This is a genomic window from Paractinoplanes atraurantiacus, from assembly GCF_900215205.1.
GTDB lineage: Bacteria > Actinomycetota > Actinomycetes > Mycobacteriales > Micromonosporaceae > Actinoplanes > Actinoplanes atraurantiacus.
The window spans coordinates 230,687-276,807 of sequence record NZ_OBDY01000011.1; the positions used below are offsets into that span (position 1 = coordinate 230,687).

Sequence of the window (46,121 nt, forward strand, 5' to 3'; positions counted from 1 at the left end):
AGTCGCGTTCGTCCTGTCCCGGTACGGCCATGATGGCGCCCGTGCCGTAGCCGGCCAGGACGTAGTCGGCGATGAAGACCGGGACCTTTGCTCCGTTCACCGGGTTTGTCGCAAAGGCTCCGGTGAAGACGCCCGTCTTGTCCTTGGACTCGGTGCGCTCTTCTTCGGTCTTCGCTGCGGCTTGTGCCCGATATGCGGCGACGGCCTCCCGCGGCGACGCGGCCTGTCCGGTCCACTTCGGATTTGTCGGATTTGGCCACTCGACCGGGGTGATCTTGTCGACCAGCTCGTGCTCGGGCGCCAGGACCATGTAGGTGGCGCCGAACAGCGTGTCGGGGCGGGTGGTGAAGACGGTGATGACGTCGTCGCCGACCGTGAAGTCGACGTGGGCGCCCCGCGAACGGCCGATCCAGTTGCGCTGCATCAGCTTGACCGGCTCGGGCCAGTCCAGCGTGTCCAGGTCCTCGACCAGCCGGTCACCGTAGGCGGTGATCCGCATCATCCACTGCTTCAGGCTGCGCTGGAAGACCGGGAAGTTGCCGCGCTCGCTGCGCCCGTCCGGCGTGACCTCCTCGTTGGCCAGCACGGTGCCCAGGCCCGGGCACCAGTTGACCGGGGCCTCGCTGACGTAGGCCAGGCGGTGGTCGTCGATCAGCTTGCGCCGCTCGATGGCCGACATGTCCGCCCAGTCCTTCTCCGGCGCCTTCTTCTCACCGGACTCGAAGGCGGCGATCAGCGTCTCGATCGGGCGCGCCTTGCGCAGCTCGGGGTCGAACCACGAGTTGAAGACCTGCAGGAAGATCCACTGCGTCCACCGGTAGTACTCCGGGTCGGTGGTGGCGAAGCTGCGCCGCTCGTCGTAGGCCAGGCCCAGGCGGCGCAGCTGGCCGCGGTAGCGCTCGATGTTGGCCGCGGTCGTCACCGCCGGATGAGTGCCGGTCTGCACCGCGTACTGCTCGGCGGGCAGGCCGAACGCGTCGAAGCCCATCGGGTGCAACACGTTGAAGCCGGCCTGCCGCTTGTACCGGGTGTAGCTGTCGGTGCCGATGTAGCCGAGCGGGTGGCCCACGTGCAGGCCCGCACCGGACGGGTACGGGAACATGTCCTGGACGTGCAGCTTCGGGGCGCCGTGCCGCGGGTGATCGGGGTCGGCCAGCTCGCCGGCCGGGTTCGGCGCGTGGAAGGTCCCGTTCTCGGCCCAGTAGGCCTGCCAGCGCGGCTCGATCTCGTTGGCCAGCGCGGCCGTGTAGCGGAACGGCGGGGTCTCGGGCTCGCTCATCGTCGGCATCCGTCTTCTTCGTCGTGTATGAAGCAGGGCACAAAAAAACCCCTCACGCAGGAGGGGTCGCCGTGCTGTGGCCGCTCTAGCGGCGGCAGCACGGCTGGCTAAGAAGCAGGAAGTGCCGAGCCATGCCTTGCATAATACCGGTCGCCGCCGAGTGGCGGCGACCGGTATTACCCGTAGTACTTACGCCGCCGGTCCGTAGACCGCCAGCTCGGTCGAGTCCTGGAACACACAGCCGCTGTACGCGGGCGGCTGGCCGGCCGGGCAGAGGCCGGCGTTCTGGCCCTGCGTGGTCAGCATCGTGTACCGGATGAACGCGACGTCGTCGCCCGTGCCCGCGGCCAGCGCGACCGTGGTGGGCGTGACGGTGCCGCCCGGGAAGGCGCCGCTCGCGGCGACCGCCCAGGTCGTGCCGTCCTTCGAGGTCTCGACGCGGTAGTCACCGGTCGAGGCCGTCACGTCGTCGCCACAGGTGGCCGACGGGTTGATCACCAGCTCGGAGATGTCGACCGCGCCGGAGAGGCGGATGACGGCGTTCTGGCCGCCGTCCGCGACGTCCGAGCCCCAGCCGGAGATCTGCGACTGGTCGATCAGCTGGGCGGGCCCACAGCCGTACGGCGTGTAGTCCGGCCCGGTGAAGCTGACGATCGAGCCGCCGCCCGAGGAGGCCGCCCAGTCCTTGCGGACCGACCAGTTCTCCGTCTTGGTGCCCGAGTTGATCGACAGCGTCTTCACGACGATGTCGTAGCCGGCCCCGCGCGCGTACACCTTGGCGTACGTGCCCGGGATGATGCCGGTGATCTTGTAGGTGCCGTCCGCGGCCGTGGTGGCCCGGTAGTCACCGGCGAAGCCGGAGGCGTGCCCACCGAAGGCGACGGTCAGACCGCCCACCGCGGCCTTGGTGTCCGAGTCGGTCACCTTGCCGGTCAGCGTGCCCCGCGGGGTGCTGGCCGACGGCGGCGTCGAGAAGTCCTCGACCGGCTGCGCGTCGTCGCCGTCGATGGCGGCGGCGAAGTAGCCCATGCCCCGCTTGGCGAAGACCTTCCAGATCGTCTTGGCGTTCTTGCCCTTGTTGACGACCAGGTCGGCGGCGAGGATCGAGTTGCGCATGTCCAGGAAGGACGGGTTCGACGGGCTGAGCTCCATGGCCCGCGTCACGATCGACTGCGAGGCCTTGCTGCCGATCGCGGTGCGCAGGTCCCACAGGGTCTGCGCCCAGATCTCGCCGTCCGCGTGCACCTCGGGACCACCGGCGTAGATCTTGCCGAAGTCGCCGTAGGTGTAGCCGCCGGGGCCGGCGCCGGCGGTGCCGGGGCAGGCCGTGGCGGACGCGCCGACGGTGCAGTCCAGCGCCTCGGTGCGGATGGTGTCGCCGGCCGTCCAGTACTTGCCGATCAGCACGTCGCCCGGCTTGTTCGGGACGTCCTTCTCGAGGCCCTTGGCGAACAGGTAGTCCGAGGCGTACCAGTCGCTCCAGGCCTCACCCATCGCGCCGCCCTGGATCTGGCTGAGCGTCGAGTTGCCGGCCGCGTCGACCACGAGGCGGTTCGACAGGCCGTGCGTGTACTCGTGGTAGACCACGTCGGCCTCGTCACCGGTGTTGGCGGCGATCGAGCCCGGCCCCGGGGTCAGCAGGTACATCTGCATGACCGGCGGGATGCCGTCCGGCGGGGTGTTCATGTTGGCGTTGTCGGTGTGGTTGCCGTCGGGCAGGCCGTCGGCGGTGTTCGCGCCGTCCATGGCCTGGCCCTGCACCGCGTCGCCGTCCTGCGCCTCGAAGTTGCCGGCGGCCCGGGTGAACCCGATCGGCGACGACTTGAGGTGGTCGTGGAAGGTGCCGAGGAAGGTGAACAGCTGAACCGCGTTCTGCTTGCGGTTGACCTGCCACGAGTTCGCCGTCTCCGGGTCCCACGAGCACGGGTACGCGTCCGAGCAGAGGCCGCCCACCTCGTCGTTGAAGTCGACGAACGGGTAGTCCCAGCGCTTGATGCCGGACGGGCCGACCTCCTCGCTCGGGTCGGCCAGGTCGTTGTCGTTCACATCGGACCAGACGTGGGCGACGTTGCCGGACAGCTGCCGCGCGTTGTTCGGCAGCCAGCCCTTGGCGGTCAGGTCGACCTTCTCCGGCGTGCCGCCCTTCGGGGCGCCCGGGTAGTTCTTCCACACGTCGCCCGCGGTGTCGTTGGCGACCGTGCTGTGGCGGTAGAGGACCTCGCCGCTGGACGCGTCGACGACGTGCACGTAGCCCTCGTCGACGACGATCGTCTGGTACGCCAGGCGTACACCACTGGCGGTCTGGAACCACACCAGCTTGGCGTTGCCGTTGTCGCTGAACGTGGTGACGCCGGAGGCGGTCTTGGTGGCCTTGGCGGTGGACGTGCCGAACACGTCCTTGACCGCCGCGGCGCGGGCGCCGGCCGGGCTCAGCTTGGCGGCGCCGGCGGACGGCGGCAGCGCCTTGAGCGGCGAGCCGTCGACCTGCACCAGGCGGCCGTCCTTGGTCACGTGCGCCTTGAGGCCGTTGCCGAACACCGGCACGCCGTCGGCGACCTGGATCCAGCTCAGGTGGTGGGTGCCCTCGATGTCGACGTAGTCCTGGCGCAGCTCGAGCGTGGCCAGGTCGGCCGCGGTCAGGCCGAAGACCTCGGGGTGCGCGGCGATGTAGTCCAGCGCGATCTTGGTCGGCTTCTTCTTGCTCGGGCCGGTCAGGAAGCCGTCGAGCTTGGCGACCCGGCGTGGGGTGCCGGTCGCGCGGTCGATGTCGACGATGCCCTGGACGCCCAGGGAGTTGCGCAGGGTGTTCACCGCGTTGGCGGACGGCGTCGCGACGAGCGCGCGGCTCAGGGCGGCGGTGGGCGCGGCGGCCGCCGCGGCGGCCAGGTTGGCGCGGCTGTCGTAGTCAGCGCGCCGCTGCTGCTTGCTGTCGGTGGCCCCGGAGACGGCGCCGGGTAGCGGCGCGGCTTGTGCCTGTGCCGGCAGCAGTGCTGCCAGCAGGGCGACTCCGGCGGCGGCCGCTCCCACCCGCTTGGTTGCGGATGGCACGGATAACGCTCTCAATTCAGCCCCTCTCGACCGGGCCAGATACTGGCCCATCGATGGCTGATGCTCTTGCCGATCGGCAAATATAACTAGAGCGATGTCTGATTCTTTACCTATCCGATATGCATGTCCGGTTGACGGTTGTCGAATTACGCCAGTGGCCGTCCTCGGCGAGTTGCTGTGATCGGGCTAACCTGTGTGAGCGGGCCCCTGCACCATCAGGCGGGCTGCGCATATCACCATGGAGGAGGCCCGTGACAACCCCGACCTGGGACGAGCCCGGCGGACCGCTGCCGAGCGAGGACTTCCGCGCCGCGACGACTGCCATCATGGCCAACATCGAGCAGGTCATCGAGGGCAAGAGCGCGACGGTGCGGCTCGCACTGGCGGTTCTGCTGGCCGAGGGCCACCTGTTGATCGAGGACGTGCCGGGCGTCGGCAAGACGAAACTTGCCAAGGCGCTCGCCCGCTCCATCGACTGCTCGGTTCGCCGCATCCAGTTCACCCCCGACCTGCTGCCCAGCGATGTGACCGGTGTCAGCGTCTACAACCAGGAGACGCGCGACTTCGAGTTCAAGCCGGGCGCCGTGTTCGCCAACCTGGTGGTCGGCGACGAGATCAACCGGGCCTCGCCCAAGACCCAGTCCGCCCTCCTCGAGTGCATGGAGGAGCGGCAGGTCACTGTCGACGGCACGACGTACGAGCTCCAGTCGCCGTTCATGGTGATCGCCACGCAGAACCCGATCGAGATGGAGGGCACGTACCCCCTTCCCGAGGCGCAGCGTGACCGGTTCACCGCCCGCATCGCGATGGGATATCCCGACCCGCGGGCCGAGCTGGCCATGCTCGGCGGCCACGGCGCGCACGACCCGCTGAGCGACCTGCGGGCCGTCGCCGACGCCGCCCTGGTCCGCCGGCTGATCGCCACCGTGCGCGACGTGCACGCGGCCGACGCCGTCCAGCAGTACGCGATCGCCCTGGTCACCGCGACCCGTGAGGCCCCGGAGATCCGCCTCGGTGCCTCGCCGCGGTCGACGCTGCAGCTGCTGCGCACGGCCAAGGCGTTCGCCTGCCTCGAGGGCCGCGACTACGTGCTGCCCGACGACCTGCAGGCGCTGGCCGTGCCGGTCCTCGCGCACCGGCTCATCCCGACCGCGGACGCGCAGCTCAACCGGCGCACCACCGACGCGATCGTGGCCGAGATCGTGCACCGGCTGCCGCTGCCGCACGACCGCAACCGCTCGCCGTACGACACCCGCAACACCGGTGGCGCGCAGCAGCAGTACGAGCCGCGGGGGCACTGATCATGCGGGAGGCCCTCCGCGGGCTCACGACGCGCGGCCGCTCGTTCCTCGCGGCGGCCGCCGCGGCGGGCATCTCCGCGATCATCCTCGGCGAGCGTGACCTGCTGCGGGTGGCCGTGCTGCTCGCGGCCCTGCCGTTGCTCGCCGCCGCGTACGTGGGCCGCAGCCGCTACAAGCTGGCCTGCACCCGGTCGCTCGACCCCGGCCGCACCCCGGTCGGCTCCAGCGCCCGGGTGATCCTGCGCCTGCAGAACATGTCCCGCCTGCCCACCGGCACCCTGCTGCTGGAGGACAGGCTGCCGTACGCGCTGGGCAGCCGCCCGCGCGTGGTGCTGGAGCGCCTCGGCGCCCACCAGGCCAGCTCGGTGGCGTACACGGTCCGGGCCGACGTCCGCGGCCGCTACCCGATCGGCCCGCTGGTCATCCGGCTCACCGATCCGTTCGGTCTGTGCGAGCTGACCCGCTCGTTCCCGAGCGTCGACAAGCTCGTCGTGATCCCCCAGGTGGTCACTCTTCCGACGGTCCGCCTGGCCGGGGAGTACGCGGGCACGGGCGACAGCCGGGCCCGCTCGGTCGCCGTGCACGGCGAGGACGACGCGGCCACCCGCGAGTACCGCCGCGGCGACGACCTGCGCCGCGTGCACTGGCGCTCCACGGCCCGTACCGGCGAATTGATGGTCCGCCGTGAGGAGCAGCCCTGGGAGAGCCGGGCCACGGTCGTGCTCGACACCCGGGTCTTCGCCCACCGCGGCGAGGGACCCACGGCCAGCTTCGAGTGGGCCGTGTCGGCCGCCGCGAGCATCGCCATGCACCTGCGCCAGCAGGGCTACAAGCTGCGCCTGGTCACCGGCACCGGCATCGACATCGACGCGGCCGAGGTGGCCGGCGAGGGCGTGATCCTCGACACCCTGGCCGACGTCAAGACCGCGCAGAACGGCGACATCTCGATCCTGGTCGAGCAGGTCCGCCGCCGCTCCGACGGCGGGCTGGTGATCGGCATCTTCGGGTCGCTCACCGTGCCCGAGGCGGAGCTGCTGGCCGGCCTGCGCGGCAACGGCGCGACCTGCATCGGCTTCGCCATCGACAGCTCGACCTGGGTCAACCTGACCCCGGGGGAGCGACAGGAGTCCGACAGCGAGCACGCGGCGGCGGCGCTGGCCCTGGTGCAGAACGGCTGGCGCTCGGTGCCGGTCGTGCACGGGTCGACGTTGCCGCAACTCTGGCCGGCCGCCGCCCGCGGCTCCAGCGGCTTCGCCTGGCGGGCCGCGATGGCCGAGACAGTAGGAGGAGTCATCCGATGACCGGCCCCCGCCGACTGGGGCTCGTCGCGGCCGGGGCGACGCTGCTCGCCGCCGCGCCGATCTCGTCGATCTTCGACACCTGGAAATGGCTGATGATGTGCCTGCTCGTGGTGGGCTTCATCGCCGGCGCCGCGTTCGCCGCGCGGTCGCTGCGGTTCCCCACCTGGGCACAGGCACTCAGCATGATCGTCGTGCTGCTGCTGATGCTGACCTGGATGTTCCCCAGCGGCCACGAGTTCCTGGTGCCGACCCCGTCCACCTTCGGCCATTTCGCCGATCTGTTCACCCAGGCCGGTCAGGACACCCGGTCGTACGCGGTGCCGGTGCCCGACCGCGACGGCCTGCTCTTCGTCACGGTGCTCGGCATCGGGTCGGTGGCGATCGCCGTCGACCTGCTGACCGTGGTGGTGCGCCGCCCGGCCCTGGCCGGGCTGCCGATGCTGGCGATCTACTCGGTGCCGGTCGCCGTCTACATCGACAGCGTCCCGGTCCTGCCCTTCATCATCGGCGCGGCCGGCTTCCTCTGGCTGCTGGTCTCGGACAACATCGACCGGGTACGCCGGTTCGGGCGCCGCTTCACCGGTGACGGCCGCGACGTCGACGTGTGGGAGCCGTCCCCGCTGGCCGCGGCCGGCCGGCGCCTCGGCGTGATCGGCGTGGCGGCGGCGGTGCTGCTGCCCCTGGCCGTCCCGACGATCACCGGCGGCCTGCTCTCCCAGCTCACCCAGAGCGGCGCCGGCAGCGGCAACGGCGTGGGTGGCGGCGGCGGCAACGGCGGGCGGATCAACCTGTTCGCCTCGCTGAGCGGCAACCTCACCCAGAGCGAGACGGTCGAGCTGGTCCGGCTCACCACCAACGAGCAGACCCCGTTCTACCTGCGCTTCGGTGTCGCCGACCAGCTCACCAACGTGGGCTTCGGCAGCCGCTCCCCCAGCGGACAGGCGGTCGCGGCGGGCATGCCCGACCCGCGCACGGCCACGGCGGGCGGCAACTACCAGGAGTTCGCGGCCGACGTGAAGGTCAGCAACAAGCTCAACCAGGGCATGCTGCCGGTCTACCAGAACACGGTGGCGGTCGAGGGTCTCCAGCGCGGCTGGTTCTACGACAGCAACCAGCAGGTCGTGTACTCCAACCGCAACTCCACCAAGGACCTGGAGTACAAGTTCAACTACGTGCGGGCCCGCTACCAGCCGGCCGACCTGCGCCAGGCCGAGCCGCTGGCCCCGGACGACCCGATCGTCCGGCTCAACACGGCCCACCCCGAGGACCCGACGGTGTCGGCCCTGGTCACCCGGCTCACCGCCGGCAAGACCACCGAGTACGACAAGGTCCGGGCGCTGTACGACTACTTCTCGTCGAAGAACGGCTTCACGTACAGCCTGTCGACGCAGGCGGCGAACAACAGCACCGAGATCGCGGCATTCCTGAAGAACAAGGTCGGCTACTGCCAGCAGTACGCGGCGGCGCTGGCCTGGATGGCCCGCCAGGCCGGCATCCCGGCCCGGGTGGCGTTCGGTTTCACCCGCGGCGACAGCCGTGAGGGCAACACGTACGTCATCACCAACAAGAACGCCCACGCCTGGACCGAGGTCTACCTGCAGGGCTTCGGCTGGATCCCGTTCGACGCGACCCCGTCGGCCGGCGTCCGCGGCGCCGCCCGCTCCGACTACGCGCCCGACACGGAGCTCCCGGCGTCCACGGCACCGTCGACGGCGACGACGGCGGACCCCAGCACCGCGGCCTCGGGTCCGGCCGGCCGGGTCGAGCGGCCCGACCGCCCCGACCTGAACGACCCGGGCCTGTCCGGCTCGACGGCCACCACGGAGTCCGGCAACCTGGGCCGCACGCTGCTGATCGTCGCGCTGATCGCCCTGGTCCTGGCCCTGCTGCTGGTGCCGGCTCTGCGCCGTGTCCTGCTCCGCCGCCACCGCTACGCGGCGACGGTCCCCCGGGTCACGGCGTTGCCGGAATCCCAGACGGGCCGCCCCGACGTGGTGGTGACGGCGGAGACCACAAAGGCCAGAGAGGACGCCCACGCGGCCTGGGACGAGCTGCTCGACACGATGGTCGACTACCGGGTCCCGTTGGACCCGTCGGAGACCCCGCGCGTCACGGCCCAGCGCCTCATCAACGACGCCGTGCTGATCGACGAGTCGGCCACCTCGGCCACGTTGCTGGGCACGGCCGAGGAGCGGGCACGCTACGCCCGCAAGCCGCTGCAGGGCGGCGAGCTGACGGCGGCGCTGAACCACGTACGGCGGGGCCTGGCCCGCTCGGCCACCAGGCGCACCCGCCTGACCGCGGCCCTGCTGCCCCCGTCGGTCCTGATGCGCTGGCGTCTGGGCTTGGCCGACTCCTCGGCCAAGCTGGTCGGAGCGGGAAGCCGCTTCCGCGACATCCTGTCCCGTTTCAGTCCCCGTCGCCTCCTGGCCAACCGGGGCCGCTGAAGCTGACGATGCCGCCGCCCACCCGGGCGGCGGCATCTTTGTCCTATGTGCTGCTCAGCGTCAGGTCGTCCAACGACGTGATCCGGGGAACCTCGACGCCGGCATGCGAGTCCGCGCGGTCGAGAAGGACCGCCATCAGGCCGGCCGCCCGCGCACCGAGCACGTCCTTGTGCAGCGAGTCCCCCACCATCAACGCCCGCGACGCGTCGACACCCACCCGCTCGACCGCATGCCGGAACGCGCGCGGATCAGGCTTGCCCGCCGGCAGCGTCGACGAGGCCACCATCAGATCAACCTCAGGCAGCAGCCCGAGCCGCTCCAGCTTGCGGCGCTGCTGCCCCTGTTCCCCGTTGGTGAAGACGGCGACCGTCAGCCCGGCCGCCCGAACCCGCCGAAGAGCCGGAACAGCATCATCGAAAAGAGCCCACCCGGCTTCATACCGCTCCAGATAGCCGGCGAAGAGCCCGTCCGCCTCGGCATCGCTGAGAGCGATCCCGAGAAACTCCCGAACCCGCTCCCGCCGCTGCTCCCCGAACCCGATCTCCCGCCGCTGGTACCGCGCGTAGTGCCGCTCCGACACCCGGGCCCACCGCCCGGCAACCTCGCCCCCGTCGACACCGAGCCCCGCGGCCCACTCGACCACAGCCGCCCGAGACGCCGTCTCCTGATCAACCAACGTGTCATCGAGATCAAACAACACAGCTTCCAGCACGCCCGGATCCTGGCACACCCCCTCAAGCCAGTTCTCTCCTCTGCATTGCCAAACTCGATCCGCGCTACATGCCGACCGACGACACGGCCGCGGAGTCGGAGCAGGTGCCGGTTTGGCGCTACCCACACGGCGCGGCGGCACGCGGCTCGAGAGGCGATCGACCAGGCTGATCTAGGGACTTGGCACGAGACCATGAATCCCGCCCGCGTCGTTGCCGGCGACGGCCGCCCCCGGCGGATTACTACAGCAACCTGACGATCATCGCGGCCGAGGCGAACGGCATAGCGCCGCACGCGGCCCAGGAGTGCGGTACAGCGCCGAAGTGCCTGCCCGGCAGCGCAGAGATGGTGTTGCCGGCGAATGATCTGTAGGCGCTTACCTTTGTCTCGCTCACAAGAGATCGCGATGTGTCCCAGCTGCGTGGCTCGACACCCTTGATGGCGAACCCCGGTCAGCCCGAACAGCTGACGGCCCTCGTGATCCAGATCAGCGGTGATCGGCTCGGGACGCTGAAGCGCGCGCCGGTCCACGGACAGCTCGGCCGTACGAGCAGGCCCGCGCGCGGACGAAGTTCCTCCGGCGGCACCGCATAACGGGGGCGGGGGGCTGCGGGCAGGTCTGCACAAGCGCTGGGCCAGCAGGACGGACCGAAGACGCTGGGCCGGCCAACAGGCGGGCAACAGGCCGCAGGGCGGGCGAGGGCCGCGGCCGGAGGAGGAAGGGCAGCGAGGCGGTCTTACAGGCGTTGGAGACGGCTTTTCGCCGGGCGTGGGGAAACGGCAGATGGCGGCCTGAGGCCGCCATCTTGCGCTGGCCGTGCTTTTGGGCAGCGGCTCGGGGCCCTGCTGGACGCTGGAGGCGGCAGCCTGGCCTTTGGTGCCGGCCGGCCGGGGCCGGGCGGCGCGCTATGTGGTTGTGGTCGTCAGCGATGACCCTCGGGCCGCTGGCGCCAGCGGTCCTCCAGGCGGTCCAGGAAGCCTGACTTTCGGGTCTGGCGGGTGCGGCGGGTGGCGGTGCCGCCCACCGCCTGGAGATCGGGGGCCGCGCCCCTGCGACGGGACTGCATCGCGAAGGCGGCCGAGCCGAGCATGACGACGAAGCCGGCCACGCCGAGCGGCGTGTTGCTGCTGACCGTCCCGTAGACGACCAGGGCGAGGCCAAGGATGATCACGAACGCGGCGATGAGGAGCCGGCGCCGTGCGTGGAAACGCGGGTCGCTGGCCCGCACAGCCGAGGCGAATTTGGGGTCCTCGGCAAGCGACCGCTCGATCTGATCGAACAGCCGCTGCTCGTGCTCCGAGAGCGGCACGGCATTCCTCCCCGGGCGCGTAACCGACTCCTCGGGTTGGAGTCGGGGTGTCACTAAGGTAAGTGGCTCGGGACAGCCGTCGGCTGCCTTACCGAGCAAGTCTACGAGGGGGTTGGCGGGTCGGAAAGCGGGACGACCGTCGAGTGCGGGTGATTTTCGGTTCGGCGTAGATCGCTTTGTCCCAAAAGACTGGCCGGACCGACGCTCGCCCGGCCGAACCGGGCGATCACCGCGTCGGTCGCGGCCTCCGCCTCGCGCCAGCCGCGCTCCGGTTCGCCCAGGCTGAGCTGCCGCGACGTGGTGGCCGCGGCGGTGAGGCCCTCGACCCGGACGCCGACCAGACGAATGTGGTCGCGCGCGCCCAGCGCCGTGAACAAATTCCAAACCGTCTCGAAAATCTCACGTGCCACATCGGTGCTCGCCGGCACCGTGCGAGATCGGTTGACGGTCCGGAAGTCGGCCAGCCTGACCTTGATCGCGATCGTGCGGCCGACGTAGCCGCTCGCGCGCAGACGGGCACCGACCTTCTCGGACAGGGCGAGCAGGCTCCGCCGGATCAGCAGCGGGTCGGCGATGTCGGTGTCGAACGTCATCTCGGCGCCGATGGATTTCTCCTCGCGCTCGGGGCTGACCCGCCGAGGGTCGCGCCCCCACGCCAGCTCGTGCAGGTGGGTGGCCGCGGCGTCGCCGAGCGCCCCGCGGAGCATGCCCACCGGCGCCTGGGCGATCTCGCCGACCGTGGTGAGCCCGAGCCGGCGCAGCGTCTCGGCGGCCCGCTCCCCCACGCCCCAGAGCGCGTCGACCGGCAGCGGATGGAGGAAGTCGAGCACGAGATCGTGCGGGACGACGACCACGCCGTCGGGCTTGGCCCGGGTCGAGCCGAGCTTGGCCACGAATTTCGTCGAGGCGACGCCGACCGAGCAGGTGAGCTGTTGCTCCTCGAGCATGCGCCGGCGGATCAGCTGGGCGATCTCGACGGGCCGCCCGAGCAGCCGCTGGGCGCCGGCCACATCGAGGAAGGCTTCGTCGGAGGAGAGCGGCTCCACCAGGGGCGTCACGTCCCGGAAGATCGACATGACGGCCCGGGAGGCCTCGCCGATGGCGGGCCCGTCGACCGGCAGGAAGATCGCCCGCGGGCAGAGCAGGCGGGCCCGGGCGGTGGGCATGGCGCTGCGCACGCCGAACTTCCGCGCCTCATAGCTGGCCGAGCTGACCACGCCGCGCGGCCCGACACCGCCGACGACCACCGGTTTGCCCCGCAGGGAGGGATCGGCCCGCACGGCAACGGACGCGAAGAAGGCATCCATGTCGACATGCAGAACGGTGCACCCGGCGTCGTCGGCGTCCGGCCCGAAACGCGGGTCACGCCCTCTCGGCACATCCTGGCTTCGTCCCACGTCACGAAGGCTATCGGCACCCCCTGACAAAACAGCGCGGAACAAAACACACATTTCGCTCAAGGGGGAAGGGCGCGGACAAGCAGGGGCGGCACGGCCAAAGATTGGCGCGGCGAGGGGCGCGGCGCGGGGAGGGGTGGCGGCGCGGGGAGGGCGGCAGCGCGGGAAGGGGCGGCAGCGCGGGAAGGGGCGGCAGCGCGGGAAGGACGGCGCGGCGAGGGGACGGCGCGGCGAGGGGTGAGCCCAGGAGGGGTGCGCTCCGACGCCGGGCGGCAGGGAGAGCGGGGACGCGCCCAGGAGGTGGTGGACCAGGAAGTGGGGCGCGGACAAGAGGGTCGCGCGGAGAGGACGGCTGAGGGGAGGCAGGGTCAGGTGCGGGCGATCAGGAGGGGGACTGTCATCTCGGTGGCGGTCACTGAGCCGTGGTAGGCGATCAAGCGGCCCACCGGGGGCGGCTCCCAGCCGCCGGCCAGGGCTACCGCGCGGTTCTGGCAGACGATCACCACGTCGCCTATGCGGGAGCGGTGGGCGGCGGGGACCGGGCCGAACCAGCCGCCGTCGATGATCTCGTCTCGGGTCATGACCCAGGCGTCGTCGCCCATGACCGACTTCCATGCCGCGATCAGGTCGGGTGTCGCCGCCGGCGCGGTGTGCAGGTAGCGGACCCGCGGCTCGCCCGCCACCGCCACCACCCCGTCCGACAGCGCCGGATCGTCCGCCATGTCGTACCGGGCGGAGGCCGGCACGTTCAGTTGGCCGTGATCGGCGATCACCAGCAGCGCCGAGCGTGGCGGCAGCCCGTGGACCAGCCGGTCGACCAGGCGATCCACCCCTTGGGCGGCCATCCGCCAGTAGCGCGAGTCAACCCCGTACAAATGGCCGGTCTTGTCCAGATCCGCGTGGTAGCCGTAGACCAGCGACCGCCCGGCCGCCAGCGCCTCCAGCATCTGATCGGCGAGCTCCGCCCCCTCGGTGGCGCTGCGGAAGGCCGCTCCCCGATAGGCCGCGACCGTCAGGCCGCTCCCCTCGAACTCCGGCCGCACCACCTGGGTCGCCGTGATCCCCGCGGCCTCGGCCAGCTCGAAGCGTGTCGGCATCGGCTGCCAGGCCGCCGGGTCCGGGTCGTCGTTCCAGTGGACGTGGTTGAGCAGCCGCCCGTCCGGCCTCAGCGTGGTGAAGCCGAGCACCCCGTGCGCTCCCGGCGGCACCCCCGTGCCCACCGTGACCAGGCTGACCGGCGTCGTCGAGGGAAACCCGGTGGTCAGGGTCCGTGACGCCAGCTCGTTCAGGACCGGGGTGTACGGCGCGGCGACCGGCAGTTGATGGGCGCCGAGCCCATCCACGAGCAGCACAGCGATCCGGTCGACCCCGTCCAGCTGCTCCCTCAACCCGAGCGTGTCGGCCGCGTCCGGCACCCCGAGCACCGCGCTCACGCTGGGAAGAACATCGGCGAGACTGCCCTTGCCGTACGCCGGGGGGACCGGCACAAAAGCCGCGTCCGGCAATCGATCCTCGGGCACCACGAGCGGCCCGCTCATGGCGGGCTGCGTGTCGGGCGGGATCCGCCCGGTCAGCGCCTCTTCCTCGGACAGTGACGCCGCCGTACGCCGGGGAACCGACATGTCAGGAGTGGCGGGCGAAGACGTGCAGCTGGGAGGCGATGTCGCGGAACGGTGGCCGCGCGGACAGCTCGAGCTCCAGCGCCAGCAGGGCCTGCGGGTCCTCCTCGACCACGGCGGCCGGCAGGAGGTCGGCCAGGACCCGTACGCCATGGGTCTCCTCCGGCTCGAGTCCCGCCGAGCGCAGGAGAGCCGTCGCACTTTCGGCGTCGAAACGCCGGCGCAGGGTGTCGCGGGCGCCGGCCCGGCCCTCGGGGTCGGCGGCGACCGCGGCGGCCGAGTTCAGGTGACCGTTGATCGCACGCCCGAGGATGGCTGCCGCCTTGCTCGCGACCAGCAGGCTCACCGCTCCGCCGGGTCGCAGCGCGGCCGCGATGGCGCTGACCACCGAGGCCGGATCGTCGACGACCTCGAGGACCGCGTGGCAGAGCACCAGGTCGGCGCTGGCCGGCTCGACCAGGCCGGCGAGCGCGTCGCCGTCGCCCTGCACGGCCCGGACCCGGTCGGCCACGCCGGCGTCGGCGGCCCGGCGGGTCAGGGCGGCCAGCGCGTCGGGGCTGGCGTCGACGACGGTGACGGTGTGGCCGGCCTCGGCCAGCGGCACGGCGAAACCGCCCGTGCCGCCGCCGACGTCGATCACGGTCAGCTCGCGGCCGGCGTTCCGCTCCAGCTCCCGCCGGAGCACCGCCCAGACGGCGGCGGTCCGGGTGGTCACGAGCGGTCGGGCGGTACGCGTCGATGCGATTTCCACACGCGCAGCGTAACGGCCCCCGACCCGCACCGCCCTTGTGGAGGCCCCGGTCAGAACTCGAACAGGACGCCCGTGGCGCGGCGCATCTCGCAGCTGTTGCCGAACTTGTGGGTCCACTTCACCGGCATCCGGCGCCACACGCCGGTGATCTCGGCCGTCACCGGGGCGTAGATCATCACGCAGGCGGTGGTCTTCGGCTCGATCCGGCCGGGGTCGGCGCCGACCGCGCTCAGCGTCTCGCAGGCCGCCTCGGGCTTGGGGTGCCCGCCGCCGGAGGGCTCGCAGGCCAGGGTGACCGCCATGGCGAAGCCGGACTCGGACGTGTACTGCAGCTTGAGCGCGACCTTGGGCTCGGCCGGGCGCGGCGGCGACCCGTAGGGCTTGGGATCGGCGACCGGGCCGGGAAGAAGCGCCGCCAGAGCGGTGACGGATGTGAGCAAAGAAGTGAACACGAAAGCCCCCTAAAACTGACAAATGACAGCTTAAGGGCAACGAGCGTCGGTCACCGGAAGTCGCGGGACGCCGGCGTCACCGGCGGGGTCACGGCTTCGAGGCGGTCGGCGACCAGGTTGAGCACACCCTCGGCCTTCTCCAGCCGGCCGCGGACAATCAGCGCCGAACTCGTGCGGGCCACCTTCCGGTAGCGCTGCCACAACCCCGGCGAGCAGGTCACGTTCAGCATCCCGGTCTCGTCCTCGAGGTTCACGAACGTGACACCGCCCGCGGTCGCCGGCCGCTGCCGGTGGGTGACGATGCCGCCCACCCGGATCCGGGTCCCCGCCTCCACGGCGCCCAGCCGGGAGATCGGCAGCGCGCCCGCCCTGTCCAGCTCGGCCCGGATGAACTGGGCCGGATGCGAGTCCGGGGACAGCCCGGTGGCCCAGACGTCGGCCACCAGCTCGTCCACCTCGCTCATGCCGGGCAGCATGGGCGCGTCCGTGCCGGTCACCGTGCCCGGCAGGCGGTCGGGGCGGTCCTGGGCGGCGGCGCCGGCCGCCCACAGGGCCTCGCGCCGGGTCAGCCCGAACCCGGCGAACGCGTCGGCCGTGGCGAGCGCCTCCAGATGCGCCGTCGTGCATCCGGTCCGGCGGGACAGGTCCGTCATGCTCGTGAAAGGCCCGCGCTCCCGGCGTTCCTCCTCGATGCGCTTGGCCAGCTCCTCCCCGAGCGTACGAACGGAGGAAAGACCCTGACGCACAGCCGGGCCACCCAATCCCCACGCGTGCGGCGGCTCACCGCGCATCGACCCCCATCGGGTTTGCGGGGTCGATTCGAGAACGGCCGCGGCGTCGCTGAGATTGATGTCGGGGCGGCGCACCTCCACACCGTGCCGGCGGGCGTCGTCGACCAGTGACTGCGGCGAATAGAAGCCCATCGGCTGCGCGTTCAGCAGGGCCGCGCAGAAGGCCGCCGGGTGATAGCGCTTGAGCCACGCGCTGGCGTACACCAAATAAGCGAAACTCATGGCGTGGCTCTCCGGAAAGCCGTAACTCGCGAACGCGGAGAGTTTGAGAAAGAGGTCGTCGGCGAGCTCGCCGGTGATGCCCCGCTCGGCCATGCCCTGGTAAAGGCGGCCCTTGATGCGTTCCATCTTCTCGGCCGACCGTTTCGAGCCCATCGCCCGGCGCAGCTGATCGGCCTCGGCCGGGTCGAAGCCGGCCACGTCGATGGCGAGCTGCATCAACTGCTCCTGAAAGAGCGGCACCCCGAGCGTCTTCTCCAAAGCATTGCGCATGAGGGGGTGCGGATAGGTGATTTTCTCCAGGCCGTTCTTCCTTCTGATGTACGGATGGACCGAGCCACCCTGAATGGGACCGGGCCGGATGAGCGCGACCTCCACCACCAGGTCGTAGAACTCGTGCGGCTTGAGCCGGGGAAGGGTCGCCATCTGCGCGCGGCTCTCCACCTGGAAAACGCCGACCGAATCGGCGCGGCACAACATCTCGTACACCTCGGGGTCGGTCAGATCCATCGATCCGATGTCCAACTCGGACTGAATCATCTCGTGCGCGTACCGCAGCGCCGACAACATGCCCAGGCCGAGCAGATCGAACTTGACCAGCTCGATCGCCGCGCAATCGTCCTTGTCCCATTGCAGAACGGTCCGGCCCGGCATCCGCCCCCATTCGACCGGGCACACCTCGATGATCGGCCGGTCGCAGATCACCATGCCGCCCGAGTGGATGCCGAGGTGCCGCGGAAAATCCTGGACCTGATTGGCGTACGAAATCACCTGCTCCGGAATGTCTTCGACGTCGACCGTGGCCACACTGCCCCAGCGGTCGATCTGCTTGCTCCACGCGTCCTGCTGCCCCGGCGAGAACCCGAACGCCTTCGCCATGTCCCGCACCGCCGACCGCGGCCGATAGGAGATGACGTTGGCGACCTGCGCGGTGTGCTCCCGGCCGTGCTTGCGGTAGACGTGCTGGATGACCTCCTCGCGCCGGTCCGACTCGATGTCCACGTCGATGTCGGGCGGCCCGTCCCGCTCCGGGGCCAGGAAGCGCTCGAAGAGCAGGTTGTGGGCGACGGCGTCCACATTGGTGATGCGCAGCGCGTAACAGACCGCGGAGTTGGCGGCCGACCCGCGCCCCTGCGCGTAGATCCGGTTGTTCCGGCAGAACTCGACAATGTCGTAGACGACCAGGAAATACCCCGGAAAGCCGAGCTCCTCGATCATGCGTAGCTCGTACTCAATTTGCTCGTACGCCTTGGGGTGCGCCTCCGGGGGCCCGTAGCGGTCGCGGGCACCGCGCATGGTGAGCTCCCGCAGCCAGCTCATCTCGGTGTGCCCGTCCTCCGGAATGGGAAAATCGGGAAGCTTCGGCGCGACCAGATTGAGATCGAAGGCGAGATCCTCACCGAACATGGCCGCGTTGGCCACCGCACCCGGATAAGCGGCGAACCGGCGCGCCATCTCGTCCCCGCTGCGCAGATGAGCGGTACCGGCCGCGGGCAGCCAGCCGTCGATCTCATCAAGGCTGCGCCGCGCCCGCACCGCGGCCAGGGCGGTGGCCAGCCGCCGCCGGGCCGGAATCGCATAGTGCACGTTGTTGGTGGCCACCACCTCCAGCCGGCGGCTCTCGGCCAGCGCGAACAGAATGTCGTTCCGGTCGTCGTCATACGGGTCACCGTGCGAGGTCAACTCGACCGCGACATTGGGACGGCCGAAAAGAGCGACAAGCCGATCCAGCTCGTACGCGGCGGCCTCCACTCCCTCGGTGGCGAGAGCCAGAGGAACACTGCCTTTGCGACAACCGGTCAGCACGAGTACGTGGTCACGCAGCTCCGCCGCGACATCCTCCAGATCGCCGTACGCGGGACGCCCTTTCTCCCCACCCGCCAGCTGCCCCCGAGAAATCACCCGGGCCAGCCGGGCATAACCCTCATGACCGTGCGCGAGAGCGAGCAGATGACGCCCCTCAGGGTCGGGCTCCCCGTTCTGCGGCCGCGACAGATCGAGGGACAGCTCGGCGCCGAAAATGGTGGGAAGACCCAGCTCCCGGGCGGCCTGCGAAAACCGGACCACCCCGTAGAACCCGTCATGGTCGGTGACGGCAAGCCCTTTCAGCCCGAGCCGGGCCGCTTCCTCGGCCAGCTCCTCCGGGTGGCTGGCCCCGTCGAGAAAACTGAAGTTGGTGTGACAGTGCAGCTCGGCATAAGGGGTGCTGTTCTCGCTCTTGACCAGAGCGGGCGCTTCATACGGCTGCCGCTTACGCGACCAGGCCGGCGAATCCCCACCATCCCCGTCCACCGCCAGCGGATCGACGACATATTCCGCTTTCTTGCGCCCCGAGAGCGCCCCTTCCAGCTCCGACCAGGGAATACCCGGGTTATTGAAGCCCATGAGATCCCCTCCGGTCAGTCATAGACGGCCTCGACAGCCCAGTGCCCCGCGGCGAGAACCAGCAGAAAAGCCCGCCCATCGGAGAGAACAACCTGAAAACGCGCCCGCCGCCGAGCCTCACCGGCCGCCCACCACCGCTCGTCGATAGGCCACGGCCCGGCCCACCCGGTGATCCCCACCGGCTGCCCCCGCTCAACCACGAGCGCGGCCGGTTCCCCGGTGAGCTCGAGCCGAGCACTGACCCCCACCGGCGCCCCGCCCTCATCAAGCACGACGGCCCCCACCGGCTGAGGCAGCACGAGCGCCGGCGCCGGCTTGGGCAGCCGTCCAGGCCACGGCGGCAGCACGGGCGGTTTGGGGGGTTTACGCCCGACCCGCTTACCCCAGGCCCGCACCGCAAGCAGGGTGACCTCTCCCTGAGACTCCACATCCCGCCCAGAAGCCGCCACCTCACCGGCCACCGAAGCCCCACGGACAGACACACCAGAAGCCGGAACCTCGCCACCCACCCCAGCAGAAGCGCCAGTCCCAGCAGACGGCGCAGCGGACGCCGCAGAAGCGACGGGCGCGGCGGGCGCGACAGACGGCGCGGCGAGCGCGGTAGACGCCGCAGACGCGGCGGGCGGGGCAGGCGCCGCAGGCGCGGTAGGCGCGGTAGGCACGGCGGGCGCGGTAGGCGCCGCAGGCGCGGTAGGCGCGGTAGGCACGGCGGGCGGGGCGGGCACGGCGGGCGCGGTAGGCGCCGCAGACGCGGTAGGCGGGGCGGGCGCGGTAGGCGCGGTGGAAGCGGCGGGCGCGGTAGACGCCGCAGACGCGGCGGGTGCGATGGCCGCGGTAGGCGCGGTAGGCGCGGCGGTCGCGGTAAGTGCGGTAGACGCGGTGGAAGCGGCGGGCGCGACGGGCGCGGTAGGCGCCGCAGACGCGGCCGGCACGGCGGGCACGGTAGGTGCGGCGGGCACGGTAGGTGCGGCAGAAGCGGTGGGCGGGGTGGCCGCGTCGGCGGGTGATGTGGGCCGATGGTCGGAAAGGCGGGAGACCGAGGCCAACCCACCCCGCCCGGCGCCACCGCCCCGCCCGCTGGCCCCGCTCCGCGCAGCGCCCCCGCCCCGCGCAGCGCCCCCGCCCCGCGCAGCGCCCCCGCCCCGCGCAGCGCCTCCGCTTGGCGCAGCGTCGCTCTCCGTCATGGCGCCCGAAAAATCGGCTTTTGCTGGGATCGGCGCGGGCTCGGGTGTGCCTTCCAGGTCGTCCCAGGACGGGAGGGGAAGCGGTGTCTTTCGGCGCGAGGACAAGGTGATCACCGTGCCGTCGTCGGGGTGCTCCGGGCGTACCTCCGGAAGAGGGTTGGGGGTTGGCGGTTCGTAATCGGGCAGGTCGGGGCTCAAAGCGGGCGCGGTGGAACGCGGCAGGATCGGCGTCGTGAGGACGCCGGGAACCGGGTCGGTGTGGGTGGCCGAAGGGCGGGACGGGTCGCGTTCGTCGCCCCAGGGGACCAGGCGGATCTGGTCGTCGGTGGAGCGGCCGCCGCCCAGGACGGGTGTGACGACGGCGTGCGGGCCGAGCAGGCCCTGCACGCGGCTGAAGGCGCGGTGGGCCCGTTCCCGTTCGGCGCCGGTGTCGCCCCACAGGCCGGGCTGGAGTCCAAGGTGGACGAGCACGCCGTCGGGGATCAGCCGCAGGCGCACCAGGCCGGCGGTGGGGCGGGCCGGGGCGCCTCGGCGGGCGCCGGTCAGCCAGCCGTCGAGTTGCCAGCGGACGCGTTCGGCGATGGCGGCGGCGGTCAGGGTGCCGTCGTGGCGCCAGACCCGGTGCAGTTCCTGGCCGTTCGCGGTGATCGCCTCGATGCCGAGGCGGGTGCAGGCCAGCCCGTACGCCGAAAGCCCGTCGTGCAACCGCTCGGCGAGGGCCCTCCCGGCGAAGGCCGCCACATCGACCCTTTCGAGCGGTTCGTCGTACGTCTCCTCGACCTCCAGATCGGGAGGCGGCTTCCGCACAGCGAGCGGCCGATGGTCGAACCCGCCCGCGAGCCGGTGCGCGAGCGCACCGTCGAACCCGAACCGGCTCAGCACGTCCCCCGCCGGCAGCTTCGCGAAGTCCCCCAGCGTCTTGACACCGAGCCGCTTCAGCAGATCGACCAGCTCGGGCCGCTCCAGCGCCTCGACCGGCTCCCCGGCCAGGAACGCAGCCGTCTCCCCCGGCGCGATCAGCAGCCCTTTCCTCGCCGCGAGCCCGGCCGCGAACACCCCTTCGGCGACACCGACCTGACTCTCCACCTCGCACTGCTGCGCGACCTGCTCCACGATCCGCTCGGCCGCCGCCTCCTCCCCGCCGAAGTACCGAGCCGGCCCTCTGGCCGCGAACGCGCAGGCCCCCGGCCGGATCACCTCGACTCCGACCGCCACTTCCTCCACCGCCGCCACCACAGCTTCGAAGGCCCGGGCATCACGCCCGGGATCGTCTTCGACGACAACCAGCTGAGGGCATCGGCTCTGCGCTTCCCGGCGCCGCAATCCTTTCCGTACGCCTTCCCGCCGCGCCCCCTCCGAACAGGCCACCACCCGGTTTCCCCGCAACACGACAACCGCCCCCGCCGCCGGCACCCCTTCCACGATCTCCGCCGCCACCACCGGCCAGTCCGGGCACCAGAGCAGCATCGTCCGGGCCCCCGCCACCCCGGTGGTCCCCGCGATAGCCACTCAAATCACCGCCGCCGACTCGGCCCTGCCACGCCGACCCGCCCGAGGCCGGAGCACCCGCTGCTCATCCACGGAGGACTGCCGAAGCGGCGGCACCCGTTCCGAGGCGAGCGGGGCGGGATCGGCGTCGGCAGCCGAGGACGGCGATCCGACGACGGCCAACCGCCGCCCCGAATCCGAATCGGACGATCGCGCCGGGGCCGCGGCCTTCACCGGCGCACCCGAGGGCCGCCCGTCCGAAACCGCGGAAGGCCGGGTGGGTGGAGCTCCGGAGGGCTGCGCAGGCGAAACCGCGGAAGGCCGGGCGGGCGGGGCTGCGGAGGGCGGGGCTGCGGAGGGCTGGGCCGGCTGGGTGCGCTTGGGGGTGCGGGTGGGGTGAGGGTCGGGGGTGGACGGGGCCGGGGGCAGGGTGATGGGGCGGATGGTGATGCCCGGCATCCACATGGTGGCCTGTTTGGGGCGGGCGGCGGCGCCTCGGCCGTGGGCTCGGATGGTCACCTCGCGACGGCGCAGGCGGCCGTGGCCTGCGCCCAGGCCCTCCCAGCGGGCGGCGGTCACGTGCAGTGTGACGTCGGCGCCGGACCACGGGCCGAAGGGGACCAGGACGCTTCCGCGCTGGCGGGCCCGGGCCACCAGCCGGGAGGCTATCGAGCCGGAGACGCCGCCGGGCACCGCGGTGACCACCACGTCCACGCCGTCGATCAGGGCGGCCACGACGGTGGGCCACTCGGGGCCGGGGTCGGGGACCAGGGCCAGGCGGTCCAGGGCTATGCCGCTCTCGGCGGCGGCGATCGCGCCGAGCGAAGGGACGCCGACCACGGCGCACCACGAGCCGGCCCGGGAAGCCTCGGCGAGCAGAGCCAGCAGCAGTGACGTGCCACCGCCGGCGGTGGCCTCGCGGCCGGCGGTGACGGCCACCGTGCTGCCGCGCCGCAGGCCCCGGCCGGGCAGCAGGTTGCCCAACTCGGGTGCCACCGGCAGCATCCGCTGCACACCGCCGGTCTCGGTCTCCCCGGCCGCCCGAACCAGTTCAGCAAGGGCGGCCGCACCGCTGCTCATGCGTCCCGCCATGTGTTGCCTCGCTCTGTTGCTCTCGTCCCGGCCCGCCCGAACCGGCCTTCTCGAGCGGCCCGCCTTCCCTGGCGATCACCACCCGGAGCCCGGCCTCCGCACGATCGCGAAGGCCGAAGCCCATGTCCAAGCCGGTCGCTCCCACCGGCCGTCCCGCGCGGCGACGGGCATGCGAAATCGAGCCGGGACTCGCCCCGGCTCACCGCGAAGACCTCAGGCGGCCAGGGGCGGCTGGTAGGTCAGGCCCAGTGCGGACTCGACGACGGCCACGAACTGCTCGGCGGCTCGCAGCAGGTCGTCGGCCTCTCGGGGGCTCACGACCCGGGGGATGCCGGCCTCGGCGGCGGCGCGTTTGCCGGCGCCCAGGGCGAAGTAGTTGGCCCACTCGCCGAACTCGGGGGCCACCAGGACCAGCAGGGACCAGACACTGGTCACGCGGCTGCGTCTCGTGGAGGTGGCGGGACGGGCGCGGGCGGCGAGGACCGCGGCGGCGGCGCGCAGGGCGGCCAGGTGGGCCGCGGCGTAGCGCAGGCCGTCGGGGCGGGTGCGTGCCGCCTCGTCGAGACCCTGCCGGGCGATCGTCAGCAGTTGGGCAGGGGTGCGCTGCGGCAGCATGTGCGCCGGAACCGTGGGCGCCTCGGCCCGGGCGGCCGCGGTCGGCGCGTGGGCCAGACCGGGCACCTGGGTGAGGGCCGGCGCCGTGTTGCTCGCCATGGTGTTTCTCCTCGCGTGTGTCGCATCCGACGAACTGGTCGAACCGATCAGCTGCGGAGGAAGACGCAGCAGCTTGCAGTGCCCCCTCAGGGGCAGCCGGCCGGGCGTGAAGCTTCCCCACACCACACCCGGCCGGACTCACCGGCGGGTCCGTCGCCCGCCACCCGGGGGTCGGGGGCAGCGGACGACGGTCCTGCCTTGTCTGAAGGCCCCGGACCCGCGAATGCCCGGTGCCTCGCGCGCGGCACTTCGCGGGTGCCGCGCACCGGGCGCTGAGCCGCGAAACTCAGCCCCCGGCGCCAGAGCGGACGCTCGTTCGAACATCCGTTCTAACTAAGGAAGAGACTAGCACTCGTGTACGACAAAAAAGCAACTCCGCGGGCCGGTCGCCCCCGTCGTGTTGCGGCATGCGTCACACGGGAGAAAGGGGGTCAGAGGGACTTCTCGAAGGCGAGTTGGTTGTACGGGGACTCGTCGTACGGCGGAATCTCCCGGTAACCGGCACTCCGGTAGAGGGCGATGGCCTCACCGAGCGACGAATGAGTGCCCAGCCGCACCGTCGTGACGCCATGGGCCGCGGCATCGGCCTCCAGCGCCGCGAGCAGCCGCCGCGCCAACCCGAGGCCCCGCGCAGAAGGGCTCACCCAAAGGTGCCGGATCTCCGCAGCCCGCGAAGGAAGGGAAGGGGAAGGCGCGGAGGGGGAAGGGGCGGAAGGAGAAGGCGCGGAAGAGGAAGGGGAAGGGGAAGGCGCGGAGGAGGCAGGAGCGACAGGAGAAGGTGAGGCAAGGATTGGCGCGAGGCGCTGCCACAGGCCGCAGGCGATGGGGGTGTCCTCCTCGGTGGCCAGCAGGAAGGTGCCGTCGTGGAGGGTGCCGGGTGGCAGGAGGGCGCCCTCCGCGTCGTAGCCCTCCGGGAAGCGCTCAGCCAGCTCCGCCGCGTACGACCGGAGGCAGGATCGGGCCGCCGCCGAGGAATCGGGTACCGGGGTCAGCGTGATCGCGGCCAACCGGAGCAGGCGCTGGATCTCGGCCTGTGCGCCCACGAGCCGGGAACGCTGATCCGCGGACAGCGGCTCCAGCAACCCGGCCACGCTGGCCCGGGAGCGCTCCTCCAGGTCGGCCAGCTCGCGCTGCCCGGCGGAGGTCAGGGTCGCCGTCCGCACCCGCGCGTCCCCGGGACGCGGCGCCACCGACACCAGCCCTTGCGCGCTCAGCGACCGCAACATCCGGCTCAGATAGCCCGAGTCCAACCCCAGCCGGCGCCGCAGGTCGCGCAGGTCCACCCCCGCCCCGATCTCGAAGAGCAGCCGCGCCTCGCCCAGCGGGCGGCCCTGTCCCAGATATTCGTCATTCAGCACGCCGATGCGCCGCGTGTAGTACCGGTTGAAGTCGCGCATCAGGTCGATGTCGTCCACCGTTCCAATCTAAGACCTGAGTCAGAGATTGCGGGACGAAGGATCGACAGGGAGGATCCGGAGATGGACCGGATCGTCGTGGTCACCGGAGCGAGCTCCGGCATCGGCCTGGCCGCCGCCGAGCAGTTCGCCCGGCAGGGTGACCAGCTCGTTCTCGTGGGGCGCAACCCCGCCAAGCTCGCCGAGGCCGCCAAGCGCGTGCACGCCGCGGTCCGGATCTACGCGCCCGACCCCTACAAGGAGCCCGACGTTCAGCGGGCCGACTTCGACGACCTCGATCAGGTACGGAAACTCGCCGCCCACCTGGAGCGGACCTATCCGCGGATCGACGTGCTGGCCAGCAACGCCGGCGGCATGGTGGCCGAGCACCGGATCACCCGGGACGGCTTCGAGGCCACCATGCAGAGCAACCACCTCGCCGCGTTCCTGCTGACCGGCCTGCTGCACGACCGGATCGGGCGGCTGGTGGTCACCGCCTCCCGAGCTCACATGCGCGGGAAACCCGACCCCCGCGATTTCGCTCAGAAGAACACGTCCTGGCAGGCCTACAGCAAGGCCAAGGCGGCCAACATCCTGTTCGCGGCCGAGGCCGCCCGCCGCTGGCCCGGCATCACCAGCGTCTCCTTTCACCCCGGTGTGGTGCGCAGCGACTTCGGCTCGGGCAAGCTGACCCGCTTCTTCTACCGCTTCGCCCCTTTCCTGACGACGCCGGAGACGGCCGGCGAGCTTCTCGTCTGGCTGGCCGACAACCCGGTCGTCAACGGCGCCTACTACGTCGGCCATCAGCCCCGCCGGCCGTCGCGTCACGCCGCCGATCCGCAGCGCGCCCACGACCTCTGGGAGGCCAGCCTGGAGGCCACTGGCCTGGGCGAATAACCGAAATCCGGTAAGTCGTCAGCTTGTTCACAAGACCCTCCCGCGGGCGCGGGTCAGACCGTACAAAGGCGTCGTGCCGAAGCTCATCGCCGCGTTCAGCCTGATCGCCGTCACGGCACTGTGGACGTCCAACCTCGGCGAGGCGCCGGGCGGGATCGCGGCCGCGGGCCGTCTGGCCGCGCTCTGGTCGGCCGACCTGCTGCTCATCCAGGTGCTGCTCATGGCCCGCATCCCGTGGGTCGAGCGGGCGTACGGGCAGGACGCCCTGTCCCGATGGCATCGCTGGACCGGTTTCGCGTCGTTCCATCTGCTGCTCGCCCACGCGGTGCTGGCCGTCGTGGCGTACACCCGAATGGGCCGGCTGCTGGAGACCCTGGCCCTGGAAAGCATGGTGTTGGCAGTGGCGGCCCTGGCCGCCCTGACGCTCGTCGTGATCACTTCGACCCGGCACCGGCGACGTCGGTTGCGCTATGAGTCATGGCATTTATTGCATTTGTACGCCTACGCGGGCATCGTCCTGGCCCTCCCGCACATGCTGCTGCTCGGCAGCGATTTCCAGGGGAAAGCGGCGAAGGCGTACTTCTGGGGTCTCTATCTGATCGCCGCCGCCTCCATCGTGATCTTCCGTGTCGGGCTGCCGATCTGGCGAACGACAAGGCACCGGCTGGTCGTCCAGGGAATCAAGACCGAAGCACCCGGCCTGGTCTCCGTCTATCTGCGCGGAAGAAGGCTGGAACGGCTTCCGGCGCGCGCCGGGCAGTATTTCGTGTGGCGCTTCCTGGACGGTCGGGCCGGGCTGCGCGGCAACCCGTTCTCGCTCTCCGGCCCGCCGCGCCGCGACTCCCTGCGGATCACGGTGAAGGCGGTCGGCGACGGCAGCTCCCGGGTCGCCACGCTGCGGCCGGGCACCCGGGTGCTGATCGAGGGGCCGTTCGGGCGGATGACCGCGGCCACGTACGCCGGCGGCCCGGTGACCATGCTGGCCTGCGGGGTCGGGGTGACACCGTTGCTCGCGCTTCTCTGGGATCTGCCGTACGGGCGGGGGAAGGCCACGCTCGTCTACCGCACCCGGCATCCGCACGAGGTGGCGTTCCTGGAGGAGTTGGAGTGGCTGGCCGCTGACCGCGGCGTGCGGCTCGTGCCGCTGGTCGGCCCGCGCGCGTCGGACACGTCGTGGTTGCCGTCCGATTACGCGGAGTACGACGACGCGCAGGCGCTGCGGGCGCTCGCCCCCGACATCGCGGGCCACGACGTCTACGTCTGCGGGCCCGACCCGTGGGCCGAGGCGGTCTTCCGGGCGGCCCGCCGGGTGGGGGTGCCACCGGCCCGCCTGCACCGGGAGCGGTTCGGGTGGTGAGAATAGCGGGATGCAGGCACACCCGAACGTCATCGCCGTGCAGGACGCGCTGGACGCCGCCGGCGCCGCCGGCTCGCAGGTGATCATCCTGGACGAGGCCGTGCACACGGCGGCCGCGGCGGCCGACGCCCTCTGCATCGAGGTCGGCCAGATCGCCAACTCACTGATCTTCGACGCGGACGGCGAGCCGCTCCTGGTCCTGACGTCGGGCGCCCACCGGGTAGATACCGGCAAAGTCGCACAAAGTCTCCAAATCGGACGACTGAAGCGAGCGACGCCTTCATTCGTCAAGGAGCACACCGGCCAGCCGATCGGCGGGGTGGCGCCGCTGGGCCACCCGAAGCCGGTGCGCACGCTGATCGACACGGCTCTGCGGCAGTACGAGGTGATCTGGGCGGCGGGCGGCGTTCCCCAGGCGGTCTTCCCGATCACCTACGACGAGCTCCTGCGGGTCACCGCGGGCACCCCGGCCGACGTGGCCTGATGCCGGTCACCCTGCACGTCTGGCGCGTTCCCCCGAGGCGCGCCGGTTCCGCCATGCTTCGCCTGGCCCGCCGCAAGGTTCCGCCGGGCGTCTCTTTCGCCAAATTCCTGGGTACGGCGAGTGGGTTCCGCCCGGGCGACGCGGATTTGACCCGGTACGCCGCGGTGACCGTCAGCGCCGAGCCGGTCCGCTTCCCGGAGTGGGACCGCCTGGCGATCGCGCGCGCGAGGGTGGACCTGGCCCCGCTGCACAGTCGCGGCACCTGGTCCGGCCGGACGCCGTTTGACGCGGGCCAGGCTGAGAAACACAAGGGCATGGTTCTCTCTCTCACCCGTGCGAGGCTGCGGCCGACGAGGGCTCTGACGTTTTGGCGGGCCATTCCGCCGGTTGTCGGGGAGCTTGATCGGGCGCCTGGGCTGCTCGCCTACTTCGGTATGGGTGAGGCGCCGATCGGATGGCAGGGCACCGTCAGCCTTTGGAGTGATGCGGCGGACCTGGCACGATTCGCGTACCGTCAGCCGGAGCATCGCGCGGTGATCGCGCGGACGCCCACCGATCGGTGGTATGCGGAGGAGCTGTTCGCGCGGTTCGCCGTGCGGGAGATCAGCGGCGACCGGTCGGTGCTGGGCTGGCTGTCGGAGGATGTCGGAGCAGGGGGCGGGACCGGACGATGAGGCTCGTTGCGTGGCAGCCGGACGACCTGCTGCGTCGGCTCGACGACGTGGTCGGCGTCTACGGCGAGGCGATGGGCTACCGCCAGGAGCTGCTGCAGACCCGCCGCGGCTACATCGGCGCCCACGTGCGCCGGGCCGGTTTCCGGGCCGTGGCCACCCTGACCACCGACGGGCGGCTGGCCGGCTTCGGCTACGGCTACACCTCCGGCCCCGGCCAGTGGTGGCACGACCAGGTCCGCTCGGCCCTCGACGACCGCGACCGGCGGCGCTGGCTGGCCGACTGCTTCGAGGTCGTCGAGCTGCACGTGCGCCCGGTCGCCCAGGGCCACGGCGTCGGCGCCCGGCAGCTGCGCGCGCTGCTGGCCATGGCCGAGGGTGACACCGTGCTGCTCTCCACCCCCGAGGCCGACGAGCGCAAGTCGCGGGCCTGGCGGCTCTACCGCCGGTTCGGTTTCTCCGACGTCCTGCGTGACTTCCTCTTCCCGGGCGACGAGCGCAAATTCGCCATCCTGGGACGGGGGCTGCCGCTGGTCGAGCGCCCGGCCGAGGAAGCACCGGGCATCGTCGGAATCTGAATGCGGCTTCCCTGGTTCCTGCTCGGCACGCTCGTCCTGCTCCAGATCTGCTACCCGCTCACCGCCGGTGACACCCGGGCCGGCTTCACCGTGGCCACCGTGCTCATCGGCTACGTGCTGTCGGTGTCGCACGCCTGTCTGAGCCGGGGCCCGCGGGCGGCGCTGGCCCTGATCGGCACGGCCACGCTGGGTGGCTTCGCGGTCGAGGCGCTCGGCGTCGCCACCGGCTTTCCCTTCGGGACGTACGTCTACTCCGGCCAGCTCGGCCCGAAACTCCTCGGCGTCCCGCTGATCATCCCGCTGGCCTGGACGTGGATGGCCTGGCCGGCGTGGCTCGCGGCGCAACGCCTGCCCGCGCGGGCACGAATCGTGGTGGCCGCGGTCGGGCTGGCCGCCTGGGATCTCTTCCTCGATCCGCAGATGGTCGCCGAGGGTTACTGGGTGTGGGAGTCGCCGACCCCGGCCCTGCCGGGTGTTCCGGGCATCCCGATCGGCAACTATCTGGGCTGGCTGGGCTTCGCACTGGTCCTCATGACGGCCCTGTGGAAGACGGCCGGGGTGAAAGGACCTCAACCGGAGGACGCGCCCATGCTGGCCCTCTGGTTCTGGACGTACGCTTCGTCAGTGCTCGCCCACGCCGTCTTCCTGGACCTCCCCGGCTCCGCCGTCTGGGGCGGTGTGGTGATGGGCGCCGCGGTCCTGCCCGTGGCGTGGCGCCTGCGGCCCCGCCGATGATCTGGCTCGCGCTTCTGCCCTGGGTCGCGCTGACCGCGCACACCGCCGTGAACGCGCTGCTCCTGCGGCGCCTGCCGCGCGAGGCGGTCACCGGCGAGAAGATCGCACTTCTTCTTCCCGTACGCGATGAGGCCGCGCGCGTCACCGCCTGCCTCGAGTCGCTGCTGGCCCAGCGCGGCGCCGATGATCTGACCATCTACGTGCTCGACGACGGCTCGACCGACGGCACCGCCGAGATCGTCCGCTCGATCGCCGGCGACAAGGTCGTGCTGCTCACCGGCACTCCCCCGCCGCCCGGCCGGCTCGGCAAGCCGCACGCCTGCCAGCAGCTGGCCGACGCCGCCGGCGACGCCGACGTGCTGTCTTTTGTGGACGCCGACGTGGTGCTCGCGCCCGATGCCATCGCTTCCGCGACCACGCTTCTCCGCAGCGCCGAGGTCGACCTCCTCTCCCCCTACCCGAAGATCGTCGGCGCCGGCCGCCTGGTCCAGCCGCTGCTCCAGTGGTCGTGGCTGACGTTCCTGCCGCTGCGGGCCATGGAACGGTCACCGCGGACGTCACTGGCCGCGGCCGGCGGCCAATGGCTGGTGATCGACAACGAGGCGTACCGGAGAGCCGGCGGGCACGCGGCGGTCGGCGGGGAGATCCTCGAGGACATCGAGCTGGCCCGCCAGGTCAAACGCTCCGGCGGCCGCATCGCCCTGGCCGCCGGCGCGCCGCTCGCCACCTGCCGCATGTACGACTCGTGGCACGAGCTCACCGACGGTTACGCCAAGTCGCTCTGGAAATCGTTCGGCACACCGTTCGGCGCCGGCGCCGTCGTGGTCCTTCTTCTTTTGTTGTACGCGTCCCCGCCGCTCGCCACCGCAGTCCTCGCCCTTACGGGCTCTTGGGGTGCCGCGGGGGTCGCGCTGGCCGCGTACGGCCTCGGTGTGATCGGAAGGGTGATCTCGGCCGGCGCGACGGGGGGCCGAAGCTGGCCCGACGCCCTGGCCCAGCCGATCTCGATCGGCGTTTTCGCCTGGCTGGTGGCAAGATCATTCCGGCTGCGCCGGCGAGGCGGGCTGAGCTGGCGAGGAAGGCCGGTATGAGCAGAGTCGTCGTCATCGGCGCGGGCGTCGGCGGACTGACCGCGGCCGCCCGCCTGGCCGGCGCCGGGCACGACGTGACGGTGCTGGAACGCTCGGGCACGCTCGGCGGCAAGCTGGGCGTCTTCGAGCGGGACGGCTTCCGCTTCGACACCGGCCCCAGCCTGCTGACCCTGCCGCAGGTCTTCACCGAGCTCGACCTCGGCCCGGTGGAGCTCGACCCGGTGGTGCGGCACTTCTTCGCCGACGGCACCGTCCTCGACTCGTCCTCGGATCACGAGGTCTTCCTGTCCCGCATCTCCGACGCGCTGGGCTCCGGCGCCGCCGACGACTGGGACCGTTTCTGGAAACGGGCGGCCCGCATCTGGAACGCGTCGTGGCGCTCGGTGCTCCGCAAGCCGGTGACCCCGGCCTCGCTTTTGGGCCTGACCTGGCGCGTAGGCGACCTGGCGGCGATCGCCCCCGGAATGACACTGCGCGGGCTGGGTTACCGCTACCTGCGCGACCCGCGCCTGCGGATGATGCTCGACCGCTACGCCACCTACACGGGCGCCGACCCGCGCCGGGCGCCGGCCGCCCACGCCGCCGTCCCGTACGCGGAGCTGGCCTTCGGCGGCTGGTACCTCCCCGGCGGCCTCGGCACGATCGCCACCGCCCTCGCCGACCGTTGCACCCGTGCCGGCGTCCGGATCATCCTCGATTGCCCCGTGACCGCCATCGAGACAGCCAACGGCCGAGTCAGCGGCGTCCGGTTCGTCCCCTCCGCCTCGTCAGCTGCCGCCTCTTCCGCGGCCGGCTCCTCCGCGGCCGGCTTCCTTCCCGCCGACCTTGTCGTGTCCAACGTGGACGCGCTGACGGTCTACCGCGACCTGCTGCCCAGCCCCGGGCGGCTGGCCGGACTGACCGACCGGAGCCTGGCCGGCTTCGTGCTGCTGCTCGGCGTGCGCGGCGAGACGCCGTCGCTGGCCCACCACAATGTCTTCTTCCCGAGCCACTACGACGCCGAGTTCGACGCCATCTTCGGCTCCGCCTCGCGCCGCGCCCGGCCCGCCGACGACCCCACCGTCTTCGTGACCCGAGCGGCCGACCCGTCGGTGGCCCCACCCGGCTCGGAGGCCTGGTTCGTGCTGGTCAACGCTCCCCCGCACGGCACCGGCTGGCAGTCGGTCGATTGGCGCCGGCCGGGGCTCGCCGAGGCGTACGGCAAACACGTCCTTGACCTTCTGGCCCACCGCGGCCTGGACGTGCGCGACCGCCTCGTGTTCACCGAGACCCGGACTCCGGCCGACGTGGCCGCCTCGACCGCGGCCCCGGGCGGCGCCATCTACGGCACCGCCGGCAGCCTGATGCGCCCGGTCAACCACGGCCCGGTCGACGGCCTCTACCTGGTCGGCGGCTCGGTCCACCCGGGCGGCGGCCTGCCCATGGTCACTCTCTCCGCCCAGATGGTCGCCGACGAGGTCGGCCCGGCCCGCTGAGACCCGCCGCGCCGGTTCGGTGACCCTTCACGCTTCCATCGCGTGTCAAAACTCTGCCATGTCCACCGCACTGTCGTTGCTAGTGGCAGAACTCTGACATCGTTATCTCCGGATTTTTCGCTTATTTCTTAGCCTTTCGCGTCCGCTCTGACCCGGTGGCTACAGAGTTGGAACAGTCAGGAAATGTCAGAGTAATGACTCGCGCCCAGTCTGCTCTCACAGCAGCAGCCGGTGGCACGGGTGGGAAGTTCGATAAGCCGGCGGCTCGTCCTGGATATCCGCATCACGCCCCCTCACCAGGAACGGAGCTCCACATATGTCCTCCACCAGCAAACGGCTGCGCAAGCTCGTGGCCGCCGGCGCCACCGTGACGACCGCGGCCCTCGCGCTCGCCGGCTGCGGCGCCCGGGCCGGCGACGACACGGCCGGCGCCGGGTCGTCCGCGGCGGCCAGCTGCGTCGACACCTCCGGCGACACCATCAAGCTCGGCTTCCTCAACTCCCTCACCGGCGGCATGGCGATCTCCGAGAAGACCGTCTCCAACGTGCTGCACATGGCCGCCGACGAGATCAACGCCGGCGGCGGTCTCCTCGGCAAGAAGATCGAGTACGTCCAGGAGGACGGCGCCACCGACTGGCCCACCTTCGCCGAGAAGACCGAGAAGCTGCTCACCCAGGACTGCGTGGCCGCGATCTTCGGCGGCTGGACCTCGTCCTCCCGCAAGGCCGTGAAGCCGGTCGTCGAGAAGCTCAACGGCCTCTTCTTCTACCCGGTGCAGTACGAGGGCCTCGAGTCGTCGCCGAACATCTACTACACCGGTGCGACCACCAACCAGCAGATCATCCCGGCCATGGACTTCCTCGCCTCCAAGGGAGTGAAGACGCTGTTCCTGGCCGGCAGCGACTACGTCTTCCCGCGCACCGCGAACGCGATCATCAAGCTCTACGCGGCCAAGCTCGGCATCAAGATCGTCGGTGAGGAGTACGTGCCCCTCGACAAGGACGACTGGACCAGCCAGGTGGCGAAGATCGCGGCGGCCAAGCCGGACTTCATCTTCAACACCATCAACGGCTCGTCGAACGTCGGCTTCATCAAGGCCTACTACGACGCCGGCCTCACCCCCGCCAAGACGCCGATCATCTCAGTGTCGATCGCCGAGGAGGAGGCGCCGGCCATGGGCCACGAGGTCACCGGCAACTACGCGTCCTGGAATTACTTCCAGTCACTCAAGACCGCCACCAACCCCAAGTTCATCCAGAGCTGGAAGGCCTACCCCAAGAGCAGCGGCGTCACCTCCGACCCGATGGAGGCCGCCTACATCTCGCTGTACCTGTACAAGGCCCTCGTCGAGGCGGCCGGCTCGTTCGACGTCAACGCGGTGAACGCCGCGGCGAAGAAGAACACGATCACGTTCGACGCGCCGGAGGGCAAGGTCACGCTCGACGGCGAGAACCACCACATCTCCAAGCCCGGCCACATCGGACGGATCAACGCCGACAACCAGTTCGACATCGTCTGGGCCTCCGACAAGTTCATCGAGCCCGACCCGTACCTCGAGGGCTACGACTGGTTCCCGGCCGACATCCGCAAGCAGCTCACGGACGCGGCGGGCTGACCGCACGTGGACGCCCTGATCCCGCAGCTGCTGAACGGCAGCGCGCAAGGCGCGCTGCTCCTGCTCGCCGCGCTGGGACTCTCGCTCACCTTCGGCCAGATGGGCGTGATCAACATGGCCCACGGCGAGTTCCTCATGATCGGCGCCTTCAGCGCCTACCTCGTCCAGCAGGTCATCGCGGCCAGCGACCTGTCGATCCCGGTCGCGCTGCCGGTCGCGTTTGTCGTCGCCGGCCTGTTCGGCCTCCTGCTGGAAGTCACCATCATCCGATGGATGTACCGCCGGCCCCTCGACACCCTGCTGGTCACGGTCGGCGTCGGCCTGATCCTTCAGCAGGCGGCACTGCAGATCTTCCCGTCCCAGGGCGTCCCGGTGGAGAAGCCCAGCTGGCTCGACGGGCAGCTGACCATCCTCGGCTACGCCTGGCCGATGCGGCAGCTGTTCACCATCCTGCTGGCGGCCGTCTGCGTCGCCGCGCTGTCGGCCTGGCTCAAGTACACGTCGTTCGGCCGCCGCATCCGGGCGACCGTGCACAACCGGGATCTCGCCGAGACCACGGGCATCTCCACCCGCACCATCGACCGCCTCACCTTCTTCGTCGGCTCGGGTCTGGCCGGGGTCGCCGGCGTGGCCGCGTCGCTCATCGGCGGCACGAACTCCCAGATGGGCGCGCAGTACATCATCCCGGCCTTCCTCGTCGTCGCCGCCGGCGGCATCGGCCAGCTCAAGGGCACCATCCTCGCCGCCTGGGCGGTGGGCGTCGCGCTCGCGTTCTTCGCCTACTGGACCACCGGCAGCCTGGCGCAGGTGCTCGCCTTCATCCTCGTGATCGTCTTCCTGCAACTGCGCCCGCAGGGCCTGTTCACGGTGCGAACCAGGAGTCTCGCATGACGAAGAAGCCATGGATCTCCCTCGGCGGCATCGGGGTGTTCGCCGTTCTGCTCCTCGCGGTCGCTCCCCTCGTGCTCACCGATCACTGGCTCAACAACCTCGGCAAGTACTGCTGCTGGGCCATCGCCGCCGTCGGCATCGGCCTGGCCTGGGGCCGGGGCGGGATGCTCGTGATGGGGCAGGGGGTGTTCTTCGCCCTCGGCGCCTACTCGATGGCCATGCATCTTACGCTGGAGACCGCCGGTGACCGGATACCCGCGTTCATGGTGCTCTACGATCCGCTCGCGCCGCTGCCGGCGTTCTGGGAGCCGTTCCGCGGCGCGGGCTTCACCCTGGCGGCGATCGTGCTGCTCCCGGTGGTCGTGGCCGGCGCCCTCGGCTACGCGCTGTTCAAGCGCCGGGTGAAGGGCGCGTACTTCGCGATCCTGTCGCAGGCGCTCGCCGTCGCGCTGGCCGTCCTGATCAGCTCCACGATCCGCGAGACCGGCGGCGACACCGGGCTCAGCGACTTCAAGTATTTCTTCGGCTTCGTGCTGAACGACCCGGCGAACCGTCAGATGGTGTACCTCATCGCGGCCGGGCTGCTCATCGTGTGCCTGCTCGCGGTGTGGCAGTTCTACCGCAGCCGCTTCGGTGAGCTCCTCATCGCCACCCGGGACGCCGAGGAGCGGGTGCGCTTCCTCGGTTACGACCCGGCCAACGTCAAGCTCGTCGCCTTCGTCGTCTCCGCCCTGATGGCCAGCATCGGCGGAGCGCTGTTCGTGCCCATCGTCGGCATCATCACCCCGGCCGAGATCGGCGCCGCCGCCTCGATCCTCATGATCGCGGGGGTGGCCCTGGGCGGCCGCGCCTCGCTGTTCGGGCCCGCGCTCGGCGCGATAGCGGTCGGCTGGGGACAGTCGAGTCTCGGCTCGACCTGGCCCGACGGCTGGACGTACGTCCTCGGTCTTCTGTTCATCGTCGTCATCCTCTTCCTGCCGAACGGGCTGTCGTCGCTGCCGGCCCGGTTCACCGGGCGGGCGCGCCGGACCCCGGTCGAGCAGCCCACGCCGGCGATCGCCGCCGCCGAACTAGAAGGGGTGCGCTCATGACCGGCGCATCACTGGTCGTCACTGATCTCCGCGTCGAGTTCTCGGGTTTCGTCGCGGTCGGTGGCGTCAGTTTCGACGCGCACCCCGGCGAGGTCCGCTTCCTCATCGGCCCGAACGGCGCCGGCAAGACGACGTGCATCGACGCCGTCACGGGGCTGACCAAGGCCACCGGGTCGGCCCGGCTCGGTCAGACAGAGCTGCTGGGTAAGCAGGTACACAAGATCGTCCGCCGGGGGATCGGCCGCACGTTCCAGACCGCGAGCGTCTTCGACGAGCTCACCGTGCTGCAGAACCTCGACATCGCCGCCGGCCTCCACCGCCGTTCGGTCTCGCTGCTGCGGGCCCGGCGCGGGATCGACCCGTCGATCGAGCGTGCGCTGGAGGAGACCGGGCTCACCGGCGAGCTCACCACGCCGGCCGGCATCCTGTCGTACGGCCAGAAGCAGTGGCTGGAGATCGCGATGCTGCTCGTGCAGGACGCGAAGGTGCTGCTGCTCGACGAGCCGGTCGCCGGCATGAGCCAGGACGAGCGCACCGCGACCGGCGAGCTTCTCCAGCGCATCGCGGCCAAGCGCATCGTGCTCGTGGTCGAGCACGACATGGACTTCATGCGCCGCTTCGCCACCCGCGTGACAGTGCTGCACCAGGGCAAGGTGCTCTCGCAGGGGACGGTGGCCGAGGTCCAGGCCGATCCCCAGGTGCAGGAGGTCTACCTCGGCACCGCCGACGCCATCACGGAGGCTTGACATGCTGGAACTCACCGACATCGAGGCCGGCTACGGGCGCACCCGGGTTCTGCACGGCGTGACGGTGCCGACCGGCAAGGTGGTGGCCGTGCTCGGCCACAACGGCGCCGGCAAGACGACCCTGCTGCGTCTCGCGATCGGCCTCATCAAGCCGTCGAAGGGCCGCGTGGTGTTCGACGGCGAGGACATCACCTCGCTCGCGCCGAACCAGCGCGTGAAACGCGGCATGGCGTACGTGCCGCAGGGCCAGCAGGCGTTCGGCCAGCTCACTACGCTGGAGAATCTGCAGCTCGTCGCCGACGGGCGCCGGCGCGGCAAGGCTCTCATCGAGGCACAGATGGCCCGCTTCCCCGCCCTGGAGAAGTTCGCCACCCGCAAGGCGGGCCTGCTCTCGGGCGGACAGCGCCAGCAGCTCGCGATCGCCCGTGCCCTGATCACCGAGCCGAAGCTGCTCATCCTCGACGAGCCGACCGAGGGCATCCAGCCCACGATCGTCGCCGAGATCGAGCACACCATCGTGCAGCTGGCCGGCGAGGGCATCAACGTGCTGCTCGTCGAGCAGCACATCGGCTTCGCCCTGCAGGCCGCCGAGCGCTACGTCGTACTCGCCTCGGGTTTCGTCACACAGACCGGAGAGGGCGGCATGGCCGCCACCTCGACCGTGCGAGCCGCCATGGCGATCTGAGCGGGCGTGACTCACACCGGCAACGCCGCCGTAACACCGGACAGCGAATATGCCCTGTGGCGACGGACAACGCGCGCGCGGCCGCAGAGGACAGCCTCGAGGACTACGCCTTCCGCTACGTGCCGCGCACCTTCCGGCGATGGAGCGCGGCCTCCGTCGGGGCGACCGCCCTCGGGTCCATCGCGTTCCTCGCCGACTTCTCGATCGGCGCGAGCATCGGCATCGACCACGGCACCGGAAACGCCGTGCTCGGCATCGTGTTCGCGTCGGTCATCATCGTCATCGTCGGCGTGCCCGTCGCCTACTACGCCGCCCGCTACAACCTCGACCTCGATCTCATCGCCCGCGGCTCGGGATTCGGCTACTACGGCTCCATCATCACGACCGTGGTCTTCGCGGGCTTCACCTGCATCTTCTTCGCCCTGGAGGGCGCCATCATGGCGCAGGGGCTCCAGCTGGCGACGAGGATGCCGCTGTGGCTCGGCTATCTCGTCTCGACCGTCGTGGTGATCCCGATCGTCATCTACGGCATGCGTGCGCTGGAGCGGCTGCAGTTCTGGACCACGCCCCTGTGGCTGGCCCTCGCCCTGCTGCCGCTGCTGTGGATCGTCGTCTCCGACCCCGAGGCGGTGCGCGCCTTCACGTCGTTCACCGGCGACTCCGACGGCTCGATCAGCTTCGGCGCCGTGGTGTCGAGCGCGGCCGTGTGCTTCGCCCTCACCCCGCAGCTGGCGGAGCAGATCGACTACATCCGCGCCATGCCGCCGCGCACGCCGTCGAACGCCCGCTCCTGGTGGACGTCGTTCGTGTTCTCCGGCCCGGGCTGGGTCATCTTCAGCGGCACCAAGCAGGTGATCGGGGTGTTCCTCGCCGTCTACCTCCTCGTGAAGGTCGAACCCACCCTCGGGCACCAGGCGACCGAGCCGGTCAAGCAGTTCGTCGTGATGTATCAGACCCTCGTCCCCGACTGGCTCGCGATCGTTCTCGCCCTGGTGCTCGTCGTGGTCGCGCAGGTGAAGATCAATGTGACGAACGCGTACTCGGGCTCGCTCGCCTGGTCGAACGTCTTCACCCGGCTGGCCAAGCACTACCCCGGTCGCACGATCTTCGTGCTGTTCAACCTGGTCATCGCCTACGGGCTCATGATGCTGGACGTGTTCACCCTCATCTCCTTCGTGCTGAGCCTCTACGCGAACGTCGTCATGGCGTGGCTCGTGACGATCGCCACCGACATCGCGATCAACAAGCGGGTGCTGCACATCTCGCCGCGCTTCCCCGAGTTCCGCCGCGGCATGCTGCACGACTGGAACCCGGTGGGGCTCGTGTCGGTGGGGCTCGCCTCGCTGCTGTCGCTGCTCGCGTTCGCCGGGCTGCTCGGCGCCGGGGTCAAGCCGTTCTCGGTGCTCATCGCGATCGGTGTCGCGTTCGTGGCCACGCCGGTCATGGCCCTCGCCACGCGGGGGCGTTACTACCTGCGCCGCCGCTCCGACGGCATCGACTCCCCCCGCTTCGACGAGCACGGCAACCCGTCCAGCGAGCGGCTCCGCTGTCACGTCACCGGATATACGTTCGAGCGGCCGGATATGCTGGCCTCGGCTGAGAGAGGACCGCGCGGCGAGGTGCAGTACGTCTCGTCGCTGGCGCTCGCGCTCGACGATTCCGATCGCTACGTGCTCCCGCCGGAAGTCACCGGGCCCCCGCGCTGGGCGGCTGCCCGCAGGGCGTCCCCACGGGAGGAGACGTGATGGAGGAGCCGGTCGACACGGCGACCGCGATTCTCGCGAGCGCCGCGGTGCTGCTGCGCGAGCGCACGTTCGACGACATCTCCTACCGTGTCCTGGCCGACGAGGTCGGCATCTCGGAGCGCACGATCTACCGCCAGTACCCCACGCGCCCGCACCTGCTGGCCGCGCTCTCCAACTGGATCGAGCAGAGCTGCTTCCCGCTCCCGCCGTTCGTGACCGTGCCCGATTTCCGTGCCGCCGTGCACGAGCGCTTCCGGGCCTTCGACGCGTCGCCCGCGTACGCGCACGTCGGCGCGCGGGCGTCCGCGATCTCGCCGACGCTCGACACCGAGCCCGCCTACATCACGCGCGCGATCGAGGCGATGCTCGACGTGGCGGCGCCGACACTCAACCAGCGGGACCGGCGGCGGATCGCGGCATCCCTGCGCTACTTCTCGTCGGCGATGTTCTGGGCGCGCCTGCGCACGGGCTTCGACCTGGATGCCGGCGAGATCTGCGACGCGTTCGACCGTGCCGTCGACACGGTGCTCGCCAAGCTGCCCTCCTCCGCGACGTGGGCGCAGCCGTGACGGTCCCCGAGCTGAGCGGCACGCAGGAGGCGATTCTCGCCGCCTACGCGGAGCTGATCGAGGAGGTCGGCAGCGACGACGTGTCGTACCGGGTCATCGCGCGCCGGGCCGGCATCGCCGAGCGCACGGTGTTCCGCAACTATCCGACGCGCGTCGACCTGCTGCTGGCGACCGCGGCGTGGATCGAGGCGACGCTGTTCGCCCGCGCGGAATCGCAGTCGATCTTCGACGTCCCGCTGGCGATCCGTGACGCGATGCTGCGGTACGACGAGCGGCCGGAGCTCGCCCACGTCGTCGCCGAGACGGCCATGCGCGGCGTGAACGGCGCGGCGCCGTCACCCGGCCGGGCGCAACTCGAGCGGCTGCTCGACACCGAGGTGCCCTCCCTCGACGCAGCGCAGCGCACGGCGATCGTCGCGGCCCTGTCGCACCTCGACTCCGTCGGCACCTGGGTGACCTTCCGCCGCGAGTTCGGCATGGACCGCCGAGACATCGCCGACGCCGCCGCCTGGGCCGCGGAGGCGGTGCTCGACACCATCCGCGACCGCGTCGTGTCACCGACGTTTCGGTCACGTTGAAAAGGCTCGACATCTCGCCGGAGAACCGTGTGACCTCACACACTGACCAGCGCCTCATAGCGGAATTCAAGAGAGCGGAAGGTTATCAGGATTTAACGCTCCCCTATGCATATCAGCAGCTCAGGGACTATGACAAATAATAGATAAGCTCACTGGGCCGCATGCGCGGAAACAATCTCGCTAATTCGCGGCCGGTGCCGAATGTAAATATTCGGGTCGATGTATCGCGCGTCCGCAGATGTTCCTGTTCCCTGGTTTACGGCACCGAATCCACGGCGCTGCATATCTTCGGGAGCATCCATGACGGCACCGCCAGTTCCGCCGGCCCGGGCAGCTCGCCTGGCATGGCGGCCGCTGCAGCGTTCGACTCGTGTAGCCATCATCGCGGCGCTCGCCGCGACCCTGTTCTATCAGCTCTTCCTGCTCAACCCGGCCTACCGTGGGCCCGGCTGGCTGTGGTTCGCCATGCTGGCGGCCGAGGGACTGACCGCTCTGCACCTGATCGGCACGTGGTGGACCATCCTGGCCCACGACGACCGGCCCGAATCGGTGGACGCCACGGTCTGGCGCAACCGGCTGCGGGCCGGCTCGGATGCGCCGTCCATCGACGTCTTCATCACCGCGTACGGCGAGGAGCCGGCGCTGGTGCGGCGCACCATGATTGCGGCCCGCGACATGGACCTGCCACATCGGACGTTCCTGCTCGACGACGGCGACAGCGATGAGCTGCGCGAGATCGCGGACCAGGTGGGCATCGACTATCTGCGCCGCCCGGGCGGCGCGCACGCGAAGGCCGGCAACGTCAATGCCGGGCTGGCCCGCACCAACGGCGAGTTCGTGGTCATCTTCGACGCCGACCATGTGCCCGAGCCGGGCTTCCTGCTCAGCATCCTGCCGCACTTCCACGACCCGGACGTGGCATTTGTCCAGTCCCCGCAGTTCTACACGAACAAAGTGAATCTGGTCGCCACCGGCTCCGGCGAGGCTCAGCGCATCTTCTACGAGCTCGTCTGCCCGGGTAAGAACCACTTCAACGCCGCCTTCTGCGTCGGCACGAACGTGATGTTCCGGCGGGACGCGCTGGACACCATCGGCGGCATCTGGACGGGCAGCAACTCCGAGGACATCTGGACGTCGATCGAGCTGCACAAGCGTGGCTGGAAGTCCATCTACGTCCCCCAGGTGCTGGCTCGCGGGCTGGCTCCCCAGGATGTCCCCTCGTATCTCAAACAGCAGCTGCGCTGGGCGAGCGGCGGTTTCGAGGTGCTGCTGCGCGGGCGGCTGTTCAAGCGGGGCATCGGCCTGACGATCGACCAGCGACTGCAGTACCTGTTCTGCGGTACGCACTACCTGCTGTCCCTGGCGATGCTGACCTTCATGCTCTTCCCGGCGCTCTACCTCCTCTTCGCGCTGAGCCCCATTCGCGCTGACGGCTTCGCGTGGGCGACCCACTACCTGCCGTTCCAGGCGGCCGTGCTGCTGGTCACCTGGCTGCAGTCGGGCGGCTTCAAGCTGTCGGCGATCGTGGCCAGCATCGGCGCGACGCCGGTGCATCTGCGAGCGCTCGGTGGCGTGCTGCTCGGGCGGCCGGCGAAATGGAAGGCCACCAACGCCGGCGGCGACGGCATCCGGTCACTGTGGGCGGTCATGCCCCTGTTCGCGCTGTTGGTGCTGAATGTCACCGCCATCGTGGTCGGTGTGCTCGTGATGGCCGATCCCGGCCCGACCTGGCTGTCCGTCGGCTGGGCCTCCATGATCGTTCTGATCCTCGGCCGGATGATCCTCGAATCGGTCACCGGCGGCCGGCTCCGGCACGGCGCGAAGCCCTCGGCCGGAACGCCGGCGGCCGCACTCCCGACAGCCGGAGAACCAGCCGCCCTCCGGCCGCAGCACGCCGCGGTGACCGCATGACCTCGGCTCCGCCTGCCCCCCACCGCCGCCCGACCCGGTCCACACCGCCGAGAGGTACGACCATGAGCGCCACTGTCGACAATGTCCGAACCTTCGACGACGAGACGACCAGAGTCATCGAGCGCACCGCACCGGCGGACCCGCCGCCGAAGCGCCGGGGCCGTGGCGCACTGCGCGTCGCGCGGACCAGCGTGGTGGTCGTCATCCTGCTGGGAGCGGCCGGCGCGGGCGGGACCCACGTCGTACGGCAGCGCCTCGCCGAACGAAACATGGTGGACGCCGGCACCGCCGTGCTCATCGCGCAGCCGATCGCGGTCGGTTCGGCCGACGCCGCGGTGGTCACCGACATGCGGGCCACCGAGCGGACCAGCGTCACCGCCGGCGCCGTCCTGGCCACCATCACCCTGACCGCCGACGGGGACGGAACCAAGCGGCGAGTGCAGAAGCTTCAGGCGCCGACCGCGGGCATCGTCACCAAGATCAACGTTGCTCCCGGGCAGATCGCCCGGGCCGGTGAGCCGATCGTCACCCTGTACGACCCGGCCAAGGTCGCCTTCGCGGTCGACGTGCCGCTGGAGAAGCTGCGCAAGTTCCGCCTCGGGATGACCGCCTACGTGACCGGTCCCGGCCTCTCCCGCCGGATAACAGCGACGCTGGAGAAGGTCGAGCCGAAGGTCGACGCCGGCCGGCCGGCGAACGCCGCGGACCAGCTGACCGTGGTGCTGCGACCGGACCCGGCGGCCCGGTCGACAGTGCGGACCCTGGTGCCGGGGCTGCAGTTCGCCGTAGTCGTCGACACCACCACGGCCGCGGGCAGCACCCCCGCCGTCAACAGCGCATGAACCGCCGCATCCGCACCATGACCGCGATCGCGGCTCTCACCGCGCTGACGGCGTGCACGTCCACCCCCGACGCGGCGCCGCCGGACCAGGCTCCGGGCGCGCCGCCGCCGAATGCCGGAACGGTCATGGAGGACGCCGCCGCGTCGCCGCTCACGACGCCCGTGGTGAACGGCCGCGGAAGCATCGCCGGGAAGCTGCCGGCCGGTTCCGCCCCGGCCAAGGCACCCACCCAGGCCGGCGACCTCACCGGCCAGGCGGTGCCGACCAACCAGTGGTGGAGCTCCGCCCTGACCGGACCCCGTACCCAACCGATCTGGACCCACCCGCTGGCCGTGCAGGCCGCTGCCGGCGGCCTTCAGATCAGCGGCGCGTCACTCACCGCCTCCGCGAACGCCGTCATCACCCCGTTCGTGCCCTCCCTCACCGTCGGCGCGGCCACCGGCCCCGTGACCGTCGTCGGCTACGGCGCCTTCCACGTCGTCCTCCGGGTCGGGCTCGCCGGCGGCGGCCGGGTCGATGTCACCCTCGCGCAGGGCAGTCCGGTGGTGTGGCTGCGCTTCGACGGGGCGGCGCCCACCGTGAACGGCACCTTCCGCGACGTCGGCAGCTCGCCCACCCGGGCCCGGCTCGACATCGCCGGCGGGCGCTGGGACGTTCTCGGCACCGATCTGGCGCTGACCGGAACCACCGTCACCGGGTCGGGCCGGCAACTCGCCGTGGCCCGGGTCCCGGCCGGGGCCGATCGGGCGAGCTGGGAGAAGGCCAGCACCGGCGATCCGATCGTGCGGACCACGGCCACCATGGCGTACGACGCCGCGGCCGGGACGGTCACTCAAACGCTCACCGCACGCCGGGCCGCCGGCGGAGCCGGAGCGTGGGCCCTGCTGCCGCACCACCGAGCCGGCCTGGTCGCCGGACCACAGCCCCTGGCCGGCTCCTATCCGGACGCACGGGGGACGATGTCCCTGGTCACGGCCGACGCGGTGCAGGTCAGGACCACGATGCCGGGCCTGCTCACCGCCATGCCGAAGGTGCCGTTGAGCCAGGCGGCGAACAAGGCCGTGCGGGCCGACCTGAACCGTGACCTGGCCGATCCGCCCGGCGCGGGCGGCAGCTACTTCGGACTCAAGGAACTCGGCCGGCTGGCCACCATCGCCGAGGTCGCGAACGCCTCGGGCGCGGCCACCCAGCGCACGGCGGCGCTCGACCGGTTGCGGCCGCAGCTCGTCGACTGGCTGACCTACACGGGACCGAGCGACGGGCGCTACTTCGGCTACGACCCCGTCTGGGGTGGACTGATCGCCGTCCCGGCCGAGTTCGGCGCGCAGGACTACAACGACCATCACTTCCAGTACGGCTATCTGGTCCGCGCCGCGGCCGTGCTGGCGACGGCCGACCCCACCTTCGCCCGCGATTACGGCGACGTGGTCGACCTGATCGTCCGCGACTACGCCGGTTCCCTGGCGATCGGCCCCGCGAGCGGGCTGCCGCCGTACCGCGCCTTCAACGCCTATCTGGGCAGTTCGGCCGCCTCCGGATTCGCCCCCTTCGCGGACGGCAACAATCAGGAGTCGTCCAGCGAGGCGGTGGCGGCCTGGGAGGCCGTGGTCCGCTGGGGAGTGGTCCGTGACAACGCCGAGATGACCGGGTACGGCATCACCCACTACGCCCTGGAGGCCGCGACCGCCCGCATGTACTGGCTCGGCGAGGGGTTGACCCGCGAGGCCGGATACGCGCACACCACTGCCGGCATCGTCTGGGACGCCAAGATCGACTTCGCGACCTGGTTCGACCCCAAGCCGGAGTCCGTCCTCGGCATCCAGTTGCTGCCCTTGACGGCCGGTGCGTTCTATCGTGGCCCATCGGCCGCCCGCCAGAAGGAGGTGGGCGACAAGCCCACGGTCTGGGGCGACCTGTTCGCCGCCGACCTCGCCCTGTCCGACCCGGAAGCGGCCCGCCGCCGGCTCGACGCGGGGGTTCCCCGGGAGGAGAGCACCAGCCGGGCGATGGTCCGCTACTGGATCGAGGCTCTGGCCGTGCTGGGACCTCCCCAGCCGAAGGCCGCCGCACCGGTGGGGTCCCTGGCGTTCGGGCCCGTCGACGCCCCGCGCATCGTCCGGGCGCCCGGAGGCTGAGGTGCGGGCGCCGGCATGTCGAAAACCGGCCGCCTCCTTCGACCTCGGTGTGAACCCGACATGAGGAGGCAGTCTTGTCCACGCCGACGATCACCGATCGCGAGACCTGGCAGAAGCAGCTCGACGAGCTCCGGGTGCGGGAGAAGGCGCACACCCATGAGGGCGATGCCATCGCCGCGGCGCGGCGGCGGCTGCCGATGGTGGAGGTCGACCCGTCCACGCCGTTGACCGGAGTGGACGGGCCGGTTCCTCTGATCGACGTCTTCGAGGGCCGGACGCAGCTGTTCGCGTCGTACCACATGTGGCACACCGGCCGGTCCGCCGCCGATCAGTGCGAGGGCTGCACGTTCTTCACCGGCCAGGTCCTCGAGTTGTCCTACCTGCACTCGCGGGACGTCACGTTCGCCGTCCTCTGCCAGGGGCCGATCGAGGAGAGCTCGCGCTACCGCGACTTCATGGGCTGGCGAATGCCCTGGTACTCGGTGCCCGCGGAGTCAGCCGATGCGCTGCTGGCCGGCCGGGGGTACGGGATGGCGGCGTGCTACCTGCGCGACGGCGACCGGGTCTTCGAGACCTACTGGACCACCGGTCGCGGCGTCGAGCCGATGACACCCACGTACGGGATGCTCGACATGACCGTCCACGGCCGTCAGGAGCAGTGGGAGGACTCGCCGGAAGGCCGGCCCCGGCGCTTCCGTGTCGACGGCGACCAGTTCCGGCTGGACGGGCGGCCCACGTCGCAGTGGGCGCGCCTGGCCGCCGGCCGGGACGACGATCTCGGCCCGGCCGAGGCCGGCCACGGCGCGCACCACTGCCACTGAGCCCGGGTCGGGGCGTCAGCGTGGGTCGTCGCCGAAGCGCGAGGTGGACCAGAAGTAGCCGAGGAGCGTCAGGCCCACGCACCAGGCGACGGCGAGCCAGCCGTTGTGGCCGATGCCGGTGCCCAGTAGCAGGCCGCGCAGGGTTTCGATGGCCGGGGTGAACGGCTGGTATTCGGCGATCGGCTGGAACCAGCCCGGCATCGAGTCGACCGGGACGAACGCGCTGGACAACAGGGGCAGCAGGATCAACGGCATCGCGTTGTTGCTGGCCGCCTCCGCGTTCGGGCTGACCAAACCCATCCCGACCGCGATCCAGGTCAG

Annotated in this window: 36 protein-coding genes and 1 pseudogene (1 of these 37 cut by a window edge); 23 read left to right on the plus strand and 14 right to left on the minus strand. The window is 70.9% G+C overall.

Annotated elements, in window-relative coordinates; genetic code table 11:
* A protein-coding gene (leuS, locus tag CRP55_RS25080) for a leucine--tRNA ligase (RefSeq protein ID WP_097322564.1) crosses the window boundary here: on the minus strand, positions 1 to 1,288 show its beginning. Its footprint begins 1,520 nt before the window's first position; only the first 1,288 of its 2,808 coding nucleotides appear in the window; it begins with the start codon at positions 1,286 to 1,288; its stop codon lies off the left edge, out of view.
* 180 nt (positions 1,289 to 1,468) lie between these two features.
* On the minus strand, positions 1,469 to 4,327 hold the full coding sequence (locus CRP55_RS25085; RefSeq protein ID WP_245923353.1) for a M36 family metallopeptidase: 2,859 nt from the start codon (positions 4,325 to 4,327) through the stop codon (positions 1,469 to 1,471).
* A 251-nt stretch (positions 4,328 to 4,578) separates the two neighbouring features.
* Between CRP55_RS25085 and CRP55_RS25090 the strand changes: the two genes are divergently transcribed.
* The 3 genes from CRP55_RS25090 to CRP55_RS25100 are packed head-to-tail and all read left to right on the plus strand — an operon-like array spanning position 4,579 to position 9,376.
* Positions 4,579 to 5,628, plus strand: a complete 1,050-nt coding sequence (locus tag CRP55_RS25090) for an AAA family ATPase (RefSeq protein WP_097322566.1) — start codon at positions 4,579 to 4,581, stop codon at positions 5,626 to 5,628.
* Between the two features lie 2 nt (positions 5,629 to 5,630).
* Positions 5,631 to 6,929, plus strand: coding sequence for a DUF58 domain-containing protein (locus CRP55_RS25095; RefSeq protein ID WP_097322567.1), 1,299 nt, complete (start codon positions 5,631 to 5,633; stop codon positions 6,927 to 6,929).
* Entirely contained in the window at positions 6,926 to 9,376 is a 2,451-nt protein-coding gene (locus CRP55_RS25100) for a transglutaminase TgpA family protein (protein ID WP_097322568.1), read from the plus strand. Before CRP55_RS25095 ends, CRP55_RS25100 begins: the two co-directional genes overlap by 4 nt.
* Positions 9,377 to 9,419: 43 nt before the next feature.
* Here the strand turns inward: CRP55_RS25100 and CRP55_RS25105 are convergent, their stop codons facing one another.
* The 11 genes and pseudogenes from CRP55_RS25105 to CRP55_RS25160 all read right to left on the minus strand — a co-directional run bounded on the left by CRP55_RS25105 (position 9,420) and on the right by CRP55_RS25160 (position 24,904).
* Positions 9,420 to 10,088: an HAD family hydrolase gene (locus tag CRP55_RS25105; protein WP_097322624.1), complete on the minus strand. Its 669-nt coding sequence runs from the start codon at positions 10,086 to 10,088 to the stop codon at positions 9,420 to 9,422.
* 922 nt (positions 10,089 to 11,010) lie between these two features.
* Positions 11,011 to 11,397, minus strand: a complete 387-nt coding sequence (locus CRP55_RS25110) for an SCO2097 family morphological protein (RefSeq protein ID WP_097322569.1) — start codon at positions 11,395 to 11,397, stop codon at positions 11,011 to 11,013.
* A gap of 101 nt (positions 11,398 to 11,498) precedes the next feature.
* A complete protein-coding gene (gene dinB / locus CRP55_RS25115) occupies positions 11,499 to 12,794 on the minus strand; it encodes a DNA polymerase IV (RefSeq protein WP_097322570.1) in 1,296 nt (431 codons plus the stop codon).
* Positions 12,795 to 13,162: 368 nt separating this feature from the next.
* Positions 13,163 to 14,416 (minus strand): alkaline phosphatase family protein, encoded by a 1,254-nt coding sequence (locus CRP55_RS25120; RefSeq protein WP_438865818.1) that lies wholly within the window; start codon positions 14,414 to 14,416, stop codon positions 13,163 to 13,165.
* A 1-nt stretch (position 14,417) separates the two neighbouring features.
* A complete protein-coding gene (locus CRP55_RS25125; protein ID WP_097322571.1) occupies positions 14,418 to 15,164 on the minus strand; it encodes a methyltransferase domain-containing protein in 747 nt (248 codons plus the stop codon).
* Positions 15,165 to 15,214: 50 nt separating this feature from the next.
* Complete coding sequence (locus tag CRP55_RS54890; protein ID WP_245923354.1) at positions 15,215 to 15,616, minus strand: SSI family serine proteinase inhibitor; 402 nt, start codon at positions 15,614 to 15,616, stop codon at positions 15,215 to 15,217.
* 50 nt (positions 15,617 to 15,666) lie between these two features.
* Complete coding sequence (locus tag CRP55_RS25135; protein ID WP_097322572.1) at positions 15,667 to 19,011, minus strand: error-prone DNA polymerase; 3,345 nt, start codon at positions 19,009 to 19,011, stop codon at positions 15,667 to 15,669.
* Between the two features lie 14 nt (positions 19,012 to 19,025).
* Entirely contained in the window at positions 19,026 to 21,680 is a 2,655-nt protein-coding gene (locus tag CRP55_RS56525) for a Y-family DNA polymerase (RefSeq protein ID WP_245923365.1), read from the minus strand.
* Between the two features lie 303 nt (positions 21,681 to 21,983).
* Positions 21,984 to 22,775, minus strand: a pseudogene (gene imuA' / locus CRP55_RS25150) (DnaE2-dependent mutagenesis accessory factor ImuA'); the annotation flags it as partial.
* A gap of 213 nt (positions 22,776 to 22,988) precedes the next feature.
* Positions 22,989 to 23,390: an SAV_6107 family HEPN domain-containing protein gene (locus CRP55_RS25155; RefSeq protein ID WP_438865820.1), complete on the minus strand. Its 402-nt coding sequence runs from the start codon at positions 23,388 to 23,390 to the stop codon at positions 22,989 to 22,991.
* Positions 23,391 to 23,920: 530 nt separating this feature from the next.
* The gene (locus tag CRP55_RS25160) at positions 23,921 to 24,904 is read right to left on the minus strand and encodes a GNAT family N-acetyltransferase (protein ID WP_179855329.1); all 984 of its coding nucleotides are present in this window, start codon (positions 24,902 to 24,904) and stop codon (positions 23,921 to 23,923) included.
* 63 nt (positions 24,905 to 24,967) lie between these two features.
* Here CRP55_RS25160 and CRP55_RS25165 point away from each other — a divergent pair, with 63 nt between their 5' ends.
* From CRP55_RS25165 to CRP55_RS25260, 20 genes are all read left to right on the plus strand, one after another.
* The gene (locus CRP55_RS25165) at positions 24,968 to 25,780 is read left to right on the plus strand and encodes an SDR family NAD(P)-dependent oxidoreductase (protein ID WP_097322574.1); all 813 of its coding nucleotides are present in this window, start codon (positions 24,968 to 24,970) and stop codon (positions 25,778 to 25,780) included.
* Positions 25,781 to 25,853: 73 nt separating this feature from the next.
* Entirely contained in the window at positions 25,854 to 27,137 is a 1,284-nt protein-coding gene (locus tag CRP55_RS25170) for a ferredoxin reductase family protein (protein WP_245923355.1), read from the plus strand.
* A 10-nt stretch (positions 27,138 to 27,147) separates the two neighbouring features.
* Positions 27,148 to 27,621 carry a YbaK/EbsC family protein gene (locus tag CRP55_RS25175; RefSeq protein ID WP_097322575.1) on the plus strand — a complete coding sequence of 158 codons (474 nt, stop codon included), beginning with the start codon at positions 27,148 to 27,150 and terminating at the stop codon, positions 27,619 to 27,621.
* The gene (locus tag CRP55_RS25180; RefSeq protein ID WP_097322576.1) at positions 27,621 to 28,295 is read left to right on the plus strand and encodes a monooxygenase; all 675 of its coding nucleotides are present in this window, start codon (positions 27,621 to 27,623) and stop codon (positions 28,293 to 28,295) included. Before CRP55_RS25175 ends, CRP55_RS25180 begins: the two co-directional genes overlap by 1 nt.
* Positions 28,292 to 28,870, plus strand: coding sequence for a GNAT family N-acetyltransferase (locus CRP55_RS25185; protein ID WP_097322577.1), 579 nt, complete (start codon positions 28,292 to 28,294; stop codon positions 28,868 to 28,870). Before CRP55_RS25180 ends, CRP55_RS25185 begins: the two co-directional genes overlap by 4 nt.
* Positions 28,871 to 29,605, plus strand: a complete 735-nt coding sequence (locus CRP55_RS25190) for a carotenoid biosynthesis protein (protein WP_097322578.1) — start codon at positions 28,871 to 28,873, stop codon at positions 29,603 to 29,605. It abuts the gene before it with no gap.
* The gene (locus CRP55_RS25195) at positions 29,602 to 30,696 is read left to right on the plus strand and encodes a glycosyltransferase family 2 protein (RefSeq protein ID WP_097322629.1); all 1,095 of its coding nucleotides are present in this window, start codon (positions 29,602 to 29,604) and stop codon (positions 30,694 to 30,696) included. The genes CRP55_RS25190 and CRP55_RS25195 overlap by 4 nt, the downstream gene beginning before the upstream one ends.
* Positions 30,693 to 32,171: a phytoene desaturase family protein gene (locus tag CRP55_RS25200; protein WP_097322579.1), complete on the plus strand. Its 1,479-nt coding sequence runs from the start codon at positions 30,693 to 30,695 to the stop codon at positions 32,169 to 32,171. Before CRP55_RS25195 ends, CRP55_RS25200 begins: the two co-directional genes overlap by 4 nt.
* 316 nt (positions 32,172 to 32,487) lie before the next feature.
* Complete coding sequence (urtA, locus tag CRP55_RS25205; protein WP_097322580.1) at positions 32,488 to 33,786, plus strand: urea ABC transporter substrate-binding protein; 1,299 nt, start codon at positions 32,488 to 32,490, stop codon at positions 33,784 to 33,786.
* A 6-nt stretch (positions 33,787 to 33,792) separates the two neighbouring features.
* Positions 33,793 to 34,677 carry an urea ABC transporter permease subunit UrtB gene (gene urtB, locus CRP55_RS25210; protein WP_097322581.1) on the plus strand — a complete coding sequence of 295 codons (885 nt, stop codon included), beginning with the start codon at positions 33,793 to 33,795 and terminating at the stop codon, positions 34,675 to 34,677.
* On the plus strand, positions 34,674 to 35,768 hold the full coding sequence (gene urtC, locus CRP55_RS25215; RefSeq protein WP_097322582.1) for an urea ABC transporter permease subunit UrtC: 1,095 nt from the start codon (positions 34,674 to 34,676) through the stop codon (positions 35,766 to 35,768). Before urtB ends, urtC begins: the two co-directional genes overlap by 4 nt.
* Entirely contained in the window at positions 35,765 to 36,514 is a 750-nt protein-coding gene (gene urtD / locus CRP55_RS25220; protein ID WP_097322583.1) for an urea ABC transporter ATP-binding protein UrtD, read from the plus strand. Before urtC ends, urtD begins: the two co-directional genes overlap by 4 nt.
* Position 36,515: 1 nt before the next feature.
* Positions 36,516 to 37,199 carry an ATP-binding cassette domain-containing protein gene (locus tag CRP55_RS25225; RefSeq protein ID WP_097322584.1) on the plus strand — a complete coding sequence of 228 codons (684 nt, stop codon included), beginning with the start codon at positions 36,516 to 36,518 and terminating at the stop codon, positions 37,197 to 37,199.
* A gap of 56 nt (positions 37,200 to 37,255) precedes the next feature.
* Positions 37,256 to 38,944: a purine-cytosine permease family protein gene (locus tag CRP55_RS25230; protein WP_218854695.1), complete on the plus strand. Its 1,689-nt coding sequence runs from the start codon at positions 37,256 to 37,258 to the stop codon at positions 38,942 to 38,944.
* Positions 38,944 to 39,513, plus strand: a complete 570-nt coding sequence (locus CRP55_RS25235) for a TetR/AcrR family transcriptional regulator (protein ID WP_097322586.1) — start codon at positions 38,944 to 38,946, stop codon at positions 39,511 to 39,513. The genes CRP55_RS25230 and CRP55_RS25235 overlap by 1 nt, the downstream gene beginning before the upstream one ends.
* A complete protein-coding gene (locus tag CRP55_RS25240) occupies positions 39,498 to 40,091 on the plus strand; it encodes a TetR/AcrR family transcriptional regulator (RefSeq protein WP_097322587.1) in 594 nt (197 codons plus the stop codon). Before CRP55_RS25235 ends, CRP55_RS25240 begins: the two co-directional genes overlap by 16 nt.
* 300 nt (positions 40,092 to 40,391) lie before the next feature.
* A complete protein-coding gene (locus tag CRP55_RS25245) occupies positions 40,392 to 42,002 on the plus strand; it encodes a glycosyltransferase family 2 protein (RefSeq protein WP_245923356.1) in 1,611 nt (536 codons plus the stop codon).
* A gap of 62 nt (positions 42,003 to 42,064) precedes the next feature.
* Positions 42,065 to 42,844: an HlyD family secretion protein gene (locus CRP55_RS25250; protein WP_097322588.1), complete on the plus strand. Its 780-nt coding sequence runs from the start codon at positions 42,065 to 42,067 to the stop codon at positions 42,842 to 42,844.
* Positions 42,841 to 44,979, plus strand: coding sequence for a glycosyl hydrolase (locus CRP55_RS25255; RefSeq protein ID WP_097322589.1), 2,139 nt, complete (start codon positions 42,841 to 42,843; stop codon positions 44,977 to 44,979). Before CRP55_RS25250 ends, CRP55_RS25255 begins: the two co-directional genes overlap by 4 nt.
* Positions 44,980 to 45,053: 74 nt before the next feature.
* A complete protein-coding gene (locus CRP55_RS25260) occupies positions 45,054 to 45,800 on the plus strand; it encodes a DUF899 family protein (protein WP_097322590.1) in 747 nt (248 codons plus the stop codon).
* A 15-nt stretch (positions 45,801 to 45,815) separates the two neighbouring features.
* On the opposite strand, the gene CRP55_RS25265 is transcribed toward CRP55_RS25260, so the two are convergent.
* The coding region (locus CRP55_RS25265) for an ABC transporter permease (protein ID WP_143234866.1) at positions 45,816 to 46,121 on the minus strand (306 nt) is incomplete at its 5' end.

What these genes read in the sequence shown, in the direction of transcription:
- CRP55_RS25190 (WP_097322578.1), top strand. Translation starts at nt 28,871, where the DNA reads ATGCGGCTTCCCTGGTTCCTGCTCGGCACGCTCGTCCTGCTCCAGATC.
- urtC (WP_097322582.1), top strand. Translation starts at nt 34,674, where the DNA reads ATGACGAAGAAGCCATGGATCTCCCTCGGCGGCATCGGGGTGTTCGCC.
- CRP55_RS25100 (WP_097322568.1), top strand. Translation starts at nt 6,926, where the DNA reads ATGACCGGCCCCCGCCGACTGGGGCTCGTCGCGGCCGGGGCGACGCTG.
- CRP55_RS25225 (WP_097322584.1), top strand. Translation starts at nt 36,516, where the DNA reads ATGCTGGAACTCACCGACATCGAGGCCGGCTACGGGCGCACCCGGGTT.
- CRP55_RS25155 (WP_438865820.1), bottom strand. Translation starts at nt 23,390, where the DNA reads ATGCTGCCGCAGCGCACCCCTGCCCAACTGCTGACGATCGCCCGGCAG.
- urtD (WP_097322583.1), top strand. Translation starts at nt 35,765, where the DNA reads ATGACCGGCGCATCACTGGTCGTCACTGATCTCCGCGTCGAGTTCTCG.
- CRP55_RS25245 (WP_245923356.1), top strand. Translation starts at nt 40,392, where the DNA reads ATGACGGCACCGCCAGTTCCGCCGGCCCGGGCAGCTCGCCTGGCATGG.
- CRP55_RS25165 (WP_097322574.1), top strand. Translation starts at nt 24,968, where the DNA reads ATGGACCGGATCGTCGTGGTCACCGGAGCGAGCTCCGGCATCGGCCTG.
- CRP55_RS25195 (WP_097322629.1), top strand. Translation starts at nt 29,602, where the DNA reads ATGATCTGGCTCGCGCTTCTGCCCTGGGTCGCGCTGACCGCGCACACC.
- CRP55_RS25235 (WP_097322586.1), top strand. Translation starts at nt 38,944, where the DNA reads ATGGAGGAGCCGGTCGACACGGCGACCGCGATTCTCGCGAGCGCCGCG.
- CRP55_RS25120 (WP_438865818.1), bottom strand. Translation starts at nt 14,416, where the DNA reads ATGTCGGTTCCCCGGCGTACGGCGGCGTCACTGTCCGAGGAAGAGGCG.
- CRP55_RS25180 (WP_097322576.1), top strand. Translation starts at nt 27,621, where the DNA reads ATGCCGGTCACCCTGCACGTCTGGCGCGTTCCCCCGAGGCGCGCCGGT.
- CRP55_RS25185 (WP_097322577.1), top strand. Translation starts at nt 28,292, where the DNA reads ATGAGGCTCGTTGCGTGGCAGCCGGACGACCTGCTGCGTCGGCTCGAC.
- CRP55_RS25255 (WP_097322589.1), top strand. Translation starts at nt 42,841, where the DNA reads ATGAACCGCCGCATCCGCACCATGACCGCGATCGCGGCTCTCACCGCG.
- CRP55_RS25135 (WP_097322572.1), bottom strand. Translation starts at nt 19,011, where the DNA reads ATGGGCTTCAATAACCCGGGTATTCCCTGGTCGGAGCTGGAAGGGGCG.
- CRP55_RS25250 (WP_097322588.1), top strand. Translation starts at nt 42,065, where the DNA reads ATGAGCGCCACTGTCGACAATGTCCGAACCTTCGACGACGAGACGACC.
- CRP55_RS25095 (WP_097322567.1), top strand. Translation starts at nt 5,631, where the DNA reads ATGCGGGAGGCCCTCCGCGGGCTCACGACGCGCGGCCGCTCGTTCCTC.
- CRP55_RS25200 (WP_097322579.1), top strand. Translation starts at nt 30,693, where the DNA reads ATGAGCAGAGTCGTCGTCATCGGCGCGGGCGTCGGCGGACTGACCGCG.
- urtA (WP_097322580.1), top strand. Translation starts at nt 32,488, where the DNA reads ATGTCCTCCACCAGCAAACGGCTGCGCAAGCTCGTGGCCGCCGGCGCC.
- CRP55_RS25175 (WP_097322575.1), top strand. Translation starts at nt 27,148, where the DNA reads ATGCAGGCACACCCGAACGTCATCGCCGTGCAGGACGCGCTGGACGCC.